The sequence below is a fragment of the Mycobacterium sp. genome (assembly GCF_035274705.1).
Classification (GTDB): Bacteria; Actinomycetota; Actinomycetes; order Mycobacteriales; family Mycobacteriaceae; genus Mycobacterium.
This window is the reverse complement of sequence record NZ_DATENY010000017.1, coordinates 1-42265: the sequence shown is the minus strand read 5'-3', so window position 1 is coordinate 42265 and position 42265 is coordinate 1. Positions and strand designations below refer to the sequence as shown.

The following is a 42265-nucleotide window of genomic DNA, read 5'->3' as shown; positions in this document are numbered from 1 at the left end:
GGGTGTATACCGACAATGAAGAACCGCGATAACGGAAGCGAAAGGACCGAGGACCATGAAGTTCATCCAGTATTACCTGGAGTGCTTATCTCATGCGTCGTACCTGATCGGCGATGAGACAACCGGACGAGCCGTCATCATCGACCCGCAGCGCGACGTGTCCGAGTACCTATCCGACGCGAACGACCTCGGCTTCACGATCGACCTCGTCATCGAGACCCACTTCCACGCCGACTTCCTCTCCGGCCACCTCGAACTTGCGAAGGCGACCGGGGCGAAGATCGTCTACTCGTCGGTCGCCGAGCCCGAGTTCGACTTCATGGCTGTCGATGACGGCGATCGCTATTCATTCGGGGATGTGACGCTGGAGTTCCGCCACACGCCCGGCCATACGCCGGAGTCGCTTTCCATCGTTGTCTACGAACACGCGCACGACGAGATCCCGTACGGCGTCCTCACCGGTGACACTCTGTTCATCGGCGACGTCGGCCGTCCCGACCTGCTGGCGTCGATCGGCTTTTCCCGTGACGAGCTCGCCGACAAGCTCTACGACTCACTGCACGACAAGCTGATGACGCTGCCCGACGCGACTCGGGTGTATCCCGCTCACGGCGCGGGCTCGGCGTGTGGCAAGAATCTGTCGACGGATCTGTCGTCGACGATCGGGGACCAGAAGGCGTCGAACTACGCACTGCGCGCACCGGACAAGCCGACGTTCATGAAGCTCGTCACGGAGGGACAGCCGCCGGCGCCTGGCTATTTCGTGTACGACGCGATTCTCAACCGCAAGGCACACGGGCTGTTGGACGAGCGCAAGCGGCCGACGCCGATGACGTACGAGCAGGTCCTCAGCGCACTCGACGCCGGGGCCGTGCTCGTCGACGGACGCAGCCCTGAGGAGTTCGCTCAGGGGCACCTCGGGCGCGCAATCAACATCGGACTCGACGGCCGCTACGCCGAGTTCGCCGGCTCGATCATCTCGCCCGATGTCGACATCGTGCTTTTCACCGAACCCGGTCAGGAGCGCGAAGGCAAGAATCGGCTCGGCCGTATCGGATTCGACCGAGTGATCGGCTTCGTCGCGTCGCCATTCAAGACGCTGTTGGAGCACCGGGACGAAGTCCAGGTCGCATCGCGGTTGACCGCCAAGGCATTTGGCGAGCGAGTCTCGCAGGTGCCCGATCTGCAGATCGTCGATGTCCGCAATCCGGGCGAGGTCGCGGCCGGCGCGATCCCGGGAGCGATCAACATCCCGGTGGCCCAGCTGACCGGCCGGCTCGACGAACTCGACCCGTCCCTGCCCACCGTCGTGTACTGCGCCGGCGGATACCGGTCGTCGGTGGCCGCAAGCCTGCTGAGGCAGCGCGGTTTCGTCGACGTGAGCGACATCCTCGGCGGCTATGAAGCCGTCAGTCTTGCCGTCCAAAACGCCTGAAAGACAAGGAAGATCATGATCACCGCCAAACACCAAATCGTCATCGTCGGCGGCGGCACCGCCGGCATCACCGTTGCCGCTCGGCTGATGCGCAAGGGCTACCGCGACGTCGCGGTCATCGAGCCGTCGGATACGCACTACTACCAAGCATTGTGGACCCTCGTCGGCGGCGGACAGGCCCAAGCGTCGACCACCGAACGCCCCGAGGCCTCGGTGATGCCCACGGAGGCAACTTGGATCAAGAACGCCGCCTCGTCCATCGATCCGGACAACAACACCGTCACGTGTGGCGACGGGGCGACCTACGAGTACGACGTGCTCGTGGTCTGCCCAGGCATTCAACTCGACTGGTGCCGCACCGAAGGACTGGAAGACACACTCGGTCACAACGGCGTGTCGTCCAATTACCGGTTCGACCTCGCGCCGCGCACATGGGAGTTCATCCGCAACACGCGGTCGGGCACCGCGGTGTTCACGATGCCGTCCGGGCCGATCAAGTGCGCCGGAGCGCCGCAGAAGATCGCGTATCTCGCCTGCGACCACTGGCGAAAGGAAGGCGTACTCTCCGACATCGATGTCCACCTCGTGGTGCCGACACCGCGGATCTTCGGCATCCCGGAGATCGCCGACAACCTCGACGAGGTCGTCGCCGACTACGGCATCAACCTGCACACCAATTCCGAGGTGACATCGGTTGATGCGGAGGCGCACAAGGTTGCGGTCGCCAGCGTCGGCGAGGGCGGGACGGACACCACGCTCCCCTATGACGTGCTACATGTCGCACCTCGTCAGTCGGCGCCGGACTGGATCAAGGCCAGCCCGCTGTCAACCGGCGATGCCAACGGGTACGTCGATATCGACAAACACACGATGCAGCAGGTGCGGTATCCCAATGTGTTCAGTCTGGGTGACGCTGGCTCGTCGCCGAATTCGAAGACAGGCGCGGCGATTCGCAAACAAGCTCCCGTCGTCGTCGACAACATCGACTCGTTCCTGAAGGGGAGGCCGCTGCGCGCCGAGTATGACGGGTACGCATCATGCCCGATCGTGACGTCGTCGCACGCGATGCTGCTGGCAGAGTTCGACTACTCACTGCAAATCACGCCGTCATTCCCCGGACTCGATCCGACGAAGCCGCACCGGGCCTATTGGTACCTGAAGAAGTACGGATTGCCATTCATGTATTGGAACCTGATGCTCAAGGGGCTTGCCTAACCGCTCAGGCTTTCGTCAGCTCGTCCTCATCCGCATTGTCGGCCCGCGGGATCTCCGTACCGCCCGGCAACGGCGGAACGCGGGTGGCGCGCACGTACACCGTGTCGCCTTCCTTGAGCCCTAGCGCCTCGGCGTCACCGCGGGTGATCTGCGCGGTGAACGGAGTGTGGTCAGCCGCGCTGGTGAGTTCGACGCGAACCTCGAAGCCCAGCACGACAATTCGATCGATCGTCGCCCGCACGACACCGGTCGCCTGCACCGAATCATCGCTGGACGCGATCGCCATCTCGGGGTTGCGGCCGACGCGGATGTCGTGAGGTCGAACCAGCGTGCCGTTCAGTGACGACACCGCACCGAGGAACGACATGACAAACGCGTTGGCCGGCGCGTCGTAGACGTCCGTCGGCGAGCCGACCTGCTCGATGCGACCCTTGTTGAGCACTGCGATGCGGTCGGCAACGTCGAGAGCTTCCGCCTGATCATGGGTCACCAGCACGGTGGTGACGTGCACCTCGTCATGCAGCCGGCGCAACCACGCACGCAGATCCTCGCGGACCTTGGCATCGAGCGCACCGAACGGCTCGTCGAGCAGCAGGACCTGCGGATCAACCGCGAGCGCGCGGGCCAGGGCCATGCGCTGGCGCTGGCCACCCGAGAGCTGGTTGGGATAGCGGGTCTGAAATCCCGCAAGGCCCACTACTTCCAGAAGGTTGTCGACCTTCTCCTTGATCTCGGCCTTCGGCCGCTTGCGGATCTTGAGGCCGAAGGCGACGTTGTCGCGAACAGTCAGGTGCTTGAACGCTGCGTAGTGCTGGAAGACGAACCCGATACCGCGGCGTTGCGGCGGTATCTGAGTCACGTCACGCCCGTTGATCGTGATGGTGCCGGTATCGGGCAGATCCAGGCCCGCGATGGCACGCAACAGGGTCGACTTACCCGATCCGCTGGGACCTAATAGCGCGGTCAGCGAGCCAGACGGCACCTCGAAATCGACGTTGTCCAACGCCGCGAAGTCGCCATAGCGTTTGTTCGCGCCCCGCACGATGATTGCGTCGGTCATCTCTCCCCTTATGCCTGTTTGCCCGCCCGCGCGCGCCGCGCGTCGAGGACCACCTGAACGATCAGAACGATCACCGCGACCGTCATCAACAATGTGGAGACGGCGTATGCACCATATTCCGAGCCGCGGCTGTACCGGTCGGATACCAATAGTGTGAGGGTTTGCGACGCCCCAGGCAGGTTCGACGACACCATGATGACCGCGCCGTACTCGCCTAGGGTGCGCGCGATCGTCAACACGATGCCGTAGGTCAGGCCCCACCGGATCGACGGGAGCGTGACACGCCAAAATGTCTGCCACCATTGCGATCCCAGGGTGGCGGCCGCTTCCTCCTGGTCGGTGCCGATCTCATGCAACACCGGCTCGACTTCCCGGATGACGAACGGCACCGTGACAAAGATGCTGGCCAATACGATGCCCGGAAACCCGAAGATGATCTTGAAGCCGAGGTTGTTCTCGACGAAACCGAACAGCCCCGCCGAACCCCACAGCAGGATCAGCGCGACACCGACGACGACGGGTGAGACAGCGAACGGCAGGTCGATCACGGCCTGCAGCGCACTCTTGCCACGAAATCTGTTGCGCGCCAGGACCAATGCTGTCGGTATGCCGAAGAGCACGTTCAGCGGTACGACGATCGCCACGACCAGGAGCGAAAGTTGTAGCGCGGAGACCGCAGCCGGGGTGGTGATGGATTCGAAGAAGGCCCCGATACCCGGCTGGAACGTGCGCCACAAAATCAACGCGACAGGGACGATGACGAGGATCGCGACGTAGGCCAGAGCAAGGTAGCGGAGCAGATGCCGCACGACGGGTGACAGAATCAAGGCGCCAGCTCCTCACGCTTGGCTGCCCGTGATCCGATGGCACGCAGGATGAACAACACCACGAACGAGATCACAAGCAGCACAATTGAAATTGCAGCCGCGCCGGTGCGGTCGTCGTTTTCGATGAGTGTACGGATCCACTGCGACGACACTTCGGTCTCACCCGGGACCGCACCCCCGATCAGCACCACCGAGCCGAATTCGCCGATCGCGCGCGAGAAGGCAAGACCCGCACCAGAAAGCAGCGACGGCAACAACGCCGGCAGGACAACCCGAGTGAAGATCGTCCAATTGTTGGCACCCAAGGAGGCTGCTGCCTCCTCCGTCTCGTGGTCGAGTTCCAACAGCACCGGCTGCACCGAGCGCACGACGAACGGCAGTGTGACGAACAACAGCGCGACGCCCACGCCCCATTTGGTGTGCTGCAGATGAAGGTCAATCGGGCTGTTCGGCCCATATAGGGCCAACATCACCAGGCTCGCCACGATGGTCGGCAGCGCGAACGGCAGGTCGATCACCGAGTCGACGAGGCGCTTGCCGGGGAAATCGTCGCGCGTCAGGACCCAGGCGACCAGCAACCCGAAGAACAGGTTCACCAGGGTCACCCCGGCCGAGATGGTCAGCGTCACCCGGAACGACTCCACCGCTGCGTTCGACGTCACCGCCAGCCAGAACGCATGCCAACCGCCACCGGCGGCCTGCCACACAATTGCGGCCAGCGGCAGCAGCACGATGACCGAGAGCCATATCGATGCCGCGCCGACCCGCAGCGACGTCGTGCCAAACCTGCCGCCGAGAAGGCCGGACGCCCGGCCGCCCCCACCGTCACCGGTGAGTTCGGGCCGGGTCGCTGGACCTTCGCCGGGGATCCCGACAGTAGCGGTCATCCAGTCGCCTGTTTGTAGATCTTCGTGATGCTTCCGTTTTCCTTGTCGAACAACGCGGGATCGACCGCGCTCCATCCGCCGAGGTCAGCGATGGTCCACAGCTTCTGCGGCGTCGGGAAATCGTTCGCGAAATCCAGAGCGACAGACGGATCGACGGGCCGGAAGCCGGCCTGGGCCCAGATCTTCTGGCCCTCCTTGGTGAACAGGTAGTTCTTCAGCGCGGTGGCCTTGTCCAGGTGAGCGCTGGAGGTGACGACCGCGACCGGGTTCTCGATCTTGAAGGTCTGCGGCGGGTTGAGGTGCTCGACGGGCTTGCCCTGCCGCTCGACGTTGATCGCCTCGTTCTCGTAGCTGATCAGCACGTCACCGGTGCCCTGCAGGAACACGTCGGTGGCCTCCCGGCCGGAACCGGGCCGGGTCTTGACGTGCTCGGTCACCAGCTTGGTGATGTAGTCCAATCCGGCCTGCTGGTCCTGGCCGCCATTGCTCTTCGCGGCGTAGGGAGCCAGCAGGTTCCACTTGGCGGAGCCTGAGCTCAGCGGGCTCGGGGTGACGACCTCGATCCCGGGCTTCAGCAAGTCGTCCCAGTCTTTGATGTTCTTCGGGTTGCCCTTGCGGACCACCAGCGAAACGACCGACCCGAACGGGATGCCCTTGGTGGCGTCGGCGTTCCAGTCCTTGGCCACCTTGTTCGCCTTGACCAGGCGGCTGACATCCGGCTCGACGGAGAAGTTGACGATGTCGGCCGGCTTGCCGTCGACGACAGCGCGCGACTGGTCGCCGGAGGCGCCGTACGACGTGGTCACGGCCACGCCCTTGCCTTCCGGCGTGGCCGCGAACGCCGGGATGATCTTGCTCCAGCCTGGTTCGGGCACCGCGTACGCGACCAGCGTGAGGGTGGTCTCGGCGGCCGGCTGCTGGCTGCCGCCTGCCACGTCGCTGGAACCGCCGCCGCACGCAGCGAGCAGCGTCGCTGCGGCAGTCAGCGCGGCGCCGTAACGCCAGGACTTTCGGATGTTGAGCATTGATGACCTTTCATTGCGGGGAACCAACGGGCAGTCCCGTCACAACGGCAAGGCGAGGAATCAGTATCTGAGCAATGACGCAGCCGCTACCGACACCAAACCGCGGACGGGTGTGGAGTCAGCGACAACAACAGATATCAGCGACAGCACTGAATCCCACGGCAATGAGGGCCACGATGTGACCCCTCTTGTTGCCGGACGCTGTCTGCATGGCGCGAAGAATAACAGAGTCGGTGACCGTTGCCAGTTGGGACTTAGCCGACTTAACGACTCAGCAGCCACATGACGAGCACCAACACCACGAGGAGGACGAGGACCAGCGTCACCCGCGAGCGGGGCATCCCGCTCACTTCGCATCCTCGTCGTCGTGCCGCGCACGGCGCAGCAGGCGAATCCCGTTGCCCAGAGCGCCGTCGAACAACACGGCGATCCCGTATGCAAGGGCCAGCACCACCGGCATCACCACCGCGGTCTGGGCGACGAACGGCAAGCCGGAAAGCCACAGCTCGACGCCGTCCCACCAATTGAGGAAGCCGCCCACATGGCCACACTATTCGATGCAAGGATGACTGGGTGCCGGCCGCTGAAGACAGAGACAGCACTGCGAAGACTTCCTGTTTAGTCGCCGGCGGCGGCCCCGCCGGAATCATGCTGGGACTGCTGCTCGCCCGCGGCGGCATCAACGTCACGGTCATGGAAAAGCATGCCGACTTCCTGCGCGACTTCCGAGGCGACACTGTCCACGCCAGCACGCTGCGACTGCTCGACGAACTGGGCCTGGCCGACGAGTTCGCCCGGATGCCGCACCGCGACATCGACACGATCGGGATGAAGATCCAGGGCGCCCAGGTCGACGTCGACCTGCACCGAATCCCCGGTCCGCACAAGCACATTGCGCTCGTCCCACAATGGGACTTCCTCGAGCTGTTGGCCGCCGCCGCGGAGAAGGAGCCGACGTTCACACTGCTGCGCCGCACCGAGGTGCTCGCACCGATTCGCCGCGGTGCCAAGGTGATCGGGGTGAGCTACCGCGACGCCGACGGGCAGACCCATGAGATGCATGCCGACTTGACGGTCGCGTGCGACGGCCGCTCGTCGACGCTGCGCAACGCGATGGGGCTGACGCCGAAGAACTTCGGGACGCCGATGGACGTGTGGTGGTTCCGGCTGCCACGCAAGGACGACGACCCTCACGGCCTAGCCGGCGTACTCAGCAGTGGACATGCCTGCATCACCATCGACAGGGGCGACTATTACCAGATCGCGTACATCATCCCCAAGGGCCACGACGCCGAACTGCGCGCACAGGGCATCGAGGGGTTGCACCGCGGCGTGGTGTCGCTGGTGCCCTGGCTGGCCGATCGCGTCACGGCCGTTGCGTCGTGGGATGACGTCAAACTGCTCGACGTGCAGCTGAATCGGCTGCGCCGGTGGTATGCCGACGGCCTGTTGCTGATCGGCGACGCCGCGCACGCGATGTCCCCGGTCGGCGGCGTCGGGATCAACCTCGCCGTCGCCGACGCGGTGGCGGCAGCCGGATTGCTCGCAGGTCCGCTGCGCACGGGCACGCTTTCCACCAGGCATTTAGCACGTGTTCAGGTCCGCCGATGGTTACCCGCCGCCCTGATCCAGTCGGTGCAGCGGGTGGTTCATGCTCGCGTGATCGCGGTCGCGGTGTCGTCGAACAAGGCCACCAAACCGCCGCTGCTCATCCGGATCGCCCCCAAGGTGCCTGCGCTGCGAGCCGCGGTGGGTTACGGCGTTGCCATCGGCCCGCTGCCCGAACACGTGCCGGAGTTTGCCCGCCGGTAGACGACGCGCCGCACCACGAGTAGACGCCGGGCACGTCGGCAGTTGATGATGTCCGCATGGTGCTGCAACAGAGCCAGCCTTCCGACGGGGCGGCGGCTATGCACGGCGGATTGTCGAACGCCCCGTTGACCGTGACGGCGCCAGTGCCGTACACGTCTGCTGGGACGTTGCGGAACCCGTTTCCGCCGATCGCGGACTACGCGTTCCTGTCCGACTGCGAGACCACCTGCCTGATCTCCTCGGCCGGCGCTGTGGAATGGCTGTGCGTCCCTCGGCCCGACTCCCCCAGCGTGTTCGGCGCAATCCTGGACCGCGCGGCGGGCCATTTTCGGTTGGCGCCCTATGGGGTAACGGTCCCGGCCGCGCGTCGCTATTTGCCCGGTAGCTTGATCCTGGAAACGACCTGGCAGACCCACACCGGCTGGGTGATCGTTCGGGACACGCTGGTGATGGGGCCGTGGCACGACATCGAGACGAGATCTCGCACGCATCGCCGCACTCCGATGGACTGGGATGCCGAGCACATCCTGCTGCGCACCGTGCGCTGCGTGAGCGGCACGGTCGAGATGGTGATGAACTGCGAGCCGTCCTTCGACTACCACCGAAACAACGCCACCTGGGAGTACTCCGCACAGGCCTACGGTGAGGCGATCGCGCGGGCTGCCAAGAACCCGGATTCGCATCCGACGCTGCGGCTGACCACGAATCTCCGTATCGGTTTGGAGGGCCGCGAGGCGCGGGCCAGGACGCGAATGAAGGAGGGCGACAACGTCTTCGTCGCGCTGTCCTGGTCCAAGCATCCGTCGCCGCAGACCTACGACGAGGCCGCGGACAAGATGTGGCAGACCAGCGAAATGTGGCGGCAGTGGATCAACATCGGCGACTTCCCCGACCACCCGTGGCGGTCGTATTTGCAACGCAGCGCGCTGACACTGAAAGGCCTGACTTACTCGCCCACTGGCGCCCTGCTTGCGGCGCCGACGACATCGCTGCCGGAAACCCCTCAGGGGGAACGAAATTGGGACTACCGCTACGCATGGGTGCGCGATTCGACGTTCGCGCTGTGGGGCCTCTACACACTGGGGCTGGACCGCGAGGCCGACGACTTCTTCGCATTCATCGCCGATGTATCGGGCGCGAACAACGGTGAGCGCCACCCACTTCAGGTGATGTACGCGGTGGGCGGTGAGCGCAGCCTTGTCGAAGAAGAGCTGCACCACCTGTCCGGTTACGACCACGCCCGGCCGGTGCGCATCGGCAACGGCGCGTACAACCAGATGCAGCACGACATCTGGGGCACGATGCTGGATTCGGTGTACTTGCACGCCAAGTCGCGTGAGCAGATCTCCGACACCTTGTGGCCGGTGCTCAAGCAACAGGTCGAAGAGGCGATCAAGCACTGGCGCGAACCCGACCGCGGCATCTGGGAGGTGCGCGGCGAGCCGCAACACTTCACGTCGTCGAAGATCATGTGCTGGGTGGCGCTGGATCGCGGCTCCAAGCTGGCCGAGCTACAGGGCGAGAAGTCCTACGCGCAGCAGTGGCGTGCGATCGCCGAGGAGATCAAGGCCGACGTGCTCGCCAATGGCGTCGACTCCCGCGGAGTGCTCACCCAGCGCTACGGCGACGACGCGCTGGACGCCTCGCTGCTGCTGGCCATCCTGACCCGGTTCCTGCCCGCCGACGACCCGCGGGTGCGGGCGACTGTGCTGGCCATCGCCGACGAGCTGACCGAGGAAGGACTGGTGTTGCGCTACCGCGTCGAGGAGACCGACGACGGCCTTTCCGGTGAGGAAGGCACGTTCACGATCTGCTCGTTCTGGCTGGTGTCGGCGCTGGTCGAGATCGGCGAAATCCACCGGGCCAAGCATCTGTGCGAGCGGCTGTTGTCGTTCGCGAGCCCGCTGCATCTGTACGCCGAGGAGATCGAGCCGCGCACCGGGCGGCATCTGGGCAACTTCCCGCAGGCGTTCACCCACCTGGCGTTGATCAACGCCGTCGTGCACGTGATCCGGGCCGAGGAGGAGGCCGACTCCTCCGGCGTTTTCCTGCCGGCTAACGCCCCGATGTAGGGACGGTAGCGCCGGGATGTCAAGTCGGTAGCGCTTCAGGATCATCGTGCACTGATGTCTTGTCCTGACTTTTTCCGTCCCGCACCATCCATGCATGAGTTATCGCGTGGGGGATGAATCGTCGCGACGGGTGATCGACATGGCCATCGGCATTCTGGTCGGATTGCGTGGCTGCACGGATCATGAGGCGTTCGAAGAATTGGTCCGTGTCGTGCATCAGACCGGCGTCGGCATCGGACGACTGGCCGGCGGTTTAGTTGCGGTGGCCAGCGGCTCGGCGTCGGCGGAGCACGCCGAGGCGTTCACCGCCTGGGGCGAGCTGATTCCGCGTCAGCGGGTTGCTCTGGCAACGCGCTCTAACTAACTGTTCGTGCGCCTGCGCTCAACCCGGAAATGACGGGCCAACCGCAGATCGGGCGCCCAGAGCACGTCCGTTGCCCCACCCCAGTTCACGGCGGTAGCCGCCGAGCAGGCCGGAAGCGGCCAGCTGCACCGTGTCGCGGAACGCGGAGTCCACGGGCGCCGGAGTCGCAAGTGGGACTACGAACAGCGCATCGGTCGGGCAGTACGCCTCACACTGGAAGCAGGTCTGGCAGCTGTCGTGCCGGGCGATGACCGGGATCCCGTCGGCGCCGAGGTCGAACACACGCGTGGGGCACACGTCAACGCAGCGATCACACCGTATGCATCGGTCTCGGTCGACGAGCTCGATCATGCCGCCAGCCCCACCCATGACGACTCCGGACGGCTCCAGATCTCATCGAGGCCGCCGGTGAGCAGCCGGTAGCGCTGCGAAGTGTCCAGCGCCGGAAAGTCCAACCGTTTGTGCATGCCCCGCGTCTCGGTGCGCTGCAGCGCGGCGTGATACATCCAGCGGCTGTGAGCGACCATCGCCGCCGCCTCGCGTGCGCGGAACGAATCCTCGCCGCTTCCAACCAATCCCGCACGGACCGCCGACCACGTATGGTGCAGGGACTGCAGGGCTGGCCGCAGCCGATCGCCGTGCCGCAAGTAGTTCAGGTCGAGTGGCAATACCTGCCGCTGGACCGCGGCAACCACCGCACGGTAGTCCAGGCTGACCTTGCTTGTCGGCCGAATGCCGGCTTCACCCACCGGTCGAAGCGCAGCGGCCAGATGTCCCCGACGAGTCGCGAACGCCGCGGCCGCCTGTCCGGCCCAACTACCCGAGGAGGCCGCCCACGCCGCATTGTGGCTGCCCCCGCCCGTGAAGCCGCCGCAGATGAGTTCGCGCGTCGCGGTGTCGCCTGCCGCGTAAAGGCCGGGGACGTCGGTGGAGCAGTCATAGTCGGCCACCCGAACGCCGCCGGTGCCCCGCACGGTGCCCTCGGCCAGCAACGTGATTTCGAAGAAGTCGGTAAAGGGATTGATACCAAGCCGGTCGAATACCAGGAAGAAGTTCGGCTGTCCCTTGCGCATGGCGTGCTGCTCGGCTTCGGTGGCGCGATCGATCCGGGCGAAAACCGCCTCCGAGAGAAGAGTTTTGGCGATAACGGATCTACCTCTCGCGCTGCCCGCGCCTTCGAGCACCGTCTTGTCGGCGCGGTAAAAGGTGGCCCAGGAGTAGTAGGCGGTCTTCGTCAGCGAGGTGCCCTTCGGCGCGATCGCATAGGCGTTGGAGAACTCCATACCCGAGAGCACCGCTCCAGCCTCGACCGCCATCAGCGCGCCGTCACCGGTATTGACATCGCAACCCAGTGTCTTCGACTGGAAGGCACAACCGCCCGCAGCGAGCACCACGGCGGCGGCTTCAATGCGCACCGTTCGGCCCGAGGGGCGATCCAGCGCCACGGCGCCAGACACCACGCCATCGTCATCGACCAGAAGCTCCAAGGCCGGTGTGTGGTCGAGGATTCGGACTCCAAGGCGCTGAACGCGGGTGCGTTGCCGGCGCATGTACTCGGGCCCTTGGAGGTCATCGCGGATGGGGCGGCCGTCGAGGCCGACCGGGAACGGGTAGCGCTGGACCTCGGCGAGTTCGTCCATGCGGGCATGGGTTTCGTCGAGGACCCGTGCCATCCAATTCCGGTCGGCGAGGTGGCCGCCGAGGGCTTCGCGGCTGGCCATCGCGGCCTCCCGAAGCTCGGGCACGTCGTCGACATACCAGATTCCAGTGCCGACCGACGCCGTCGCGCCGCTCGCGCCGGTGTAACCCTTGTCCGCCAGAACGACGTCCGCGCCCGCTTGGGCCGCCTTGATTGCCGCCCACGTCCCGGCCGGGCCGCCGCCGATAACCAATACATCCGTCGACAGTGTTTCTACCGCAACGTTGTTCGTCAAGACGGTCCTTTCCTCCTCAGGGCTTGAGTTGGTTCGTGCCGAAGATCACCGCTGACCACACCGACAGGGCCGCCGCCACCACCCATACGACGGCCAGCGCCGCCGTGGCGCTCACATCGGCGTGCCCGAGTAACCCGACCCGCTCCACCTGAACCAGCCAGAACACCGGGTTGATCCGGCTGAGCACGTTCCAGATCGGTGGCAATTGCTGGACGGAGTAGAAGATGCCGCCGAGGAATCCCAACGGCAGCAGGATGATCGACTCCAGCGAGTACACGTGGTCCAGGGATTTGGCCAGGCTGCCCGCGATAACGCCGACCTGTCCCGCTACCAGCAACACTCCGAGAGTCCCGAACACGAACACGCCCGGCCGCGCGATACCGCCAATGTGAGTGAGCGGCAGCGCGATCGCCAAGACACCGGCTCCGACGATGATTCCGCGGATGACCCCGCCGACGACCAGGGCCGCATTGATCTCCCACCATCGCAATGGGCTGGCGAACACATCATGGATATAGTGATCGTTGCGGGCCTCGAACAAACTCGTTGTCCCGTTGAAGTACCCGACATTGATGATCGCCTGCGCGAGCAGTCCCCCAACGATGAACTGGCCGTAGGGAACTCCATCGACCGCCGCGACGTGGTGGCCCAACGCTGAGCCGAACACGACGACGAACAGCACGGCGGCCAGTATGGGCGCGAAGATCGTGTACTGCCAGATGTTGAGGAAGCGCCGCACCTCACGCTCAGCAAGCCAGAGGAACGGTGAACGTTCCGCCTGGAACGGCACGTTGACGGCCGCCGCGGCGGTGGCAGTCACGGGGCCGCCTCGACGATGACCCGGTCGTACACCTCGGAGAGGTCACGTGCCTCGTAGCGGTCACGCAGGGACTTCGCCGACCCGCGATCAACGATCCGGCCGGCCCGGATCAGCGCGATCTCGTCACAGAGCGTCTCCGCTTCCTGCAGGTAGTGCGTGGTCAGCAGAATCGTCGTTCCCGCGGCGTTGAGTCCCTTGAGCAATCTCCAGATTTCCGAGCGTAATTCAACGTCGACACCCGCAGTCGGTTCGTCGAGGATGAGCAGTCGCGGCTGATGAGTTAGCGCACGCGCGAGAACCAGGCGGCGCTGCATGCCTCCCGATAGCTCGTACGCCCTGCTAGTGGCCTTGTGCTCTAGTCCGAAAAGCGCCAACAGTTCATCGACGCGGCGCACGGCCGTCTTCCGCCCGATGCCGTGATAGCCGGCGTGGTAGATCAGGAGCTGCCGGATCGACAGAAACCGGTCGACGTTGATCTCCTGCTCCGCCAGGCCGATCAGACGCCGAGCCTCCCTGGTGCGGTGATCGTGGCCGAACACCGTCAGCTCTCCCGCTGTTGGCCGCACAATGTTGCAAACCGAACCGATCAGGGTGGTCTTGCCTGCGCCGTTCGGACCGAGAAGACCGAAGAATGATCCGCCGGGGAGCTCCAAGTCGAGGTTCGACACCGCGGTGAGCCCGCCGCGGTAGACCTTGCGTAATCCCTTGATCGACAGGGCCGCAGGGCCCGAATCAGGCATCGTCGTGGAACTGGTTCGCGGGAACCGGCAGACCGTAGTGCTCACGCAAGGTGGTGCCGGCGTAGTCCTCGCGGAACAACCCCTTGCTTCGCAGAATCGGCAGCACGTGTTCGATGAACGTCTCCAGCGTCGACGGGAGGGCGGGGGCCATGATGTTGAACCCATCGGCGGCACCGCCCTCAAACCACGCGATGATGGTGTCGGCGGCTTGCTCCGGAGTGCCGACGAAGGTGAAGTGTCCGCGGCCGCCGCCTAATCGCGACAGGACCTGGCGCACGGTCAGATTCTCGCGCACTGCGAGCTCGATGATCAGATCCGATCGGCTTTGCGACCCTTGCAGTTTCGGTCGGGCGAGGATGAAGTCGGGCAACGGTTCGTCGAGCTCGAACACCGATGGGTCGGTCTCGAAGTTCCACGCCAACTGGTGCAAACCATATTCCGGGATCCGGAGGTCGTCGAACCGCTGGGCCAGCTCCTGCGCCTCGCGCTCTGTCGAGCCGATAAACGGCACAATGCCCGGCAGTACGAGCACACCGTCAGGGTCGCGGCCAGCGGCCGTGGCACGTGCCTTGATGTCGCCGTAGAAATCGGCGGCGCGCTCATATGTCTGGTGCGCGGTGAAGATGGCCTCTGCGTGACGGGCGGCGAAATTCTTGCCGTCCTCCGACGATCCGGCCTGCACCAAGAGCGGGTATCCCTGCGGCGGCCGCTCGACGTTCAGAGGTCCCGCGACCTTGAAATAATCTCCGGCGTAAGCAATCTCGTGAAGGCGCATTGGATCGGCGTAGCGGCCGGTCGCCTTGTCGCCAAGGACGGCTTCACTCTCCCAGCTGTCCCACAACGCCTTGGCGACCTCGAGGAACTCGCCGGCGCGTGCGTACCGCGTTGCGTGGTCGGGTCGCTCGTCGAGCCCGAAGTTGGCGGCTTCGTCGGCGCCTGCCGACGTGACGATGTTCCATCCGGCCCGACCACCAGTGACATGGTCGACAGAGGCCAGCCGTCGCGCCAGGTTGTACGGCTCGTTGTAGCTCGACGAGACCGTGGCGATCAACCCGATGGTGCTGGTGTGCTGCGAGAGGGCGGTTAGCAGCGTCAGCGGTTCCAGTTGGCCCGGCGGCCGGAACTCGCCGGTGCCGGTCAGCGCCGGACCGTCGGCCAGGAACAGCGAGTCGAACTTCGCGTTCTCCGCCAGCTGGGCCAGGTGGATCCAGTGCTGCAGATTGAAGTCGGCGTGCGGATTGCTCTCCGGCAGCCGCCAAGCCGCCTCGTGGTGGCCCGCCTCCATGAGGAAGGCGTTGAGGTGTAGTTCGCGACGCCTTGCGCTCATCAGGTCAGCTTCGAGCTGTCGAAACCGTCGGGCAGGATGTTGTCGGCGATGGTGTTGACGTCGACCTGCTTCGTGATCTCGCCGGCCTCGAAGAAGGCATCACTTAGCGCCTGCTCGGCCTTGAGGTCTTCGGGGAGGAACTGCGTGATCTTGAACGGGTAGGCGTCGACGGTCGCCCTCGCGTCTTCGAGGGAAACGCCCGTCTCCTTCGCGATGGCCTTGGCGTACTGATCGGGATGCAGCTGAGCCCAATTGAATTCCCGGCCGACACGGGTGAGCACATCGGCCAACGCAGCGCGCCGGACCGGGTCGCTGAGCGACTTCTCGCTTGCGACATAGTAGTTGTTGACCTGGTCGATCGGCGGAACGCCCTTGGCGATGATCCGGGCACCGTGGCCGATCGCGAGCGCCGACTGCGGGTTCCAGATCGACCACGCGTCCACCTTGCCGGTGTTGAACGCCGTGCCGCCGGCCGCCGGGCTGAGGTAGACGAGCTCGACGTCCTTGGGGCCAAGGCCCACGCTCTTCAGCGCGAGCAGCGCTAGGCCGTGCGCAGAGCTGCCCTGCGGGACCGCAATCCTCTTGCCCTTGAGGTCGGCGAGTGTCTGGATCGGTGAATCCTTGGGCACGATGATGTTCTCGGGCGCCTTGGTCGCATCTGCGCCGCGCTGGACGGCGACTATCTTGAAGCCGAATTGCTTTGCCGCCCCCGTGATCGGTGGAACGTCACCAACGGACCCGAGGTCGATGTCGCCAGATGCGGCGGCCTGAACCAGCGGCGGACCGTAGTCGAATCTGGCGAACTTGACCTTGTACGGCGCATCATCGAATACACCGGTGATCTTGGCCAGTTCCTCGTTACCGTCGCCGCCGTTGTCGCCGATGGTGAAGGTGTATTGACTCCACTCGGGATGGCCGCCTGCGCCGGGTGAACCACTGCTCAGCGGGGCCTCGGGGGCCTTAGACGAGGAGCCGCAGGCGGCGAGAAGAGTGGTCACGGCGAGCAGCGCTGCGGCGCCTACCAATCGGAAGCGTTTGTGGGACATCGGTTCTCCTGTTCGTAAAGGACGAGTCGAAAGTGGTCAGTGCTGGCTCGCGAGGCCGAGATCCGCTAGCAGCGCCGCGCGGATCTCCTCACGAGCGACGCTCGCTTCCCGGTCGGCCGGCGAAAGTCGCACCCGGTGCGCGTCACCGATGCGGCCAGACCTCATGACGACGATCCGGTCAGCCAGTGCGATGGCCTCGTCGACGTCGTGGGTGACGAGCAACATCGAGGCGTGATGCTTTCTGCGGAGCGCGCGAACCAGATCGTGCATCCGCAGCCGGGTGATCGCGTCGAGCGCTGCGAACGGCTCGTCGAGCAGAACCAGTTCGGGTTCTGAGACCAAGGCACGGGCCAGCGCGACGCGCTGGGCCTCGCCGCCGGAAAGTTGTTTGGGCCAGGCATTCTCGCGGCCGGCCAGGTTGACCTCACTCAACGCCTTGCGGGCCTTCTCGTTGGAGTCGGCACCTCGCAGGCCCAGTGTGACGTTGCGAAGAACGCGCTGCCATGGCAGCAGCCGGTCGCCCTGGAACACAATTGCCCGCTTCGCGGGAACCTCGATTCGGCCGCTATCCGGCTTGTTCAGCCCGGCGAGCAGTCGCAGCAAGGTACTCTTGCCGCAGCCGGAGGGGCCTAGGAGGACGACGAGCTCTTCGTTGCCGATTGTTAAATCAAGATGGTCCAGAACAACCCGATCACCAAACCTACGGACGACCTCTTCGACGAGTACACCGGTCTGCTGACGCGGTGTCGTCGCGGCGGGGCTGGTCATACCGCCTCATAACTAGGGCGCCATCGCAACAACGCACGCTCGAGTGCTCGGACGAATTGATCAGCAACAAGGCCAAGGATCGAATAGATCACCAGGCCCACGAACACCTTGTTGGTCTGCAAATATGTCTGGGCCTGGGTGATCAGGAATCCGAGGCCCTCGTCGGCGTTGACTGTCTCGGCGGCTACCAGTCCCAGGATGCTGTAGGCAAGCGAGAATCGGAGCCCCACAAGGAATCCGGGAAGAGCGCCGGGCAACAGCACTCGGGTGACCACACGCCAAGAACCGGCACCGGTGGTTCGGGCCATCTCGATCAGCCGCTGGTCCACCCCGCGGATTGCCGCGAAGAGGTTCAGGTACATCGGCACGCCCGCGCCGAACGCGATCAGCAGGACTTTCGTCAGCTCGTCGATGCCGAACCACACGACGAACAGCGGCAGCACCGCGAGCAGTGGGACCGTGTTCAGGATCTGCGCGACGCCGTTGAACAGATACTCACCGGTGCGCAGGAACCCGCCGAGCACGCCGGTCACGATGCCGATACTCAACCCCACAGCAAGGCCAATCACCGCGCGCTGCAACGAGATCACCAGATCGGGGCCGAGGACCCCGTCGTTCCACAGCTCGACAGTCGTGTTGGCGATCTCGGTCGGGGCCGGTGCATACGTGGGTGCGAGAACACCGGCCTGGGCGAGGATCTCCCACACGACGAGGATGAGGACCGGAGTCGTGTAGATCCCGAGCGGCCAACGGAGCCGTCGGCGCAACGTTCCGAAGGCGCTCGGGCGCCGCGTGTCGCCCGGCAGAAAGACATCGCGAGGTTGCGACGGTGTGGTCGCGACGGATGAACGATCTATGTTCGGGGGCCTGGTGGCCAGACTTACGTCACTCATACCTTGGTCACCTTTCCGGCCCGACTTTCGTTACCGGGGCTGACTAAGGGCGAAGCCCCGGGTTCGCGTCGAGTTGATGTTGCCGAAACCATGCCGGAAATAGCCCATTAGCGGGAGTTATCAAATCGGCGCGATTCTTTTCGGCTGCGTAAACCGCTAGATGACGGCGCTCAACCGATCCGCCGGTCAATGGGTTTACCCGATCGCGCGGTATCCGCCGGAACCCAATCGAACGGTACGGCCTGCGACCGGTAAATCATCCGCGTCAGCGTTGGCCGATCAACACCGGCGACGGTCGGAACTTTGACTTCCGGTTCACCGGCGACCGCATAGTCCTCGTACGGTGTGAGGTACTCCCACACCACCTCTCCGGACGGTGTGACCTGAAAGATCCGGCCGTGCATGCCCTCGGTGATCAACGTGTTGCCATTCGGTAGTCGCTGCGCGTTACTCACGAACGAGCTGAAGAACGTCCACGGCGGGCGTCCGGAATCCTCTGCCGTGTACTGCCATACGACGTGCTTGGTGGCCGGATCGATCTCCAGCACGCGCGAACCGGCGTAAATGCCAAGGGATGCAGGCGGATAACCCGCACCGCCCTGGTTGTCGAACACGAGCAGGTTGCCTGCACCGGGTAGTCCATCGGCGATGAAGTGGGGGTTGTGCTGGCCCGAGATCTGGTCAAGGGGCCGGGGGACGACATGACTGTTGATCCGCTGATGCTCGGCGCCCGGCTCGGCGTCGAAGTACGGGCCCAGGCGCCACACGATTTTCCCGGATGCCTTCTCGATCAGAGCGACGATGTTGGCCTTGCGGGAGCTGATCAGGATGTTCTCGGGCTGAAATACCGTCTCGGGGTCCTCGCGGTGCCATTTGTTGGGCCCGAGTGTCTTGGCGCTATTGATCTCGAGATAGCCCCAGATGTTGTCGGGCTGGCGCGCGACGCTTCGCCGTAGGTAGTCGAATCCATCTGGACTGAACCCGAATTCGTCGAGATGGTCGCCGGCCTTCCATGCCCAGACGATGCGGCCGTCGGGTGCTACTTCGTAGATTCCTTGGTCCCCGACGATGTGGGGGCCCAGCGCAGGAACTTCACGCGGGATCGCCACCAGAATGAGGCGATTACCGTTCTCGAGCAGTTCCCAGTCGTGATTCTGGCGAGCAGCACCGCCCGGCGCTTCGGTCCCCCACTCCCACACCTTCTCCCCCGCCCACGACAGCTGACCGACGGTGCGGTTACCGTAGATTCCGCCCGGCGAGTTGTCGAGCTGAGTCAGCTGCACACCGATGTCGCCGATCCGCCCGGCGTTGAGCGCGGGGTCGATGATCCGGGCCGGAACGCCGGGATATGGCCACTCGTTGCGAACCACGCCATTCAGGTCGATCAGACGCGTGACACCGTCGGCGCCTGTATAGAGCACGTAGCTGCCGTAGGCACGGCTCGGATCGTGGTAGGTCACGCCGCTGAACTGAACAAACGCCATAACGAGTAGTCCTGACAGGCTAGTTCCCTTGGCCCCCGCGTCCCAACGACGCCAGGTCGGCGACCGGGTCCTTGCCGTTGATCAACCAATCGCCGAGAATCCGCGCCTTGTAGACCCGGGGATTGTGCGAGGCGAGCGTCCGTGCGTTGCGCCAATGGCGGTCCAGCAACCGCTCCTCTGAAACACCCGATGAGCCGAGCGCATCGAATATGGTCGTCGTCGCCCGCAGCGCCGCATCGATGATGACGAGCTGCGCCTGCGTCACCGCCACTTCGGCATCGATCAAACGCTGCCGAGCGTTGTCGTCATCGCCCGCCAACCGGCCGGCAACGACGCGGTCAAGGCTTCTGGCGCTGTGCGCCAGAGCCGCCTCGGCGGCGAACGCGTCGGCCGACACTTGGCCAATCACCTGCAGCAGTTGGGCATCGCCACTGGGAACGTCTGACAACCCTTGCGGGTAATTCCGTTTGCGTTCCGTCAGGGCCGCGGAGCCGTCGCGCAGCGTCGCTCGCGTGATGCCGGTGAGCACAGAGAGCATGGCGATCTGATAGAAGTGCGCCTGATAGCTGAACCGTTCTGCGGCTGGGAAGACGTCGCCGCGGTCGGCGCGGACGCGGTCGTATCGAGCCGTGCCGCTGGCGGTGGTGCGTTGACCGAATCCTCGCCAATCGTCCACCAGCGTCACACCCGGGTCGTCGGAGCGGACCAATGCGGTCACCAGTTCGCCGTCGTCGCCGCGGCCGAGCACATCCAGCCAGTCGGCGTAGAGACTACCGGTCGCATAGTATTTCGCGCCCGTGACCACCCAGTGTTCGTCTTCGGCCGCGATCGTGGTGACCAGATTCGCCAGCGTGACGTTATTGGCTTCGGTCCAGCCGCCGCCGACGAATGCACCTGTGAGGAACCGTTTGATCCACGTGTCATTGGTCTGCGACACCGGCGCGTTGAGCCGGTCCTCAACGAACGCGAGGTGGTTGCGCCAGATGTGGGAGACGTTGGCGTCGGCCTCGCCGAGGTCGGCGAGCAGCAGGAAGGTTTGCTCCAGTGATGCCCCAAACCCGCCTTGTTCCTCGGGTATTCGCAGGGTGCCGAATCCAGCGTCTTTGAGCCAGCCCACCTGCTCGTGTGGGAAAACCCTGTCCTGTTCCCGAACGACGCTGGCCTCGGCGATCTTGTCGAAGATCGGGAGGAAGGCCGATCGAAGGTTGTCGTCGGTTGCGGTGCGTTGCCGCAGATACGGTGTGTTGTCGGTCATTTGGAGTCTTCTGTCTCGATGCGATAGGCGAATTGATTTTCCACGGCGACGTATCCCAATCGGCGGTAGAGCAGGTGCGCATTGCTGCGGTTGTTGATGTCCGTGCCCAGGGAGGCGACAGAGAGTCCGCGCCGCAGCGCGGCGAGCCAGATCTTCTTCAGCAGGAACTCACCGATCCCGCGCCGCCTCTGGTCGCGCCGAACCCCGATGTAGTCGGTATGGGCACTGCGCTCCTCGGCCGCCCCAACGCCCGTGGTGTAGGTCGATCCCAGCACGTAACCCACCACATCGCCGTTGCCGTCGACGGCGGCGAGGCTGAAATCGGCCGTGAAGGCCCGGCTTTCGATGTGATGACACCACAGCTCCTGCGTCTTCGACATGTTCCCGAAGTGCTCGAGGAACGTGTCGAACTGCAATTGGCGGACCTGTTCTCCCAGGCCGCGCTCGACGATCTCAGGCCACTGCACCACCGTCAGACCGTCGACCGCCGCGGCCCGCAGACGCGCCGGATCCTCAGCGCCAAGCGGCTTTCGGGTCCGGATGAACTGGCCTTCCTGGACCGCACCCCTGCGGGTCAGCGCGTCGATCGCGGATTGCTGATCGCCACCAATGAACACCCGCAAGAACGCGTCGGGAATGCCGACGGCCTCCTGATGAAATCGGGTGACAACAGCGCCGACGAGGTCGTCCACGACATTGGGCGGGGTATTCGGGTCGAATACGAAGTCCGCCGACACCTCGGGCTGTAATCCGTGCGGACGGTGTAGCGCGGTGTATCCGCGTACGCGGCCGGAGTGGTCGCGCACGAGCGTCGCGCCGTCGGTGAACACACCGTCGAGCTGTTCGGCGACGTCGCGTGAGTCTGCGGCGAACTTGCGCCCGCCCAAACCCCTTGTGGTGGCGAGGAAGTCGGCAATCCGCGGATGGTCGTGAGCCGTGGCGGTCGCCACCGACCAGTGCTCGATGATCGGATGGTCGGCGAGTGTCATCGCGCCACCGGCTCCTTCTCGCGCTCCTGGGGTTCCGGGTCGTCATCTGCACTGGGCACGGCGGCCTGCTCGTGAAGGGCGTCGAGTATTCCCTCGTCGGCCAGGCGTTGTTGCTCTGCCTCCGATAGCGTCTGGATGGTGCCGACACGCTTGGCCACCTCGGGTTTTGCGCGCTTGAGGTACCAGTACCAGGCCAGCCCGGCGAGCAGGATGCCGACGAAGATGAACGGCAGGATGTTGAACGGGAATTCCGGCACAGGATAGAAGTTGGAGAAGATCACGTACCCGAGCGCCGCTGTAGCCGCAACCGACACGGTCAGTCTCAGTGGCGTCAGCGCCTTGATCTTGTAGAGCCAGACCGGCGTGGCGATAACGACCAGCAGGTAGCTCGTCAGGAAGCCGTAGTTAGCGACGTAGCCGCCGTACACGTCAAAGACCACTCGGCCGGCCGGGCTGAACGTCGCAACCACAGAGAACACGAACGCCAGCACACCGATGAAGGCGATGCCGACCCACGGCGTCTTGTACTTGTGGTGCACCTTCGTCAGAACCTGTGGCAGCGCGCCTTCGTGCGCGAAGGTGAACAATGACCGAGCGGCTGCGGTGGTGACTGCCGTGACGAATACGATGTACGCCACCGCGACCGCGCCGGTCACGACGTAGTTGACCCAGGCGACATTGGTGTCAGCGGCCAGCTGCGGGAGGATCGCCGTGTCCCCGTCGATGTTGCCGAAGAACAGAATCTGCGGGTAGGTCGCGACGATGTACAGCACGCCGATGAGCAGAACGACGCGCAACAGCGATCGCGCGATGGTGCGGTGGGCATCCTTGGCCTCGGCGCCCAGCGACGCAACACTCTCGAAGCCGGCATATGCCCCGACCGCCGAAACCGCCGCGATGAATGTTGCGCTGTTGCCGAGGTGGCTGGGATTCCATTGCTCCCAATCCACACGGAAGCCGTAGCCGATGTAGGCGGCCACGATGATCACGAAGATGGACGCGAGCGCAATAAGCTCAAAGCCCAGTTCATATTTCGCCGCGACCGAAACGCCGCGGAACGGCAGATAAGTGGCGAGCGCGACGATCACGACGACGAGCAGCAGGCGAAACCAGGTGGCCTGCGACCCCAGCCCAATCGACTCCAGAAACGAGTCGAGGTAGACCACACCGCCGAGCGTCCCCGTGGTCGCGAACCCGATGTAGCCGACAAGAAGACTGAAACCGGCGGCGTAGGCGAAGCCAGGACCCAAGCCGTTGCCTGTATAGGTGCCCAGCGATCCCGACGACACGGTGCGCTTGGCTTGGAAGCTGATGGTCGCGGCGATGAGGACCGTGATCGCCAGTCCGATGACGGCGGCCCAGGCTGCGCCCTTGCCCGCCGCAACGAACAAGGAGAACGGCACGCCGGCGACCGCGACGCTCGGTGCGGCGGCGGCAAGGCCTTGCGCGAAGACGCCCCAGAACCCCAACGCATCCCGCTGCAAGCCGCGTCCCTGAGCCGACGTCAGCGCACGCCCTCCCAATGACGCTTCGGGGCGAACCTGTGTGGACATTCTCTCTGCCTTTCTGGCCGGCGTTTTCGGGCCGTGGCGTATTGTCGTGTGTGCTGCTAATGCTTTGGCGCACAGGCGGTTAACGAGTTGTTGATGTGATTGTCACGATGCCGGAAAGTCAGCCGTAACGTGAGTCATCAAATCGACAAGATTCTTTTCCTGCGGAACGCGGCGCCTGGGTGATCGTCGGGCAACAATGCGGACGCGCCCGGAAACAGCTTCTGACGCAGAGTTGCCGACCCGTCCTGATCACGCGCCCGACCACGTCGGCGCAGTTCCGGTATCAAGTACTCCGCGACATCGGCGAACGTTCCGGGCGTGACGTGGTAGACGATGTTGAATCCATCGATGCCGGCACGAGCGGCGTATTCCTCCAATTGATCGGCGATGGTGACAGGTGAGCCGACGAAGAGTTCGCCACCGAACCCACCTAACCCGCCGACGTAGTCGCGCAGGGTTAGGCGTTGTCGAACGCTTGGATCGTCGACCGCCGCCAATATCGAACGGCTGGCGTCGGTCTCGAATTGCTCGATCGGCCTGTCGACGCCGTATTCCGACCAGTCCACTCCGCTCAGCGCGGACAAGAGCACCAAGCCGGCTTCCAGGTCGTGGTATCTCGACAGTTCGGCGGCCTTGGCCTGTGCGGCCGAATCTGTGCTGTCGACGACCACTTCGATAGACGTGATGAACTTGATCGACTCGGGATGCCGACCATACCCGGCCGCGCGTTGCCGCACATCGTCGATGTTGGCGCGAAGCACCTCCGGCCGTGGGTCACTGGCGAACACCAATTCCGCATTGCGGGCCGCAAATTCGCGACCTGCGGTCGACGTGCCAGCCTGGAACAGCACGGGCGTTCGCTGTGGCGACGGTTCCACCAGGTGAGCGCCCGGCACGGTGAAGTACTGGCCCTCATGGGCTATGGCGTGCACCTTGGCCGCGTCGGTGTACACCCCGCGGACGCGGTCTCGAAGCACCGCATCGGATTCCCACGAGCCCTCCCATAACTTATAGGTGACCTCGACGAATTCCTGGGCGATGGCATAGCGCTCATCGTGCGGGATCTGCTGCTCGCGTCCAATGATGTTGCGGGCCGCGCTGTCCAGAAGCGAGGTGACGATGTTCCAGCCGATCCGGCCGCCCGTCAGATGGTCCAGCGTGCTGAACTTGCGGGCGAGCAGGTACGGGCTCTCGTACGTGGTTGACACGGTGATGCCGAAGCCAAGGCGCTCGGTCGCTGCGGCCATCGCCGACACGGCGAGCAGGGGGTCCGTCACCGGGGTCTGCACGGCCTTAGCCAATGCGGAGGTGGCGTCGCCACCGAACACATCGAGCTGGCCGACCGCGTCGGCGATGAACAGCACGTCGAAACCACCATCATCCAACAGCTTCGCGAGTTCCACCCAATAGCGGACGTCGGTGTAGTTCGACGTCTGGTCCAATGGGTGACGCCACAACCCGAAGTTCCCGTGCGACACCGTCGACATGGTGAACGCCGACAGCACAAACGGCTCGGGCGTGCTCATGCGCCGACGTCGTATCGGTTGGCCGGTGCGGGAAGCCCGAGGTGGTCGCGCAGTGTGGTCCCGGTGTACTCGTGGCGGAACAGCCCGCGCTTGCGCAGGAGGGGGACCACTTGTTCGACGAAGTCCTCGAACTGTCCCGGCAAGCCGGGGCCCTGGAGCACGAAGCCGTCGGCCGCCCGTGACTCGAACCAACTCTCGATCTCGTCGGCGATCTGCTCCGGCGTTCCGACAATGCTTGCGCCCCAGCCATTGACGGTTCGATACAAGAACTCCCGCACAGTAGGACTGCCCTCCGTGGCGAGCGCGCGGTAGCCCGCCAGCGCTGTCTGGTGCGTCTCGGTGCTGTCGGGGAACGCCGAGTCGGGTACTGGCCCGTCGAGGTCGGCACCGGTAACGTCGACGTCGACCTCGAGTAGCCAGCCGGCCTGATATTCCGGGCTGAAGTACTCGTAGGCGGTGCGCTCGATCCGGTGCACCTCGTCCTCTGTGGAGCCCACGATGAACCGCAGGGACGGTGTGATGAGCGGTGGTTCGCTTCGGCCCTGGCGGCGTGCCTCGTCATGGATCTGCCGGTGGAAGTCTTGTGCCCGAGCCCTATTGCCCTGGCCGGTGAAGATGACCTCGGCATGGCGCGCCGCAAAGGTTCGTCCCGTTGTCGACGATCCCGCCTGGAAGATCACGGGCCGGCCCTGTGCCGAACGTGCCGCACCGATCGGCCCCTTGACGTCGAAGTACCGCCCACTGTGGTTGGGTACGTGAATCTTGGTGACGTCGTGGAAGATTCCCGCGGCCCGGTCTTCGATGATCGCGTGATCGCCCCATGAATCCCACAGCTTCTTCACCACGTCGATGACCTCTTCGGCGATGCGGTACCGCTCGTCGTGGTCGACGACGCCTCGCGCGCTGAAGTTGTCGGCCGCGGCCCGGGCGAAGCTGGTGACGAGGTTCCATCCGGCACGCCCGCCGCTGAGGTGATCGAGCGAGAGAAGCTGGCGTGCAAGGTGATATGGGTGTTGCAACGTCGCGGATCCGGTGACGACCAACCCGATATGGTCGGTGACCGACGACAGCGCAGCCGTCGTGGTCAGCGGCTCGAAGTCCTCGGTCGTCTTGTACGCCCACGTCGCCGGAGGGCCGAAGTTGAGGCCGTCGGCGAAGAACAACGCATCGAACGTACCGGCCTCGGCGGTACGGGCGTGTTCGATCAGACGTCGACGGACGCCGGCGGTGCTGTTGTCGATGTCGGGGTGCCGCCACGGCCCGGCAGACCTCGTATTGCCGAAGGCAAGCAGATGGACTTCACACGTCACGCCATGGAAGTTACTGTCGGCTCACTGCATCCGCGTGGGTTAAAAACGCGCAGAACGCAATTCCATCAATCGGCGAGCTCTCAGCGTTTGACGGGCCTCATGTCAGAAGAAATCCGCCGAGCGCGACGATCAGGGCACCAAGTGCGAGAACTACCCATGGCCAAGCTCCGTTGACACGGATCAACGGAAGTGCTCCCCCGTCGGGACCGACGAGGGGAAGGTTTTCGAGCACTACTCAAGGCTAGGGCGCGAGCCACGGTCAGCTCAGATTTCAAATCAGCGTGTATACAACTCCGACCTCGACACAGCGCTCACCATCGCACCGGTAGCGCGGTCAGCCCGCCGGCCAACGCGTCCGGCCGCATCGTCAACTGCTCGGCGGCGACTGCCAGCCGCATAGTCGGGAATCGCGAGACGAGTTGCATGAACACCGTCTGTAGCTCGATGCGTGCCAGCGGCGCGCCCAGACAGTAACGGGCGCCGTGACCGAACGCGAGATGGTTTGCGCTCGAACGGTTCACGTCCACTCGATCGGGATCGGCAAATACGTTGGGGTCATGGTTGCTCGCGCCAATTTCAAGCAACACCAACTCTCCCGCCTTGACGGTGACTCCCCCGATTTCCAGGTCAGTCCGCGCGTAGCGAGGCATCACGCCACCGCCTCGCCGGGAAGCCCGCAAAGTCTCCTCTATCGCCTTCGGAACCAAGGCGGGCTCATCGACAAGCGCCTGCCACTGTTCCGGGTTACCCATCAAAAGCACAGCAGTGAGGCCGATTTGGACCACCGTGGTCTCGTGTCCCGCGAACAGCAAGGCCATCGACAGCTCGGCGGCTTCGTCGTCCGACACCCCTTCGGTCACACACAGCCGGGAAATCACATCGTTGGCGGGCGTGCGGCGTTTGACGGCGACAAGCCCTCGGCCGTAGGCGTACAGCTGTGCCAAACCCTGTTCCGACGCGGCATGGTCGCGGGTGTTGGCGGCGGCGGTGGTCCAGGTACGGAATTGGTCGCGATCCTCGTAGGGCACTCCGAGCAGTTCGCAGATGACCAAGATCGGCAGCGGGACCGCCAGCTGCGCGTGCAAGTCGGCGGGTGGCCCCTGCTCACCGAGCTTGTCGAGCAGCCTGGCGCTGAGGGCCTCGATGCGCGGACGCAGGTCACCCATGTGCCGAGGCGTGAAGTGTGCTTGCAGCAACGCCCGCATCCGCGCGTGGTCGGCGTGCTCGGTGGCGAAATTGCCCAACGGTCCGCCGAACAGCGCCGACTCGTTGGTCCGCGCGGCGATGTCGGGGTGGGGATGTGCTCGGCCGAGCCGGTCGTCGTCGAGTAGTCGCCGCACGTCGGGGTGACGGGTGACCAACCACGCCGGATCACCGACCTCCGTTTGCACGCGGTGAATATGGCCCGTGGCCAGTAGCTCGCGCAGCTGCGGTGTGACCCGCAGCGGGTCTACCTGATCGAACGGTAGTTGCAGCGGGGTCGTCATGGCGGTCTCCACGGGGTGCGACCAGGTGTATAAGTCGACTTTAACAAGCGTACTTGTATAATCTCGTATAAACAAGAGGAGGTCGGCGCATGGGAACCGCGTCAGTCGAACGGCCGCCGCGGGTCCGCCGCATGGCTCGGGCCGAGCGCCGCGAGCAGATCCTCGACGCGGCCACCCGCGCCTTCGCTCGCTCCGGATTCGCCGCAACCAGCCTCGACGACATCGCCGCAGAAGCCGGCGTCTCGCATGTGATCCTCTACCGACACTTCGACTCCAAAGCCGAGCTCTACCGTGCAGTCTTGGACCGGGCCTGTGCCCGACTCGACGAGACTGTCGGCAGCGAGGGCTACGACGAAGGAACGATTCCCGTGCTACTGCGCGCGGCCGCGGCGGATCCAGACGGTTTCCGGCTGCTGTTCCGCCACGCGGCGCGGGAACCGCAGTTCCGCGATGTGGTCGACACCCTCCGCTCCACCGCGACCGAAATCGCCCAACTCCAGCTGACCGAGAGGATGCCGGCCGGTCCTTGGCGCGACTGGGCGGCACGGCTGGTTCCGACCGTCACTCTGGAGTCAGTCATCGCTTGGCTCGACTCCGGCCAACCTGACCCCGACCGCGCCGCAGAACACATTTGGCACGCCATCCAAGGGGTCATCGACGCCGCGAATGCCTGAAGATGCTTGTGTCGCTTATTTTTTCGCGGCGTTGGCTACCATCTCGTCGGCGATCGTGGCGGCCTCGTCCTTGATGCCGTAGCCGCATGCCCACGCCTCGACGGTCAGGTTGGAGACCATCGACAGCGCGTGCTGGCACTCCCACCCTTCGGCGTCTTCCTGCGTCGTCACTTGGGTGACCACCGTGTCCTGCGCACTCGCCTTGTCGATCTGCCAGAGGTACGTCGCGTCGCCGTCGTTAACCGAAATCGAATAGTTCGCGCATTTCTGCCACGACGACTTCGACTCGTCGAAGAACTTCTGCGCCTTGCCGGCCGACGGGTACAACACCGCGGTCTGCTCGACCCAATGCTCGTTGTCTTCGCTAGGTTCGCGCGCCACCTGGTCACGCATCGCGGTCCATCCGCTGCCGGCGTACACGGGCTCCTCGGCCCCGTAGATCGCGCCGAGGCAATCGGGGTCGGACACCTCACCGGAGTGGTCGGTCATCTCCTCCAACTCGCTGGTGACCTTCATCTGCGTGGAGCCGACGATCCCGTTGAGTTCGCCGATGGACAGCAGCACGTGGTTCAGCTTGGCCTCGGTCAGCAGCGGCACGTCGATCGGTCCGGCGTTCTGCGCGCGCACTGCGGTGCCCGAAACGGTGCTCACACAGCCGGAGAGTACGACAGACGCCGCAATGACGACCCCCGCGGCGCACGCCCGGGCAGCCTTGCCGATGAAGATCACCGCGTTATTGTGACCGACCGACGCGGCACACGTTGGCTGGCCGTCAATTTTTGCCAGTTTTGCGAGCTCACAGCAAAACTCGATATACAGTCCGCCGCTCAGGCGAGATCAGTCAGGGTGAGTTGCTGACGGTGGTGGTCGTAGTGCAGGCCCGGATAGCGGTAGACATCGGCCAGCGTCATGTATTCGCGAAAGTATGGGTCCCACCGGACGGGGTAATGCATGCCCCGGCGGAACGCACGAGGCGGCTGGCGGCTCAGCGACCTCTCGAGTGAATCGATTGTTCGATTGAGCTTGCTCGCCATTCGCGTGCGGTCATAGACGGTGGCCGCCAGGCAAGCCCCGTAGTAGTTGATCGCGTCGAACGGACGCGTCGCCGAATTGAGAACACGCGCAAAGCCCAAGCTGAGTGGGTCAGGTAGACGCCCGAAAAGACGCACGAGGACAAGGAGTCGCTTGACGACCATGTAGCCGAACACCATGTGGAACAGCAACTGCTCGTTCGTCCATCGAGTTCCGAGCGTCGGCTTCGCCCAATCGTTTTCCTCAGCACGTGCCATCAGACGCTGAAAGTCTGCGCGCACGCGCTCGAAATCGGCCATGAGAGCCGCACGATCGGGCACGGGTTCTGACATGGCATCCCTCTGTCCGATCGGGTCAGGAAGCGCCGATCTTCTGGACCATGAGATTGGCGACCTTGACAGCACCCGCTGCGCCGTTGCCACCGTCCGTAATCTCCACGTCCACAATGCAATCCGACGCCACCCCGAGCGCGCGCTGAATCGTCGAACCCGCGTCACGCATGACGACGGCCGACACGATCCTGTTGTCGATGGCAACGTCGGTGATCCTGCTCAACCCGTCCGCGCCATGCTGGGGTTGATGCACCACCAACGTCTGCCCGTTGCATCGATGCCACTTGTCGGCCGAGGCCGCGAAGAACGTCTGAGCGTCGTCGGGACTGGCGAACTGGACTACACCGAAAAAGCCCGACGCGGTCGGGCCGCTCGCATCGCCACCGGCCCACGACTGGCTGGCAACAGACCGTACCGGGCTCGCCTGATAGACCACCTTCTCCAGGCGATAGGCGGGACTCACACATTCGCTTGGCGTCGCGTCCGATTCGCCGACGCCTTGCAGCAGCATGTCGGACCCGCCTTCAACGAGTTGACCGATGAAGCCGCCGGTCCCCAGCGTGGTCGCCAGCTCGTCGACGGTGGGCAGGACCTGGTCCAGCGAGCGCGACGCAGACGGCTTGGCGGCGTCGACGATGTGGACGACGGATGCGCCGTCAACCGCGGGTGCGCAACCGGCAAGAACCACGCATGCGCTCATCACGGCGATCGTCGATCGTGATGAGCGCATCAGTCCACCTACTTCTTGGCCTTGTCGGCGGCCGCGGAGTCGGTCGACAGGGCAGCGACGAACGCCTCCTGCGGCACCTCAACGCGTCCGATCGTCTTCATCCGCTTCTTGCCTTCCTTCTGCTTCTCGAGCAGCTTGCGCTTACGCGTGATGTCACCGCCGTAGCACTTCGATAGCACGTCTTTGCGCATCGCGCGGATGTTTTCGCGAGCAATGATCTTCGAACCGATCGCCGCCTGCACCGGAACCTCGAACTGCTGGCGCGGAATCAGTTCCTTCAATTTGGTCGTCATCTTGTTGCCGTAGGCGTACGCCGAATCCTTGTGCACGATCGCGCTGAACGCATCGACGGCCTCGCCCTGCAACAGAATGTCGACCTTGACCAGCTCGGCTTCTTGCTCGCCCGCCTCCTCGTAATCGAGGCTCGCGTAGCCGCGGGTCCGCGACTTCAGCGCGTCGAAGAAGTCAAAGATGATCTCCCCCAACGGCATTGTGTAACGAAGCTCGACCCGTTCCGGGGACAGGTAGTCCATGCCGCCGAGTTCGCCGCGACGGGACTGGCACAGCTCCATGATCGTGCCGATGAATTCGCTTGGCGCGATGATGGTGGTCTTGACGACCGGTTCGTACACGGTCCGCATTTTCCCCGCCGGCCAGTCCGACGGGTTGGTCACGATTTTTTCGGTCCCGTCCTCGAGCACCACGCGGTACACCACGTTTGGCGAGGTGGAAATCAGGTCCAGGTCGAACTCGCGCTCGAGCCGTTCACGCGTGATCTCCATGTGCAGCAGCCCGAGAAAGCCGCAGCGGAAGCCGAACCCGAGCGCGACCGATGTCTCGGGCTCCCACGACAGCGCGGCGTCGTTGAGCTGAAGCCGCTCCAGCGCGTCGCGAAGATCCGGGTAGTCCGATCCGTCGACCGGATACAAGCCGGAATACACCATCGGTCTGGGCTCGCGATACCCGGTCAGCGCCTCGGTAGCGCCGTGGCGCGCGCTCGTCACCGTGTCACCCACCTTCGACTGGCGGACATCCTTCACACCGGTGATGAGGTAGCCGACCTCGCCGACACCGAGCCCGGCGGTGGGTTTCGGTTCCGGGGACACGATCCCGACTTCCAGCAGTTCGTGGGTGGTGCCGGTGGACATCATCTTGATCCGCTCGCGTGGCGTGATCTTGCCGTCGACGACGCGGACGTACGTGACCACGCCGCGGTAGATGTCGTAGACCGAGTCGAAGATCATCGCCCGCGCCGGCGCATCGGCGTCACCGATCGGGGCAGGCACCTGGCGCACCACCTCGTCGAGCAGCTCGGACACGCCCTCGCCCGTCTTGCCCGACACACGCAGCACGTCGCTGGGTTCGCAGCCGACGATGTGCGCGATCTCCGCGGCGTAGCGATCCGGATCGGCGGCGGGCAGGTCGATCTTGTTGAGCACAGGAATGATCGTCAGGTCGCGGTCCAGCGCCAGGTACAGGTTGGCCAGCGTCTGCGCCTCGATGCCTTGGGCGGCGTCGACGAGCAGCACCGCGCCCTCGCACGCCTCCAGCGCCCGCGACACCTCGTAGGTGAAGTCGACGTGGCCCGGGGTGTCGATCAGATGCAGGACGTACTCATTGTCATTGACTTGCCATGGCAGCCGGACATTTTGGGCCTTGATGGTGATGCCGCGCTCGCGTTCGATGTCCATCCGGTCCAGGTACTGCGCACGCATCGAGCGTTCGTCGACAACACCGGTCAGTTGCAGCATGCGATCGGCCAGCGTCGACTTGCCGTGATCGATATGGGCGATGATGCAGAAGTTCCGAATCTGCGCCGGCGCTGTGAAGGTTTGGTCGGCGAAACTGCTGATGGGAATCTCCTGGTCGGACGGGCCTTGTGCGTTACCAGGGTATCGAGGCGAGGCCTTTCCGACACAATCGTGGGCGCTCCCCTTCACTTATGCTCGAAAACATGGCTCCGCCGTGGAAGTCGTTCCAGCGTTTTCTCGATGTCACCGAGAACCTGGTGTTCAACGAGGCGCCCAAGTTCATCCGTGGAATCCAGAGGTCTGAAGCGGTGCAGCGTGGCATTCAGGTCGGGATCAAGGTCGGACTCGACGCACTGACCGGTTCCGCCAATGACGACGCCCCGGCGCTGACGGCCGGCCGCCCGATCACCAAAGACAGCGTTCCGACGGCGATGCGCGCACGCAAGCTGGTGTACGCGCCCGATCTGGACGGCCGCGCTGACCCCGGCGAAATCGTGTGGACCTGGGTCGTTTACGAGGATGACCCGACGCGCGGCAAAGACCGGCCGGTGCTGGTCGTCGGGCGCGATCGCCGCACCCTGCTGGGCTTGATGCTGTCCAGCCGGGAGCGCCACCGCGACGACCCGGACTGGATGGGCATCGGCAGCGGCAGCTGGGATTACGAGGGCAGGGCCAGCTGGGTGCGCCTGGACCGGGTACTCGACGTGCCCGAAGAGAGCATCCGGCGCGAGGGCGCGATCCTCGAGCGGGAGACGTTCGAGCTGGTCGCGGCGCGGCTGCGTGCCGAGTACGCCTGGAGCTGACGGCTCTCCGGCGAGTGACCGTGTTTGTACGCAACACGCCGCAAGTAGTGGCGTTTTGCGGTCGCTCACGCGGACAGCTAGCGCGCCTGCCTCCACATCGGCCACATGCTCGGCCCGCCGTCGGGCAGCTTGATCTCGCCGGTCACCTCGAAACCGAACCGCATGTAGTACGGCACCGTCTCCTCTTTGGTGGATTCCAGGTAGGCCGGTGCATGCTCGGCGTCGCAGCGGTCCAGCCGTGAGTGCAGCAGCGCCTGACCGAAACCCGCGCCGCGCACGGTCGGGTCGCTCCCGATGGCCATCAGGTACCAGTGCGGCTCCTCGGGATGCACCTTTTTCATGAGTTCGGCGACTTCCTGCGCCGCCTTGGCCCGGGACCGGAATATCCACAGGAATGCGGGCGTCAACATCAATTCGTCGAGCCGCGACGGCTTCGGTGGCGAGGGGGGATCCCACAACGTGGCGGCTCCGATATCCGAGCCTGTCGAGGCGACCTCCACGCCGCCGCGGGCGAGGTACTGACGTCGCGTGAGGATGGAGAACATCCGCGGTAAACCCTTGGCCCGCAGGCGATCGTCGGGCAGCATCCACTTCATGATCGGGTCGTCGTAGAACGCCCTGCCGAGCGTCGCCGATAGTGCGCGCACATCGGATCTCTGTGCGTGACGCACATGGATATCCGGTGGCACAGGCGGTCAGCGGCCCTGGGTGATGTAGGCCTGGAGCTGCTCCTGCTGGGCCTCGAGCTCTTCCATTCGCGTCTTCACCACGTCGCCGATGCTGACGATCCCGGCCAGCCGGCCGTTCACGACCACGGGGATATGTCGAACCCGCTTCTCCGTCATCAACGCGCTGAGATGGTCGACAGAGTCGTCCGGTGTGCACGTCGCGACGAACGTGGTCATGATCTCCGACACCGGCCGCCTCAGCAGCTCGGCGCCCAGTTCATGCAGTTTGCGCACGACGTCGCGCTCCGACACGATGCCCACCAGCCCGTCGGGCGACACCACCACCATCGCGCCGATGTTGTGCACGGTGAGTTCGGTGAGCAGCCCGGCGACCGAGGTCTCCGGCGTGATGGTTGCCACCGACGCACCCTTGTTCCGCAATACGTCCGCGATCCGCATCGATGCCTCCGCTCGTGATGTATTTCACAGGTTAGGGCCGACTCGCCCGCCGCGAAAGGGATTCCGAGGTTGCAACACCGTCACGTCCACGGCCGAAGCGCGACAGCGGTGGCTCGTTGCATTCGCTCGCGGACGGTGTCGGGATCCATATCGCCGTCGCGCAGCAGAACCTCCAGCGCGCCGCCGATCGCGCCGACGAATGCGCCGACCAACGCGGCGGCTTCGACCTCGTCGAGCTCGTCGGGAAAGGCGGCGTGCAGCCTGTCGGCGATCTCGGTCTGCGCGTCGAGCTGACGCTGCAGACCGCGTCCGCGCACCGACGGCACCGAGCGCACGAATCGCAGGCGCAGTGCCGCCATCGAACCCACGAGGTCATCGCCGGCATCACCGAGCTCGCCGAGTGCACGCAGCAGGATCTCGGTCGGCCGCTCGCCGGGCCGGCGCTCGTCGATCGCCGTCAGGGCGGCCTGAACACGAGCGTCGGCGTCGGGGAAGAGCACGTCCTCCTTGCTAGCGAAATAGGAGAAGAAGGTGCGTGTGCTGACGTCAGCCGCCGCGGCGATGTCCGCGATCGTCGTGCCGTCATAACCCCGCCGCTCGAACAGCTGCGCGGCGGCGTCGATCAGTGCCTGCCGGGTGCGGGTGCGCTTGCGCTCACGCAGTGACGACATGGTCGGGACCTTACCGCGAAACTGAGAGTCTTCTGCACTCATAGAAATTTTGCACTCACTGCAATTAGGATTGGTTTCCATGCAGCGGGCATTGATCTCCGGCGCGGGCATCGCCGGCGCGACTGCCGCATATTGGCTGGCCAAGTGCGGTTTCGAGGTGACGGTCGTTGAGCGGGCGTATGACCTGCGGTCGAGCGGCAGCCCGGTCGACGTCCGGGGCGCCGCCGTCGAGGTCGCCGAGCGGATGGGCGTGATGGCGCAGATCCGCGAGGCCGACACGTGCGTGCGCCAGATGGTCTTCGTCAACTCCCGCGGCCACGTGGTGAGCCGCGTCGACATGCGCAACACCTGGGCCGAAGCGGGCGAGGTGGAGTTGTCCCGCGGCGAGCTCGCGGCGATCCTGCGCGACGCGGTTCCCGACGATGTCGAGTTCGAATACGGCAACACGGTGACCGCCCTCCGACAAGACGCGGACGGTGTGACGGCGCAGTTCAGCTCGGGTCCCGCTCGCCGATTCGACGTGGTCATCGGTGCCGACGGGGCGCATTCGGGCCTGCGCGCGCTGGCGTTCGGCCCCGAGACCGACTACCTCGAGCACCTCGGCGTGTACGTCGCCACCCTGCCACTGGACGGGGAGACCGGAACGGATCTCGTCATGTACAACACGCCGGGTCGGGCGGTCGCCATCCATCCCGCCGGTGGCCACCCGGGCGCGGCGTTCATGTTCCGCGCGCCGCGGATCGCGCATTTCGACCACCGAGACATCGAGCAGCACAAGCGGCTGCTGACAGCCGCTTACGCGGGCGCCGGCTGGCGCGTGCCCGAACTACTGGACCGGGTCAGAACCGCCGATGACCTGTACTTCGACTCGGTCAGCCGGATCCAGGTGCCGGCGTGGTCTCGCGGTCGGATCGGCCTCGTCGGTGATGCCGCTTCGTGTGTCTCGTTGTTCGGCGACGGCTCCAGCCTGGCGATGATCGGTGCGTACACGTTGGCTCAGTCACTCACCGGCGACATTCCGGCAGGCCTGCGCACCTATGAGGCCCGACACCGACCACAGCGCGCGGCCAAGGAGAACTCGGTGACATACGCGACGAGGCTCCTGATCCCAGCCACGTCGGCAGGCATCGCACTCCGCAACGTCGCCATGCGACTGATGCCGCTGGTCACCGCGGCGCAACGGCTGGGCGCCCCGCGGGGAAAATGGCATTCGCGGTCGCCCCTGCAGGAATACAGTCTCGGGGAGGCTCGTTGGGAGTAGTCATGACAAGCGCGAACTCTGTGCCCGCAGTCAGTCTGGGTGACGAATTATCCGTCAGTGCAATCGGTTTCGGTGCAATGGCGCTGACTCCCGTGTACGGCGAGGTTGACGATGCCGAGTCCCTGGCCACCTTGCACGCTTGTGTCGACCTGGGCGTGACGTTCATCGATACGGCCAACATCTACGGCGGAGGCGAAAACGAGAAACTCATCGCCAAACTGCTCGCCGACCGGCGCGACGAGGTCACTCTCGCAACCAAATTCGGTATCAGCGGCAATCCGGCGGACCGGGCGGCGGGCCGCATCGGCGTCCGCGGTGACCCCGCCTATGTCCGCCAGTGCATCGACGAAAGCCTGCAACGACTGCACACCGATGTGGTCGACCTGTACTACATGCATCGGCGCGACGTGAATGTGCCGATCGAAGAAACGGTCGGCGCCATGGCCGAATTGGTGGCCGCGGGCAAAGTGCGCCACCTCGGATTGTCCGAAGTGACTGCCGACGAGCTACAGGCCGCCGTATCGGTGCATCCGATCGCTGCGGTGCAAAGCGAATGGTCGATCTGGAGCCGCGACGTCGAACTCCATGTCGTGCCTGCGGCCGCCGAGCTCGGCGTCGGCTTCGTACCGTATTCGCCTCTGGGCCGGGGCTTTTTGACGGGCACGGTGCGCTCGGCCGCTGACCTGTCGTCGCCGACGGACTTCCGTAAGACCATGCCGAGGTTCAGCGCTGACGCGCTGGACGCCAACCTCGCCGTCGTCGAGGTGGTGAGGTCGGTCGCGCAAGGGCAGGGCGCGACGCCCGCACAGGTCGCGCTGGCATGGCTGCGTTACCGTGCCGACGCGCTGGGCGTCGCCTCGGTGCCGATCCCCGGCACGCGCAGGGCTGAACGCGTCGAGGAAAACCTCGGCTCGCTGACCGTCACGTTGACCGCCGAGCAGCTAGACGCCCTCGATGCCGCGGGAGCGGCGGTATCCGGGCAGCGCTATGCGGATTTGACCTGGGTATCGGCAGGACGGGAATAGTCAGTCCGGCAGTGGCCGGGTGACACGCAGGGCGATCGCCGCGTCGTCGAATTGGGACGCCTGGGCGCTGATCCGGCTGATTTCGCTCGGGCGCTTCAGCAGCCCTCGCACGGCGATGATGGCGACCTGCTCGCCGACCCGGATCGCCTCCTCCACGCGGTCGCCCTGGTCCGTATGCAGTCGGGTGCGTTTCTGCGCGCCTTCGTCGAAGTTCAACAGCAGAGCGGCCGTTTTGTGCCGTTCGCATTCGACGAACTTGCCCTCGCTGACCGCAGCGCCGATGAGATCGACGACCCAGTCCTTCAGGCGCTCGTAATCGGTCCAGAACTGATGGAATTCGGCGCGTTGGTCGTGCGCGATGCGCTGGATTTCGTTGAAGTCGATCGGCGCGAGGGCCAGCTGCATGGTGTCGAACCGCAGCAGCCGGTACAGCTTGACTGCGGGCGATCCGGAACCGGCGCCGACCTCGGAGATGAACTTCAGCGGCGCCCGGTTGACCAGCAGCGCCTCGCCCAGCAGCTGTTCCTTGTTGCGGAACCAGTAGTACAGCGACGACTGCTGCAGACCCGACGCCCGCGCGATATCGCTCATCGTCGTTTGGGCATAACCCTTTTCGGCGAACAGCCTTGTCGCCGCGTTGACGATGTCAGCGCGGGGTGACGTCGTCGGCGCGGTGGCGGTGTCGTTGCGAGGTCGTCCGATGGAGTGGATCCTAGCCAAGCGGCGGCTTCTCACTGTGAGCTCGCTCGACCACGTCCCGCGCCGCCGCGACCACGTCCTGCCACAGTTCGAGTCCCATCGCCTTGGACGCGCGCGACGGGTATCCGGTCACACCGTTGGTCGAGACATGCTGAACCGGATATCGGAATACGACGCCTTCGGTCCGATCGGGGTCGTCGGCGTCGAGGATCCTGTCGGTGTCGACGAGCTCGGGCCGCAGCACCAGCATGAGCGACGTCTCCGCGGCGTTGGCATGCCAATCGGCCGCGTCCTCCGTGGCCCTGCGCGCAATGTCGGGCGTCAGATCCCACCACTGCATGACGCCGATCTGCAGCTCGTGAAACTCCCGACGGAAGCGGTCGCACGCGATCCACAAAGCGGCCGCGTTCCCGACATGTCCGTTGACGAACAGGATTCGGCGCAGACCCGAATCGACGCATGCCTCCGCGACCAGTCCGGCCGCCGCTGCGGTCTCTTCACCCGAGAACGCCACGGTGCCCGCCATCCGCGTGCCGTGAAAGAAGCTGGCGCCGAACGCCAGTGCCGGCAACACGACTGCCACATCCCCCGCCGCGGCGTCGGCGAGCGCCGTGGCGATGACCGTGTCGGTGCCAACCGGAAGGTGCGGCCCGTGTTGTTCGGTCGCACCGACCGGGATCAGGGCCACGCAGTCTGGATCGGCCGCGAGCCGGTCGGCCAGCTGAACCGACGTCAACTCCTCCCACCTGTGCGCCACGGTCACCAGAACCTCAGGTAGCGCTCGGTCTCCCACGCGGACACGTGCGCGGTGTAGCTGTCCCATTCGGCCTGCTTCTCCGCGACGAACGACTCGAACATCGCGTCCCCGAACACTGTCCGCACGAGGGGATCCGCTTCGAGCGCATCGATGGACTCACCGAGCGACCGTGGCAGCCAACCGATTCCACGTTCGACCAGGTCCGCCTCGGTGAGCCGGTACAGGTTGTCCCGGTTCGGCTCGCCAGGATCGAGTCCTTCTCGGATGCCCTCCAGCCCGGCGGCCAGCATGAGCGCACCGCCGAGGTACGGGTTGTTGGCGGCGTCGGCGGCCCGGCATTCGACACGCCCGCCGCCCCTGGGGATGCGCAGCATGTTGGTGCGGTTGTTGTCGCCGTAGCAGGCGAAGACCGGCGCCCATGTCAGCCCGGACATGCTGCCCTGCTTGACGAGCCGCTTGTAGCTGTTTACGGTCGGCGCGATGACCGCGCAGATGGCGTGCGCGTGGCGCAGCACACCCGCAATGAACTGGTATCCGAGCGTGGAGAGACCGCAGCCACGCGGATCATCTTCGGCTGCAAACAGATTGGTTCCCGAGATGTCGGCCAGCGACATGTTGTAGTGGGCCCCGCTACCGGTGCGGTCGGCGAACGGCTTGGGCATCCACGACGCGAACAATCCGTGCTTGCGGGCGATCTCGCCGACCATCATCCGGAAGAACACCAGCCGATCCGACATCGACACCACGTTCGTGTATGCAAAGTCGGTCTCGAACTGCCCGTTGCCGTCCTCGTGGTCGAACGAGTAGACATCCCAGCCTAATTCGTTCATCGCCGAGACGATCTCGTCGACCACCGGATAGTTGTGCAGCATCGTGCGCAGGTCGTAGCACGGCTTGTCGAGGTTGTCGTCGGGACTCGCAGGTGACGGCGTGTCGGTGTCGGTGAGCAGAAAGAACTCGGTCTCGATACCGAGGTTGAAGGTGTACCCGAGCGTCGCGGCGTCGGCGGTGACGCGCTTGAGGATCTGACGGCTGCAGGCCTCGAACGGGGTGTCCCCGATCCATAGATCGCCTGGAAACCAGGCGACTTCGCGGTTGAACGGCATGATGATCGGGGCGTCGAGGTCGGGATGCGGCGCGACCTCGTCGTCGTTCACGTCCTGGGGCACGCCGTCGAGAGCGGCTCCGGTGAACATCTCCGATCCCAGTGCCGCCTGCGTCAGATGGCCGAGCGGAACCATCTTGCACTTCGGCTTGCCATGCATGTCGACGAAGCTGATCGCGGCGTACTTGACGCCCTTGGCCGCCAGCTCGTCAGCAACTTCACGCGCCATCGACGCGACGCCGGTTTGTCCATTCAGGGTTGTCGTCATCTGATGTGTCATCCTGCCGATGCGAGAGTGGTTGTGGGGTTGATGATTCCGAGCTCGCGCCCGAGGTAGCGGTAGAACTCCCACAGCGGCCGCTCGAGATGCGACAGCCGGCCGGTGCTTGACACCCCTGACCGGACGGCACGCTGTACCGCGGCACAGACGTCGAGATCCTCGCGGTGGATGTCGCAGATCAACTTGACCAGCTCGCTGCGGCGTTCCTCGATGCCGGGCGCGGCCAGCGCGGCCGGCGACATGCAGATGTCGAGCTGCAGTTCGATTTTGCCTGCCCCGAGCGGAAGTGTCTTGAGCCAGTACATGTATGCGGGGCCCATGGCGATCTGCAGCAGCGGATACGCGATGAAGATCAGCGACCGGTCCTTGTGCTCCGCGGTCAGCGTGTCAGCACCCGGCGAGAGAAACGGCGGATCGGAGGGATACCCGTCAACCTGCTTCGACCACATCGTGGTGAAGTAGTCACCGACCTCACCGGTGTAGCTCAGAGACGCAGGGAATCGGTCCTCCAGCGACCCTCGGTGCGGCCCCATGTGGTGGTAGCACTCCATGAAGTTGTCCACCATGATCTTCCAGTCCCATTCGCAGACACCCCAGTCGGTCTGCTCGACGGTCCGGTAGTTCTCCAGGTCGTAGACGTCGACGACGGGATCGAGCGCGGCGTATTGGCTCGCCAACGACTCCGCCTGTCCGTCGAAATTCACCATCACGAAGCCTTTCCAGACTTCGTGGCGGAACTTCTTGAGCGGATAGTCATTCCGCTCGAATCCCGGAGACTTCTTCATTTCCGGCGCTCCGGCCAGGTGCCCGTCGAGGCCGAACGACCAGAGGTGATACGGGCACTGCAGTACGTTGGCCTCCCCTGCGCCGCTGCACACCTCCATCCACCGGTGCGAGCAGTTGCGCGACAGCACTCGGATCTCGGAGTGCCGGTCACGCGTAACCACCAACGGGGTGCCGAGGATGTCGATGCTGTAGTAGCTGCCCGGCGTCGGCACCTGCTCGACGCGGCACAGCGGAATCCAGCCGCGCTTGAAGATTCGGTCGACCTCGGCGGCATACAGTTCGTCACTGCTGTACGCCTCGGGCGGCAGCGTAATCGCATTGTCAGGTGATTCCACCGCGCACGTAGCGGTGATACGGGAGTAGTCGAAGCTCACGCTCGCTGACGCTATGGGCGGACTGTTGCGGAGCTGTTTCCTGGCCGTAAATGACCTATTGATATTGGATGTTGGCGGTTACCTGAGCTCACCTGGATGTTTGGTGTTGGTGTTCAATACAGTATTGAAACGAACGTTCGGCGTCTTTACGTGCGCGAAAACGGTAGGAATAACCTCATGATTGAGGTCACCCTGCTTGGCACTGGTAGTCCCGTTCCCGACGCGCACCGGGCGGGACCGTCAACCCTGGTGCGAGCGGGCGAGCACACGTTCCTGATCGACTGCGGCCGCGGTGTGCAGCAGCGCATGACCGCCGTCGGTGTCGGCGCGAACGGTTTGACCGCGCTGCTGCTCACGCACCTGCACAGTGACCACATCGCCGACCTCGGCGACCTCATCATCACCCGATGGGTCGCCACGTTCACGCCCGAGCCCAACCCACTGCGGATCATCGGGCCGCCGGGCACCAAGGCGGTGGTCGACGGGTTCCTCAACGCGTTCGCGCCCGACATCAGCTACCGCATCGCACACCACGCCGACCTCACCGAACCTCCGCAAGTCGAGGTGGAGGAGCATGTCGAAGGTCTGGTGTGGAACCACGACGGCGTGCGAATCACTGTGGCGCCCACGGATCATCGCCCGGTCGAGCCGACTATCGCGTTTCGGGTCACCTACGAGGGAGCGTCGGTGGTGCTGGCGGGCGACACCGTGCCGTGCGCCAGCCTGGATGAGTTGGCCTCCGGCGCAGGCGCGTTGGTCCACACGGTGATTCGCAAGGATCTGGTCGACTCGATGCCGATGCAGCGGATCCGCGATATCTCCGACTACCACTCCTCAGTGGAAGAGGCCGCGGCGACCGCGGCGCGGGCCGGTGTCGGCATCCTCATCCTCACCCACTACGTGCCTGCGATCGTGCCGGGCCAAGAGGACGACTGGCGCGCGCTGGCAGCATCGGCGTTTGACCAGCAGATCGAACTCGGCGACGACCTGCACCGCGTCGAGGTTCACCCCGGCGTGGGCGCCAAGCCG

Annotated in this window: 41 protein-coding genes and 1 pseudogene; 10 read left to right on the top strand and 32 right to left on the bottom strand. The window is 64.7% G+C overall.

The window, feature by feature from the left end; translation table 11 throughout:
* The first annotated feature begins 55 nt into the window (after positions 1-55).
* Together VJV41_RS04430 and VJV41_RS04425 are read left to right on the top strand one after the other, a co-directional pair.
* Complete coding sequence (locus tag VJV41_RS04430; protein ID WP_325331497.1) at positions 56-1435, top strand: rhodanese-like domain-containing protein; 1380 nt, start codon at positions 56-58, stop codon at positions 1433-1435.
* Positions 1436-1450: 15 nt separating this feature from the next.
* Positions 1451-2650, top strand: coding sequence for an FAD/NAD(P)-binding oxidoreductase (locus tag VJV41_RS04425; RefSeq protein WP_325331495.1), 1200 nt, complete (start codon positions 1451-1453; stop codon positions 2648-2650).
* Positions 2651-2654: 4 nt separating this feature from the next.
* Here VJV41_RS04425 and VJV41_RS04420 read toward each other — a convergent pair whose 3' ends face one another.
* The 6 genes from VJV41_RS04420 to VJV41_RS04400 all read right to left on the bottom strand — a co-directional run bounded on the left by VJV41_RS04420 (position 2655) and on the right by VJV41_RS04400 (position 6990).
* Positions 2655-3710, bottom strand: a complete 1056-nt coding sequence (locus VJV41_RS04420) for a sulfate/molybdate ABC transporter ATP-binding protein (protein ID WP_325331493.1) — start codon at positions 3708-3710, stop codon at positions 2655-2657.
* Between the two features lie 8 nt (positions 3711-3718).
* On the bottom strand, positions 3719-4537 hold the full coding sequence (cysW, locus tag VJV41_RS04415) for a sulfate ABC transporter permease subunit CysW (RefSeq protein WP_325331491.1): 819 nt from the start codon (positions 4535-4537) through the stop codon (positions 3719-3721).
* The gene (gene cysT / locus VJV41_RS04410; protein WP_325331489.1) at positions 4534-5424 is read right to left on the bottom strand and encodes a sulfate ABC transporter permease subunit CysT; all 891 of its coding nucleotides are present in this window, start codon (positions 5422-5424) and stop codon (positions 4534-4536) included. The genes cysW and cysT overlap by 4 nt, the downstream gene beginning before the upstream one ends.
* On the bottom strand, positions 5421-6449 hold the full coding sequence (locus VJV41_RS04405; protein ID WP_325331487.1) for a sulfate ABC transporter substrate-binding protein: 1029 nt from the start codon (positions 6447-6449) through the stop codon (positions 5421-5423). The genes cysT and VJV41_RS04405 overlap by 4 nt, the downstream gene beginning before the upstream one ends.
* 118 nt (positions 6450-6567) lie before the next feature.
* Positions 6568-6660 carry an Ms4533A family Cys-rich leader peptide gene (locus VJV41_RS28940; protein WP_414684878.1) on the bottom strand — a complete coding sequence of 31 codons (93 nt, stop codon included), beginning with the start codon at positions 6658-6660 and terminating at the stop codon, positions 6568-6570.
* A 135-nt stretch (positions 6661-6795) separates the two neighbouring features.
* The gene (locus VJV41_RS04400; protein ID WP_325331485.1) at positions 6796-6990 is read right to left on the bottom strand and encodes a hypothetical protein; all 195 of its coding nucleotides are present in this window, start codon (positions 6988-6990) and stop codon (positions 6796-6798) included.
* Between the two features lie 107 nt (positions 6991-7097).
* Between VJV41_RS04400 and VJV41_RS04395 the strand changes: the two genes are divergently transcribed.
* The 3 genes from VJV41_RS04395 to VJV41_RS04385 all read left to right on the top strand — a co-directional run bounded on the left by VJV41_RS04395 (position 7098) and on the right by VJV41_RS04385 (position 10697).
* Entirely contained in the window at positions 7098-8261 is a 1164-nt protein-coding gene (locus tag VJV41_RS04395; protein ID WP_414684879.1) for an FAD-dependent oxidoreductase, read from the top strand.
* A 56-nt stretch (positions 8262-8317) separates the two neighbouring features.
* On the top strand, positions 8318-10333 hold the full coding sequence (locus tag VJV41_RS04390) for a glycoside hydrolase family 15 protein (protein WP_325331481.1): 2016 nt from the start codon (positions 8318-8320) through the stop codon (positions 10331-10333).
* A 94-nt stretch (positions 10334-10427) separates the two neighbouring features.
* Positions 10428-10697: an ANTAR domain-containing protein gene (locus VJV41_RS04385; RefSeq protein WP_325331479.1), complete on the top strand. Its 270-nt coding sequence runs from the start codon at positions 10428-10430 to the stop codon at positions 10695-10697.
* A gap of 18 nt (positions 10698-10715) precedes the next feature.
* Here the strand turns inward: VJV41_RS04385 and VJV41_RS04380 are convergent, their stop codons facing one another.
* The 15 genes from VJV41_RS04380 to VJV41_RS04310 form a co-directional block, all read right to left on the bottom strand.
* The gene (locus VJV41_RS04380; RefSeq protein ID WP_325331477.1) at positions 10716-11048 is read right to left on the bottom strand and encodes a ferredoxin family protein; all 333 of its coding nucleotides are present in this window, start codon (positions 11046-11048) and stop codon (positions 10716-10718) included.
* On the bottom strand, positions 11045-12631 hold the full coding sequence (locus VJV41_RS04375; RefSeq protein WP_325331475.1) for an FAD-binding protein: 1587 nt from the start codon (positions 12629-12631) through the stop codon (positions 11045-11047). Before VJV41_RS04375 ends, VJV41_RS04380 begins: the two co-directional genes overlap by 4 nt.
* Before the next feature lie 16 nt (positions 12632-12647).
* The gene (locus tag VJV41_RS04370; RefSeq protein ID WP_325331473.1) at positions 12648-13451 is read right to left on the bottom strand and encodes an ABC transporter permease; all 804 of its coding nucleotides are present in this window, start codon (positions 13449-13451) and stop codon (positions 12648-12650) included.
* Positions 13448-14191 (bottom strand): ABC transporter ATP-binding protein, encoded by a 744-nt coding sequence (locus tag VJV41_RS04365; protein ID WP_325331471.1) that lies wholly within the window; start codon positions 14189-14191, stop codon positions 13448-13450. The genes VJV41_RS04370 and VJV41_RS04365 overlap by 4 nt, the downstream gene beginning before the upstream one ends.
* Entirely contained in the window at positions 14184-15518 is a 1335-nt protein-coding gene (locus tag VJV41_RS04360; protein WP_325331469.1) for an LLM class flavin-dependent oxidoreductase, read from the bottom strand. Before VJV41_RS04360 ends, VJV41_RS04365 begins: the two co-directional genes overlap by 8 nt.
* Entirely contained in the window at positions 15518-16564 is a 1047-nt protein-coding gene (locus VJV41_RS04355) for an ABC transporter substrate-binding protein (RefSeq protein ID WP_325331467.1), read from the bottom strand. The genes VJV41_RS04360 and VJV41_RS04355 overlap by 1 nt, the downstream gene beginning before the upstream one ends.
* Before the next feature lie 36 nt (positions 16565-16600).
* Entirely contained in the window at positions 16601-17332 is a 732-nt protein-coding gene (locus VJV41_RS04350) for an ABC transporter ATP-binding protein (protein ID WP_325331465.1), read from the bottom strand.
* Positions 17329-18225: an ABC transporter permease gene (locus VJV41_RS04345; protein ID WP_325331463.1), complete on the bottom strand. Its 897-nt coding sequence runs from the start codon at positions 18223-18225 to the stop codon at positions 17329-17331. The genes VJV41_RS04350 and VJV41_RS04345 overlap by 4 nt, the downstream gene beginning before the upstream one ends.
* Positions 18226-18395: 170 nt before the next feature.
* A complete protein-coding gene (locus tag VJV41_RS04340) occupies positions 18396-19709 on the bottom strand; it encodes an aryl-sulfate sulfotransferase (RefSeq protein WP_325331461.1) in 1314 nt (437 codons plus the stop codon).
* Positions 19710-19728: 19 nt separating this feature from the next.
* A complete protein-coding gene (locus VJV41_RS04335) occupies positions 19729-20964 on the bottom strand; it encodes an acyl-CoA dehydrogenase family protein (RefSeq protein WP_325331459.1) in 1236 nt (411 codons plus the stop codon).
* Positions 20961-21953 carry a GNAT family N-acetyltransferase gene (locus tag VJV41_RS04330; RefSeq protein WP_325331457.1) on the bottom strand — a complete coding sequence of 331 codons (993 nt, stop codon included), beginning with the start codon at positions 21951-21953 and terminating at the stop codon, positions 20961-20963. The genes VJV41_RS04335 and VJV41_RS04330 overlap by 4 nt, the downstream gene beginning before the upstream one ends.
* Positions 21950-23506, bottom strand: a complete 1557-nt coding sequence (locus VJV41_RS04325) for an APC family permease (RefSeq protein WP_325331455.1) — start codon at positions 23504-23506, stop codon at positions 21950-21952. The genes VJV41_RS04330 and VJV41_RS04325 overlap by 4 nt, the downstream gene beginning before the upstream one ends.
* 137 nt (positions 23507-23643) lie before the next feature.
* Positions 23644-25032, bottom strand: a complete 1389-nt coding sequence (locus tag VJV41_RS04320) for an LLM class flavin-dependent oxidoreductase (protein ID WP_325331453.1) — start codon at positions 25030-25032, stop codon at positions 23644-23646.
* Entirely contained in the window at positions 25029-26342 is a 1314-nt protein-coding gene (locus VJV41_RS04315; protein WP_325331451.1) for an NtaA/DmoA family FMN-dependent monooxygenase, read from the bottom strand. The genes VJV41_RS04320 and VJV41_RS04315 overlap by 4 nt, the downstream gene beginning before the upstream one ends.
* Before the next feature lie 311 nt (positions 26343-26653).
* Entirely contained in the window at positions 26654-27829 is a 1176-nt protein-coding gene (locus VJV41_RS04310; RefSeq protein WP_325331449.1) for a cytochrome P450, read from the bottom strand.
* Between the two features lie 89 nt (positions 27830-27918).
* On the opposite strand from VJV41_RS04310, the gene VJV41_RS04305 reads away from it, so the two are divergent.
* Positions 27919-28503 (top strand): helix-turn-helix domain-containing protein, encoded by a 585-nt coding sequence (locus tag VJV41_RS04305; RefSeq protein WP_325331447.1) that lies wholly within the window; start codon positions 27919-27921, stop codon positions 28501-28503.
* 15 nt (positions 28504-28518) lie between these two features.
* On the opposite strand, the gene VJV41_RS04300 is transcribed toward VJV41_RS04305, so the two are convergent.
* The 4 genes and pseudogenes from VJV41_RS04300 to lepA form a co-directional block, all read right to left on the bottom strand.
* Positions 28519-29154 carry a sensor domain-containing protein gene (locus VJV41_RS04300; RefSeq protein ID WP_325331445.1) on the bottom strand — a complete coding sequence of 212 codons (636 nt, stop codon included), beginning with the start codon at positions 29152-29154 and terminating at the stop codon, positions 28519-28521.
* Between the two features lie 176 nt (positions 29155-29330).
* Positions 29331-29867 (bottom strand): DinB family protein, encoded by a 537-nt coding sequence (locus VJV41_RS04295; RefSeq protein WP_325331443.1) that lies wholly within the window; start codon positions 29865-29867, stop codon positions 29331-29333.
* 22 nt (positions 29868-29889) lie between these two features.
* Entirely contained in the window at positions 29890-30597 is a 708-nt protein-coding gene (locus VJV41_RS04290; RefSeq protein WP_325331441.1) for a sensor domain-containing protein, read from the bottom strand.
* An 8-nt stretch (positions 30598-30605) separates the two neighbouring features.
* Positions 30606-32518: pseudogene (gene lepA, locus VJV41_RS04285) on the bottom strand (translation elongation factor 4).
* Between the two features lie 21 nt (positions 32519-32539).
* Between lepA and VJV41_RS04280 the strand changes: the two are divergent.
* The gene (locus tag VJV41_RS04280; protein ID WP_325331439.1) at positions 32540-33151 is read left to right on the top strand and encodes a type II toxin-antitoxin system PemK/MazF family toxin; all 612 of its coding nucleotides are present in this window, start codon (positions 32540-32542) and stop codon (positions 33149-33151) included.
* 77 nt (positions 33152-33228) lie between these two features.
* Here VJV41_RS04280 and VJV41_RS04275 read toward each other — a convergent pair whose 3' ends face one another.
* From VJV41_RS04275 to VJV41_RS04265, 3 genes are all read right to left on the bottom strand, one after another.
* The gene (locus VJV41_RS04275) at positions 33229-33828 is read right to left on the bottom strand and encodes a GNAT family N-acetyltransferase (protein ID WP_325331499.1); all 600 of its coding nucleotides are present in this window, start codon (positions 33826-33828) and stop codon (positions 33229-33231) included.
* Between the two features lie 18 nt (positions 33829-33846).
* Positions 33847-34278: a CBS domain-containing protein gene (locus tag VJV41_RS04270; protein ID WP_325331437.1), complete on the bottom strand. Its 432-nt coding sequence runs from the start codon at positions 34276-34278 to the stop codon at positions 33847-33849.
* Positions 34279-34358: 80 nt separating this feature from the next.
* On the bottom strand, positions 34359-34949 hold the full coding sequence (locus VJV41_RS04265) for a TetR/AcrR family transcriptional regulator (protein WP_325331435.1): 591 nt from the start codon (positions 34947-34949) through the stop codon (positions 34359-34361).
* Between the two features lie 79 nt (positions 34950-35028).
* Here VJV41_RS04265 and VJV41_RS04260 point away from each other — a divergent pair, with 79 nt between their 5' ends.
* Complete coding sequence (locus tag VJV41_RS04260; RefSeq protein ID WP_325331433.1) at positions 35029-36210, top strand: FAD-dependent monooxygenase; 1182 nt, start codon at positions 35029-35031, stop codon at positions 36208-36210.
* 2 nt (positions 36211-36212) lie between these two features.
* Positions 36213-37235, top strand: a complete 1023-nt coding sequence (locus tag VJV41_RS04255; RefSeq protein WP_325331431.1) for an aldo/keto reductase — start codon at positions 36213-36215, stop codon at positions 37233-37235.
* Here VJV41_RS04255 and VJV41_RS04250 read toward each other — a convergent pair whose 3' ends face one another.
* Genes VJV41_RS04250 through VJV41_RS04235 form a run of 4 tightly spaced genes read right to left on the bottom strand, consistent with a single transcriptional unit; the run spans position 37236 to position 41236 of the window.
* A complete protein-coding gene (locus VJV41_RS04250) occupies positions 37236-37955 on the bottom strand; it encodes a helix-turn-helix domain-containing protein (RefSeq protein WP_325331429.1) in 720 nt (239 codons plus the stop codon). It lies immediately after the preceding gene.
* Positions 37948-38697, bottom strand: coding sequence for a creatininase family protein (locus VJV41_RS04245; RefSeq protein ID WP_325331427.1), 750 nt, complete (start codon positions 38695-38697; stop codon positions 37948-37950). The genes VJV41_RS04250 and VJV41_RS04245 overlap by 8 nt, the downstream gene beginning before the upstream one ends.
* Positions 38694-40064 carry a type III glutamate--ammonia ligase gene (glnT, locus tag VJV41_RS04240; protein ID WP_325331425.1) on the bottom strand — a complete coding sequence of 457 codons (1371 nt, stop codon included), beginning with the start codon at positions 40062-40064 and terminating at the stop codon, positions 38694-38696. The genes VJV41_RS04245 and glnT overlap by 4 nt, the downstream gene beginning before the upstream one ends.
* An 8-nt stretch (positions 40065-40072) precedes the next feature.
* Positions 40073-41236 carry an aromatic ring-hydroxylating dioxygenase subunit alpha gene (locus tag VJV41_RS04235; RefSeq protein WP_325331423.1) on the bottom strand — a complete coding sequence of 388 codons (1164 nt, stop codon included), beginning with the start codon at positions 41234-41236 and terminating at the stop codon, positions 40073-40075.
* Between the two features lie 177 nt (positions 41237-41413).
* Between VJV41_RS04235 and VJV41_RS04230 the strand changes: the two genes are divergently transcribed.
* Positions 41414-42265, top strand: an 852-nt coding sequence (locus tag VJV41_RS04230) for a ribonuclease Z (RefSeq protein ID WP_325331421.1), incomplete at its 3' end; no start/stop codon positions are given.

Coding starts and splice junctions, on each gene's coding strand:
- VJV41_RS04430 (WP_325331497.1), top strand. CDS start 56: ATGAAGTTCATCCAGTATTACCTGGAGTGCTTATCTCATGCGTCGTAC.
- VJV41_RS04425 (WP_325331495.1), top strand. CDS start 1,451: ATGATCACCGCCAAACACCAAATCGTCATCGTCGGCGGCGGCACCGCC.
- VJV41_RS04420 (WP_325331493.1), bottom strand. CDS start 3,710: ATGACCGACGCAATCATCGTGCGGGGCGCGAACAAACGCTATGGCGAC.
- cysT (WP_325331489.1), bottom strand. CDS start 5,424: ATGACCGCTACTGTCGGGATCCCCGGCGAAGGTCCAGCGACCCGGCCC.
- VJV41_RS04405 (WP_325331487.1), bottom strand. CDS start 6,449: ATGCTCAACATCCGAAAGTCCTGGCGTTACGGCGCCGCGCTGACTGCC.
- VJV41_RS28940 (WP_414684878.1), bottom strand. CDS start 6,660: ATGCAGACAGCGTCCGGCAACAAGAGGGGTCACATCGTGGCCCTCATT.
- VJV41_RS04395 (WP_414684879.1), top strand. CDS start 7,098: ATGCTGGGACTGCTGCTCGCCCGCGGCGGCATCAACGTCACGGTCATG.
- VJV41_RS04390 (WP_325331481.1), top strand. CDS start 8,318: ATGGTGCTGCAACAGAGCCAGCCTTCCGACGGGGCGGCGGCTATGCAC.
- VJV41_RS04385 (WP_325331479.1), top strand. CDS start 10,428: ATGAGTTATCGCGTGGGGGATGAATCGTCGCGACGGGTGATCGACATG.
- VJV41_RS04380 (WP_325331477.1), bottom strand. CDS start 11,048: ATGATCGAGCTCGTCGACCGAGACCGATGCATACGGTGTGATCGCTGC.
- VJV41_RS04365 (WP_325331471.1), bottom strand. CDS start 14,191: ATGCCTGATTCGGGCCCTGCGGCCCTGTCGATCAAGGGATTACGCAAG.
- VJV41_RS04360 (WP_325331469.1), bottom strand. CDS start 15,518: ATGAGCGCAAGGCGTCGCGAACTACACCTCAACGCCTTCCTCATGGAG.
- VJV41_RS04355 (WP_325331467.1), bottom strand. CDS start 16,564: ATGTCCCACAAACGCTTCCGATTGGTAGGCGCCGCAGCGCTGCTCGCC.
- VJV41_RS04350 (WP_325331465.1), bottom strand. CDS start 17,332: ATGACCAGCCCCGCCGCGACGACACCGCGTCAGCAGACCGGTGTACTC.
- VJV41_RS04345 (WP_325331463.1), bottom strand. CDS start 18,225: ATGAGTGACGTAAGTCTGGCCACCAGGCCCCCGAACATAGATCGTTCA.
- VJV41_RS04340 (WP_325331461.1), bottom strand. CDS start 19,709: ATGGCGTTTGTTCAGTTCAGCGGCGTGACCTACCACGATCCGAGCCGT.
- VJV41_RS04335 (WP_325331459.1), bottom strand. CDS start 20,964: ATGACCGACAACACACCGTATCTGCGGCAACGCACCGCAACCGACGAC.
- VJV41_RS04330 (WP_325331457.1), bottom strand. CDS start 21,953: ATGACACTCGCCGACCATCCGATCATCGAGCACTGGTCGGTGGCGACC.
- VJV41_RS04325 (WP_325331455.1), bottom strand. CDS start 23,506: ATGTCCACACAGGTTCGCCCCGAAGCGTCATTGGGAGGGCGTGCGCTG.
- VJV41_RS04320 (WP_325331453.1), bottom strand. CDS start 25,032: ATGAGCACGCCCGAGCCGTTTGTGCTGTCGGCGTTCACCATGTCGACG.
- VJV41_RS04310 (WP_325331449.1), bottom strand. CDS start 27,829: ATGACGACCCCGCTGCAACTACCGTTCGATCAGGTAGACCCGCTGCGG.
- VJV41_RS04305 (WP_325331447.1), top strand. CDS start 27,919: ATGGGAACCGCGTCAGTCGAACGGCCGCCGCGGGTCCGCCGCATGGCT.
- VJV41_RS04295 (WP_325331443.1), bottom strand. CDS start 29,867: ATGTCAGAACCCGTGCCCGATCGTGCGGCTCTCATGGCCGATTTCGAG.
- VJV41_RS04290 (WP_325331441.1), bottom strand. CDS start 30,597: ATGCGCTCATCACGATCGACGATCGCCGTGATGAGCGCATGCGTGGTT.
- VJV41_RS04280 (WP_325331439.1), top strand. CDS start 32,540: ATGCTCGAAAACATGGCTCCGCCGTGGAAGTCGTTCCAGCGTTTTCTC.
- VJV41_RS04270 (WP_325331437.1), bottom strand. CDS start 34,278: ATGCGGATCGCGGACGTATTGCGGAACAAGGGTGCGTCGGTGGCAACC.
- VJV41_RS04265 (WP_325331435.1), bottom strand. CDS start 34,949: ATGTCGTCACTGCGTGAGCGCAAGCGCACCCGCACCCGGCAGGCACTG.
- VJV41_RS04260 (WP_325331433.1), top strand. CDS start 35,029: ATGCAGCGGGCATTGATCTCCGGCGCGGGCATCGCCGGCGCGACTGCC.
- VJV41_RS04255 (WP_325331431.1), top strand. CDS start 36,213: ATGACAAGCGCGAACTCTGTGCCCGCAGTCAGTCTGGGTGACGAATTA.
- glnT (WP_325331425.1), bottom strand. CDS start 40,064: ATGACGACAACCCTGAATGGACAAACCGGCGTCGCGTCGATGGCGCGT.